Genomic DNA, 55030 nt, shown 5'->3' with positions numbered 1-55030 from the left:
ATGCCTCCGCTAATGATCATGGGCACCCCTTGCTCCGCCGCCAGACGGCAGGCAGCTTCGATGGTTGGCATGACGGCATTCCCCGCCAGAATCACCATATCCACGGACTGACCCGGTTGCAGGTCATCCTGCGCCAGCCACTGCCCAACCGTGTTTACGGCACTGAGCGTGCTGCCGGGCAAACAGGGAAAAAATGTCGGTATCATCGTCACCTCCTTACAGCATTTGGATTAGCGTACCGCACTTGTCGCGTCAAAACAGGCGTTGATTCCTAAAGTGCCAGAGATAAGGCCGCTCTTTTTCCTAAAACCTTTAGTTCAACATTTGATTAACATGCGTAAATCATATTCACTTGTATTATGTTTTACGGCAGACGTAGAATCGCCAGCCCGCTAATTATTTAATTTTTTCAAAGGTAAACGACGTTATGCGCCTGCCCGAACGCGATCCTTATGCTCCTCGCGAGTGGCAGCCACACGAGAAACCCGCCCTGCTGGGTTCACCCTCCACGCCGGAGCACAGCACGCCAAAGCGGATTGCCTATGGCGTTGTGGGTCTGCTGGTCTGCCTGACGGGCGCCCTGGGGAATGCGTTGGTCACCGCCAACCTGCAAAATTTGCAGGGCACCTTCGGCGCCTGGTCAACCGAGATCGCCTGGCTACCGGCGGTCTATGTGATGACCAATATCTCCATTAACCTGCTACTGGTGAAATTCCGCCAGCAGTATGGTCTGCGCGCCTTTACGGAAGGCTTTCTGGTGCTGTATGTGCTGGTCACCTTCTTCCACCTGTTCGTTAACGATCTCAGTTCGGCGCTGATGGTGCGCGCCGCGCACGGAATGGTGGCCGCCGCGCTCAGTTCGCTGGGCATTTATTATCAGATCCAGGCCTGGCCGGCGAAGCACCGTCTGAAGGCGCTGACCATTGGCATCACCGGCTCGTCACTGGCCATTCCGCTGGCGCGGCTCTTTTCAACCGAGCTGTTGCAGCTTGATGAGTGGCGCGGACTCTATTTCTTCGAGCTGGGGCTGGCCCTCATCTCGCTGGCGTGCGTGATTGCGCTGAAACTGCCGCCGGGCGATCGGCGTAAGGTCTTTGAGAAAAAAGACTTTATCACCTTCTTTTTACTGGCACCGGGGATGGCGCTGCTGTGCGCGGTGCTGTCGCTGGGCCGTCTGGACTGGTGGTTTGAAGCGCCGTGGATCGGCTGGTCGCTGGCGCTCTCGCTGGTGCTGATTGTTTCCGCCATCGTGTTTGAACATAACCGCAGTAACCCGCTGCTGAACACCCGCTGGCTGTCGAGCGGCAGTATTGTGCGCCTTGGGTTGATTATGCTGCTGATCCGCATCGTGCTGGCCGAGCAAAACACCGGCGTCATCGGCTGGCTGCAGTACGTGGGGTTACAGAACGAGCAGATGACGCACCTGGCGTGGTCCATATTTGCCGGGATCGTCTGCGGGATCGTCACCAGCTGTCTGACCATTAAGCCGACCAAACTGGCGTGGCCGATTATCACCTCCCTGGTGCTGATGATTGTCGCCTCGCTGCTGGACAGCCAGTCCAACAACCTGACGCGCCCGGATCAGTTGATGCTCAGCCAGTTCCTGCTGGGCTTTGGCAGTGCCTTCTTCCTCGCCCCCGCGATGCTGGCCGCCATTGGCGGCGTCATCGCCGACCCGCGTAATCTGGTGAGCTTCTCGGTAATGTTCGGCATGAGCCAGAACCTCGGCGGCCTGCTGGGCTCGGCTATTCTCGGTACCTTCCAGACCTGGCGCGAAAAGTATCACTCCAGCCTGCTGGCGGACCAGCTCACCACGCTCAATCCGCTGGTTAACGAGCGGATTCAGCTTTATACCCAGATGTACAAAAGCCTGATTGGCGACAGCGCCCTGCTGGGCACGCAGGCGATCACCCAGTTGCAGACGGTGACCGCGCTTGAGGCAAACATTCTGGCTTACAACGACACCTATTTACTGACCGCGAGTATTGCCGCGGCCACGCTGATCTGGATTTTATGGCGCTTGCTGCGCCTGCGCATCACTGCCCGTATGGCGCTTAAGAACGCCACCGGCAACAAATAATTGAAAATATTTCTGGAGAGTTTATGAGTCAGCAGGATGCCGCCAAAGAGCAGGCCAACACCCGCAAAAATGTGCGCATTGTTTCCGTTTTCACCGCCGCGGCAATCGGTATTGTCGGCGTGCTGGTGATCCTTTACGCGTGGCAGCTGCCGCCGTTCACCCGCCACGCGCAGTTTACCGATAACGCTTACGTGCGCGGCCAGACCACGTTCATCAGCCCGCAGGTGAATGGCTATATCACCGACGTGAAGGTGCAGGATTTTGTGCAGGTGAAAAAAGGCGACCTGCTGCTGCAGATTGATGACCGCATCTATCGCCAGCGCGTGCATCAGGCCGAGGCGCAGCTGGCGATGAAAATTGCCACCCTGAATAATAACCTGCAGCAGCGTAAAAGCGCGGAAGCGGTGATTGCCCGTAACGAGGCGGCCCTGAAAAACGCCCGCGCCCAAAGTCTGAAAACCCAGGCGGATTTAAAACGTGTAAAAGATCTGACGGCGGACGGATCGCTCTCCATCCGCGAACGCGACGCGGCGCTGGCCAGCGCGGCCCAGGGCAGCGCCGATATTGAGCAGGCCAAAGCGACGCTTGAGATGTCGCGCCAGGATCTGCATACGGTGATTGTGAACCGCGGAGCGCTGGAGGCGGATGTGGAAAACGCCAAAGCGGCGCTGGAGCTGGCACAAATCGACCTGCAAAACACCCGCATTGTGGCGCCGCGTGACGGCCAGCTGGGGCAGATCGCGGTGCGTCTGGGCGCGTACGTGACGGCCGGAACCCATCTCACCACCCTGGTACCGCCGCAGCACTGGGTGATCGCCAATATTAAAGAGACCCAGCTCGCGGAGCTGCGCGTGGGCCAGCCGGTGAAATTTACCGTCGATGCACTCAATAACAAAGCCTATCAGGGCCGCGTGGAGAGCATCTCCCCGGCGACCGGCGTCGAATTCAGCGCCATCACGCCGGATAACGCCACCGGGAACTTTGTCAAAATCGCCCAGCGTATTCCGGTGCGTATCGAAGTGCTGGGTAAACCGGAAGAGTCGGCACTGTTGCGTCCTGGCATGTCGGTACAGGTGACCATTGATACGCGGGAGGCGAAGCAATGACCCTTCGCCCGCTAGCCAGCCTGCTGGTTGCCGTTCTGCTTGCCGGATGCCAGTCGGTGGATGTAAAACCTGCCCAACCGTCACTGCACATTCCTGCCCAGTGGCGGGCGGCATCCGGCCCCGCCAGCGCGCCTGAACAGCTGTGGTGGCGAAATTTTCACGACAACAATCTCAACCGCTATGTGGATCAGGCGCTGAAAAATAACAGCGACGTGCTGATCGCCCGCGAACGGATCAATGAGTATCAGGCAAGAGTCTATACCGCTGACGGCAGCCTGTTTCCGTCGCTGGATGCGGGCGTAACCGGTACCCGCGCCCGGACGCAATCGGCCGCCACGGGGTTACCGGTATACAGTACGCTGTACAAAGGCAGCCTCACCGCCAGCTATGATGTGGATATCTGGGGCGTCAACCGCAGCACGGCCAATGCCGCGCAGGCCTCGCTGGAGGCGCAAAAAGCCGCCGCCGCTGCCGCAGATTTAACTGTCGCCTCGTCGGTGGCCTCCGGGTATGTCACCCTGCTCTCGCTTGACGAACAGCTTCGCGTCACCGAGTCCACGCTGAAATCACGCGAAGAGGCATTTAATCTTGCTAAACGGCAGTTTGAAACGGGCTACAGTTCGCGCCTGGAGCTGATGCAGTCTGACTCTGAGCTGCGGGCCACCCGGGCGCAGGTGCCGCTGCTGCAGCATCAGATCGCGCAGCAAGAGAATGCCCTGAGTCTGCTGCTGGGCAGTAACCCGGGCGAGGTGGCGCGCAGTGAAAGCTTCAGCATGCTTACCCCGCTCAGGCTGCCTTCACAGTTGCCGTCATCGTTGCTTAACCGACGACCTGACATCGTTCAGGCGGAGCGTCAGCTTATTGCGGCCGATGCCAGCCTTGCCGCCTCGCGCGCCAGCCTGTTGCCGTCGATCAACCTGACGGCGACCGGATCGATTCAGGATCGCACCCTTTCCGGACTGCTGGACAACCCTTTACAGCTCTGGAGCGCAGGCGGCAGTATTCTCGCCCCGCTGCTGAACCGCCAGGCATTGAATGCGCAGGTGGATATCTCCCAGTCGCAGCGTAATCAGGCGCTGTACGCCTATGAGAAAACCGTGCGCAACGCCTTTGCCGAAGTGAACAACAGCCTTGACGCCATTACGCGTTATCAGGAACAACTTAGCGAACTGCTGGCCCAACAGGAGGTGGCCCAGGAGACGCTGCGCATTGCGCAGAACCGCTATCGCAACGGTTATTCATCTTATCTGGATGTGCTCGACGCACAGCGAACCCTCTACTCGGTACAAACCAACGTGGTGCAGGTAAAAAATAACCTGCTGCTGGCGCAGATTGATTTGTATAAAGCGCTGGGCGGCGGTTGGGAGAGCGTGTGAACCCGGTTTGCACGCTGATGCCCTCACCCCGGCCCTCTCCCACAGGGAGAGGGAGTAAAACCCAAGGAGACAATCTATGCAACAACAGTGGTCTGCAGTTGATAATTTCATGATTTCGTCGCTTATTCCTGAAGATGACGTACTGAGCAGGGTACTGGAAAACAACCAGCGCGCCGGACTTCCCGAACACGATGTTGCGGCCAATCAGGGGCAGTTGCTGGCGCTGTTCGTGCGCATGACGCAGGCGCGGCGCGTTCTGGAGATCGGTACGCTGGGTGCTTACAGTTCAATCTGGATGGCGCGCGCCCTGCCGCCGGACGGAAAGCTGATTACGCTTGAGGCCGATTCCACGCATGCTCGCGTGGCGCGGCAGAATATTCAGCTTGCCGGTCTCAACCAACGCATTGAACTCATCGAAGGCCCGGCGCTGACTTCTCTGGAAAATTTTGGCGACGTTCCGCCGTTCGACCTGATCTTTATTGATGCTGATAAGCCAAACAATCCCGGCTACCTCGAATGGGCGCTGCACTACTCCCGCCCCGGCACGGTGATTATCGGCGATAACGTGGTGCGCGATGGCGAAGTGATTAACGGCCAAAGCGACGACTCGCGCGTGCAGGGTGTTCGCCGGTTTATCGAGATGATGGGGGACAATCCGCGCTTAACCACCACCGCGCTGCAAACGGTCGGGGTTAAGGGGTGGGATGGGTTTACGCTGGCGATGGTAAACGGCTGAGACCTGTATGGACTATCCATCAGGGTTGACAACAAAAAAGGGACGCCATGAGTCCCTTTTTTTATTGCGAATACCACTACAAAAAATTAAAGATATTTTAGCGTGATCGTAGCCTGACCATCGAGAGACGTATCATCGATAATACCCAAAGATGTCGTATCTTTAATCGCTAATGCTGTCACTAACGGGAATACCGCTGTGGTGAAGGCAACAGGTTCTAGCGTACCTGGATCCGCGACACTGACATTAGTGATCGTATCATTGCGGACGGCAGTTCCGTCATTAGCCCATGTAGAAGTATTCCAGCCTGTATTATGAATGATGACATCTTTCGATTCACCATCTACTGTAGCTTTAAAATCTTTGATAAATAAAGAGTAGTTACCGATGTTTACACCCGTGCCTGTTTTACCAACACCATATAGGAAATAACTTTCAGAAGCATCTGCACCGCCATATCGCCCATTTTTAACGGTAATATTTGCGCGAGAATCAGTACGATCGTCTGCTGCGCTCCAACTTACTTTTGTGGCCGCAGTGCAATTAATTGAAAAATTAATCTCCTTTTGCCCTAATTGGTTATTCGTGTCAGGAGACAATTCACCAAGATGAATAGTGCCATAATCAACAACTCCGCCGTTGCTCAATTCTGGCGTGCATGCGGAATTAGTGAGCGTGCCCGTTACCTTTAAAACAGCGGTTTCACCTGCATAAGCAGATGAGATACATAAAGATATAGCCGTAGCTAGAATAACTTTTTTGATCATTGACTCGTCCTTTTCGTCAATATGATAATTAAGCGCAAAACGCGTTCTCTGAGTATAATCCCCTCAATGAATGCAGATTATAATATCATACCCACAACAAGCATAATTAAATTTACTTAAACTAACTTGAAGTATAGTTCATATAGCACATCGCTTTCAGCATCTAAATTTATTACTGAAAGTTATATTCTGTGCAAAATCTTTTTTCAATGAATTATATATTAGCAATTGCCATTATTGTTCTTCACTTAAGTAGAAATAAAGTTGTTGTTGAAGTCCTTACATTGGAATCGCATGCATATATATATGAGTATTTTTTAATCTTCCCCTCCCCCACTCTGGGGAGAGAATCAGGGGGAGGGAAAACACTTTATCATTATGCTGAAATCTGCTCCATCGCCTGCAAAATACGTTTATCCGAAATCGGATACGGCGTACCGAGCTGCTGGGCAAAGAAGCTGACGCGTAACTCTTCGATCATCCAGCGGATCACCTGAACGTCTTCATCATCACGACGTGCCGGTGGCAGTTTGTTCAGCCACTGCTGCCACGCCTGCTGCACGTTTTCCACTTTCAGCATCTGGGCACGGTCACGATGCGGATCGATGGCCATTTTCTCCAGCCGTTTTTCAATCGCCTGCAGGTAACGCAGCGTGTCGCCGAGACGGTTGAAGCCATTGCCGGTGACAAAGCCTCGGTACACCAGGCCCGCCATCTGCGCTTTGACATCCGAAAGCCCCAGCGCCATGGTCATATCCACGCGCCCTTTCAGGCGTTTGTTGATATTGAACACGGTGGTGAGGATCTGCTCGACCTGTTTGGCAATATCGACCACGGTGTCGTTCAGCTCCGCGCGTACCTTTTCATGAAGCTGAGCAAAGCCCTCTTCTGACCAGACCGGACCGCCCGCCTCGTGGATCAGCTTGTCCACGCCGCAGGAGATGCAGTCGTCAATCAGATCCAGCACTTTGCCGTACGGGTTAAAGTACAGCCCCAGCTTGGCTTTGTTCGGCAGCTTCTCGTGCAGATACTTGATCGGCGACGGGATGTTGAGCAGCAACAGGCGGCGCAGCCCGCGCCACATCATCTGCTGCTGTTCCTGCGGGTTATCAAACAGCTTGATCGCCACGCTGTCGCGCTCATCCACCAGCGCAGGCCAGGCCTTCACTTTGTAGTTGCCGCGTTTTTGCTCGTAGCTTTCGGGGAGCTGACCAAAGCTCCAGATGTGCAGCCCGCTCTGCTCAATCCCATCATCCGCCACCGCGGACAAGGTCTCCTGCACTTTGCCTTTCAGCGCCTCTTTCAGCGCGGTGAGCGAACGGCCCTCCTGCAGCTTCTTGTTTTTATCGTCCACCACGCGGAAGGTGATTTTCAGGTGATCGGGCACCTGATCCCAGTTCCAGTCTTCGCGGTCAATGGTGGTACCGGTCATGCGGCGGAACTCACGCTCCAGCGCATCCAGCAGCGGCATCTCCAGCGGCGTGACGCGGCCTAAAAACGCTTCGGCGTAGTTAGGGGCCGGAACAAAGTTACGCCGCACCGGTTTCGGCAGCGATTTGATCAGCGCAATCACCAGTTCGCGGCGCAGGCCGGGAATTTGCCACTCAAATCCACTCTCATCCACCTGGTTTAGCAGTGGCAGCGGGATATGAACGGTGACTCCATCCGCGTCCGTTCCCGGCTCAAACTGATAGGTCAGCCGCAGCTTAAGGTTGCCCTGATGCCAGAAGTTCGGGTAGTCGAGCTTACTGACCGACTCCGCCCCTTCTTTAATCAGCATGCTCTTTTCAAAGTTGAGCAGGTCCGGCGTCTCTTTGCTGGCCTTCTTCCACCAGCTGTCAAAGTGACGGGCGGAAATGACATCGTGGCTGATGCGCTGGTCGTAAAATTCGAACAGCGTCTCGTCATCCACCAGAATGTCGCGACGACGGGATTTGTGCTCCAGCTCTTCCACTTCAGCACGCAGCTTGAGGTTTTCACGGAAGAAGGCGTGACGCGTCTGCCAGTCGCCCTCCACCAGCGCGTGGCGGATAAACAGCTCGCGGCACAGCGCCGGGTCAATCTGGCTGTAGTTGACCTTACGAGCGGCCACCACCGGCAGACCGTAGACGGTCACTTTTTCGGTTGCCATCACCGCCCCCTGCGCGCGCTCCCAGTGCGGTTCACTGTATGAGCGTTTCAGCAGGTGTTGCGCCACCGGCTCCACCCATTCCGGATCGATACGCGCGGCAATACGCCCCCACAGACGGCTGGTTTCCACCAGTTCAGCAACCATGGTCCACTTGGGTGGTTTCTTGAACAACCCGGAGCCGGGGAAGATGGAGAAACGGGCGTTGCGCGCGCCGGTATACTCCTGCTTTTCGGCGTCCTTCATGCCGATATGGGACAGCAGTCCGGTCAGCAATGCGATGTGAATCTCTCGGTACTCCGCCGGTTCACTGTTCACCGGAATACCGAGCTCTTTCACCACCTGGCGCAGTTGGGTGTAAATATCCTGCCACTCGCGCACGCGCAGGTAGTTGAGGAAATCCACGCGGCACTGACGGCGGAACTGGTTAGATGACAGCGCTTTCTGCTGCTCGCCGAGGTAGTTCCACAGGTTCACGAAGGCAAGGAAATCCGACTCTTTGTCGTGGAAGCGACGGTGTTTTTCATCCGACGCCTGCTGTTTGTCCATTGGGCGTTCACGCGGATCCTGAATGGAGAGCGCCGAGGTGATGATCATCGCCTCGCGCACACAGCCGTGTTTTTGCGCTTCCAGCACCATGCGCGCCAGACGCGGGTCCACCGGCAACTGGCTGAGCTGCCGTCCCAGCGGCGTCAGTTTATACGCGGTGGCCTGCTCGTCGGTGGTGATCGCCCCCAGCTCTTCCAGCAGGCGTACGCCGTCCTGAATATTGCGTTTGTCCGGCGCTTCGACAAACGGGAAAGCGGCGATATCGCCCAGCCCCAGCGCGGTCATCTGCAGGATGACGGAAGCCAGGTTGGTGCGCAGGATCTCCGGGTCGGTAAACTCCGGGCGGGAGAGGAAATCGTCTTCTGAATAGAGACGAATACAGATCCCCTCCGACACACGTCCACAGCGCCCTTTACGCTGGTTGGCCGACGCCTGTGAAACCGGCTCAATCGGCAGACGCTGTACCTTGGTGCGGTAGCTGTAGCGGCTGATACGCGCCGTACCCGGATCAATCACATACTTGATGCCCGGCACGGTCAGCGAGGTTTCCGCCACGTTGGTTGCCAGCACGATGCGGCGCCCGCTGTGTGGCTGGAACACGCGGTTCTGTTCACTGTTGGAGAGACGAGCGTAAAGCGGCAAAATTTCCGTGTGGCGCAGATCGCGCTTGCTGAGCGCGTCGGCGGTATCGCGGATCTCACGCTCGCCGCTCATAAAGATCAGAATGTCGCCCGCGCTCTCATTGCCCAGTTCGTCAACGGCGTCGAAAATTGCCTGCAACTGGTCGCGCTCGGTATCCTCCGCCTCCTCCACGATCGGGCGATAGCGCACTTCTACCGGATAGGTACGGCCGGAGACTTCAATAATCGGTGCGTTATTGAAATGTTTTGAGAAACGCTCCGGGTCGATGGTCGCGGAGGTGATGATAATTTTCAGATCCGGGCGACGCGGCAGTAGCTCTTTAAGGTAGCCGAGCAGGAAGTCGATGTTCAGACTGCGCTCGTGCGCCTCATCAATAATGATAGTGTCGTACTGCATCAGCAGACGATCCTGCTGAATTTCCGCCAGCAGGATACCGTCGGTCATCAGCTTGACCATGGTGTTATCGCTCACATGGTCGCTGAAACGCACCTTATAACCGATGCAGCCGCCCGGCTCCGTTTGCAGCTCCTCGGCAATACGGTTCGCCACGGTACGCGCCGCCAGACGACGCGGCTGGGTATGACCAATCAGGCCCTTCACCCCGCGGCCGAGCTCCATACAGATTTTCGGCAACTGTGTGGTTTTCCCCGAGCCGGTCTCCCCCGCCACGATCACCACCTGGTGGTCGCGCACGGCGTTGAGGATCTCCTGCTTCTTCTGACTGACGGGCAGATTTTCCGGATAGGTAATTGCCGGACGAGTCGCTTCGCGCAGCACAACTTTCCCTGCCGCCTGTTCAATCTCTTTCGCCATCTCCTGGAAAATGGCCTGTTGTGCATCAGGATTTTTAACCTTCTTCACCCCGTGCAAGCGGCGAGCAAAGCGCTGTTTATCGCGCAGCATCAGTGAATCAAGCTGTTGCAGGAGCATCGGGAAGGTCAGTTTTTGTTGTTCTGTCATAGCATTAACGGGCAGTGCACTGCCGGATAAAATCTCTTTGTAATGATTGCTATAGAGTACCACATCAGCGCTTTCCACGCCTTATTCAAAAAATTCGAACATAGGCTTCGATATATTGCGCTATCTCTGTGGCAGGATTGTGAATAAAGTGTCAACAAGCAACGGGGCAACCCCCTTCAATCAAATGCAAAACAGGAATCACCCATGAGCAAAGTATTAGTTTTGAAATCCAGTATTCTGGCAGGGTACTCTCAGTCTGGTCAGCTGTCTGATTACTTCGTTGAACAGTGGCGTGAACACCATTCCGCAGACCAAATCACCGTGCGTGACCTGGCTGCAAACCCAATTCCTGTGCTGGATGGCGAGCTGGTTGGCGCGCTGCGTCCAGGCGATGCACCGCTGAGCCCACGCCAGCAGGAAGCCCTGGCGCTCTCTGATGAGCTGATTGCTGAACTGCAGGCGCACGACGTTATCGTGATCAACGCCCCAATGTACAACTTCAACATCCCAACCCAGCTGAAGAACTACTTCGACCTGGTGGCTCGCGCTGGCGTTACCTTCCGTTACACCGAAAATGGCCCGGAAGGTCTGGTGAAAGGCAAGCGTGCCATCGTGCTGACCAGCCGTGGCGGTATTCATAAAGATACCCCAACCGACCTGGTTGCGCCGTACATGAGCCTGTTCCTGGGCTTCATCGGGATCACCGACGTGAACTTCGTGTTTGCAGAAGGTATCGCTTACGGTCCTGAAGTGGCGACCAAAGCACAGACCGACGCGAAAGCCGCGATCGACAGCCTGGTGGCTGCCTAAGATTTCCCCCTCTCACCGCCCGGTGAGAGGGTTTTTCTTTTCTCCCGCATTTCGTTATCATCCGCTCCCACTCTCCAGCCGGGCGGCCTGATGTCTGCGATTATTGATTCTTTTATTGCCCCACCGTGTCATGACGACATTGCGATCCTCTGGCAGGATGAACATCTGCTGCTGATCAATAAACCTTCCGGTCTGCTTAGCCTCTCGGGCAAGAATCCGCAAAATCTCGATTCGGTGCACTATCGTCTGGTTCAAAGCTTCCCTGGCTGCACGCTGGTGCATCGCCTGGATTTTGGCACGTCCGGCCTGATGGTGATTGCACGTAATAAGGCGATCAACGCCGCGCTGTGCCAGCAGTTTAGCCAGCGCAGCGTGGAAAAAGTCTACAGTGCCCTGCTTTGCGGCCACCTGGAAAACGATGAAGGGGTGATTGATGCGCCGATTGCCAAAGATCCGGCGCTGTTTCCGCTGATGTCGATCTGTGCCGTTAACGGCAAACCCGCCCGTTCCCGCTATCGGGTGGTGGAACGCCTGCATCAAAACGCGGCGATGCCGCTCACGCGGGTAGAACTGACGCCAGAAACCGGGCGAACCCACCAGTTGCGCATTCACTGTCAGCTGCTGGGCCACCCGATTTTAGGCTGCGATTTATATGGAGGACGGACGTGGCCTGGCAGCGGAACAACGCCGAGGCTGATGCTGCATGCCAGTCAGTTGAATTTTATTCATCCGGTGAGCGGCGAGCCGGTTAACGCCCGTCACGCCGCACCGTTCTGAGCCGTATTACCACATCAAATCGTCAGGGATTTTGAAATCGGCATACGGATCGTCTTCATCCTGCTCTTCCTGACTCAGGGCGCTGTTTAACACAATACTGTCGGCATCGCGCTGGGCAATTTTATCCGCCACCACCGCCGGGATAATGGCATATTCGCAGTCGCCGTTAGCGTTAATCACCAGACGTGCGATGGCCAGACGACCGTTAATCAACTGGGTCTGGGTTGCCTTATCCACCTCAATTTTTTTGATCAGATTGCCGTCGGTGAAGTTAAAGGTGATGTTGCCTTTTGCCACCGTGATGCGGTTCATCTCAATCAACTGCTTCACCTGCGCCTTAAACTCTTTGGCGAGCACGGCCTGTTTTTGCTGCTCGCTCAACTGTTTGTCACGCTCAAGCTGCGCTTTTTTGTTCTCTTCTACCGCCTCTCTGGCCTCACGCGCCTGCACGCGGGATTTCTTGGCCGTGCGCTGAACTTTGGCCATTTTCTTGCTGGAGACTAAGCCCGCTTTCAGCATCTGCTCTTGTAAGGTGAGTTTTGTCATGAGTGTGTTTAAACCGGTTGGAAATTTTGGGGATTATAGCGGGAATTGCGGAGCGTGTGTTAGAGAAGTAGGCATGGCGTTTAGTTGCCTGAGGCTGGTTCATTATTCATTCAGCATTTATTAACGTTGACGCCTAACGAGTGATTAAAAATTGTCAGGTCATTTTCTTAAAAAAAATGAGCAACTCATAAATATGATGTGAGTTCAGTATCTGTACCCTCTACAGGCGTAGGCTGCCTTTCTCTTATTATAAGGGTACGGAGAAAATATGGCCTTAAAAGGAACAATGCTGCTTAACGGTGCTGACTATGCGCCTTTTAACCTGCACGGTGTAGGCGTGTTTATGGCGCATTCCGGGCAGGGAATCTATCGAAACAATGGACTATGTGGCGCTGTTAAAGGCTCGGGACCTATTCCTCCGGGAAAATACTGGATAGTTGACAGAGGAACCGGAGGCTTCATATCAGGGTTAAAAGCTAAGTTGCAGGACCAGTGGAACAAAGTCCGATCCGGTGCAGAGTTTGGCCGTGATGAGTGGTTTGCTCTGTACAAGGATGACTGGGGTATCGACGATGGAACCTGGATTGATAACATATATCGTGGATTATTTCGTCTGCATCCGGGTACGCAATCAGAAGGATGTATCACGATTGCCCATAATTCTGATTACGCATTGATCCGTAACGCTCTGATGAGTACCGAACTTATTCAGGTTCCCTGTATGCGTTCACTTATGGCACGCGGCTGGGTTGAGGTGATTAATAGTGGCTATACCAACACCTGCCCGTAAATGGAGCATCAGGCTATTCAAAACGATCGGGTTTCTACTCATTAGCCTGATGGTAGGTCGCACGCTGGAGCCTGCTGAATTCTATCTTAATCATGACGTGGCTTCTTCCGTATGTGATTTTATTTATGGTGATGTTAATGCTGAAACACTATATGACACATATACGTATATCGATATTTTAACTGTATTTACCCTTACTACGGTTATTTACCGATTAACAATGCTGCTAATCAATAGAATAAGGAAATAAAGAATGCCAATTCCCCCCTATATGTGGCTAAAAGACGATGGCGGAGCACATATTAAAGGATCCGTAGACGTTCAGGACCGTGAAGGTAGCATTGAGATCATAGGGCTAAGTCATGGTCTAAATCTCCCGGTAGATAGTGCTAACGGTAAGATCACCGGCACGCGTCAACATTCATCCATGCGGATTGAAAAGGAAGTTGATAGCTCCACGCCCTATCTCTATAAAGCAGCTTCTACCGGGCAAGCGCTAAAAAGTGCTGAAATTAAGTTCTATCATATTAATGATGCTGGACAGGAGGTCTGTTATTACACCGTATTAATGGAGAAGGTAAAGGTCACCGGTGTTAACTGCAGCGTGCCGAACGTGAAAATCGCGGCCAACGATAAAATGAACCATGTTGAAAGCGTAAGCCTGCAGTATGAAAAAATTACCTGGCGTATCGTCGATGGGAACATCATGCACAGCGACGCCTGGAACGAACGCCCTTCAGCCTGACATCAAGGGGCGCATGCCCCTTGAGCCTTCATGAAGTTCGCTCATGTTGCTGTGAAATTAAGTCACTTCCCCTGCGCCACCGCGTCAGGCATAAATTATGCATTGATAACTTCCTGGCAACATGAACTTAGGATGCATAACCAAGATGAGTAAAGCTTTTACATTTACCCTTAAGCGCAGTTGCTTCGATGAAAATTATAACCCGTCAGAGAATACGCGTACGACCACCAACTTTGCCAACCTCGCCCGCGGGGAAAAGCGTCAGGAGAACCTGCGTAATACCCTGGTGATGATCAATAACCGCTTTAACGCCCTGGCGTGCTGGGATAACCCCAATGCCGATCGTTACGCGGTCGAGCTTGAGATTGTCTCTGTGGATCTGAATATTGGTGCGGAGAAAACCTTCCCGGCCATTGAAATATTGCAAACCACAATTGTCGATAAAAAAACCAACGAACGCATCGACGGTATTGTCGGCAATAACTTCTCCTCTTACGTACGCGATTACGATTTCAGCGTCCTGCTGCTGGAGCATAATAAAAACCAGCCCCATTTCACCATTCCGGAGAAGTTTGGTGTCTTGCACGGCAATATCTTCCGCCATTTTGTTAATTCGCCGGAATACCGTGAGAATTTCAAAAAAGCACCGGTGATTTGCCTGAGCGTGTCCAGCAAAGACACTTATCGTCGCACGGGTAACCAGCACCCGGTGCTGGGCATTGAGTACACGCCGGATGGCGAGTCATTGACGGAGCAGTACTTCGCGAAAATGGGCCTGAAGGTACGCTATTTCATGCCTGAAAACAGCGTGGCGCCGTTTGCCTTCTTCTTCACCGGCGATTTGCTCAGTGATTACACCAATCTTGAACTGATCGCCACCATCAGCACGATGGAGACGTTCCAGAAGATCTATCGCCCGGAAATTTATAACGCTAACTCGGCAGCAGGACACTGCTATCGCCCCGATCTGAATCAGCAGGATCACTCATTAACCAAAATTGTTTACGACCGTGTCGAACGCAGCCAGCTGGCCATTGAGCAGGGTAAATTCACGGAAGAACAATTTATCAAACCTTACAAACACGTACTCGAGCAGTGGTCTGATAACTACGCGCGTTAATTAATCGAATTTAAAAGGGTTATACATATGAAAACATTGCTCCCGACGTCAACCGCTGGCAGCCTGCCTAAGCCAACCTGGCTTGCACAACCTGAAACGCTGTGGTCACCGTGGAAATTACAGGATCAGGAGTTACTGGCGGGCAAACAGGATGCGCTGCGCTTATCGCTTGATGAGCAGATCCGTGCGGGGATTGATATCGTCAGCGATGGCGAACAGACGCGCCAGCACTTTGTGACCACCTTTATTGAACACCTCAGCGGCGTGGATTTTGAAAACCGTCAGACCGTGCGCATTCGTAACCGCTACGACGCGAGCGTGCCGACGGTGGTCAGCGCCGTGGCGCGTCAAAAACCGGTGTTCGTGGACGACGCAAAATACTTACGCCAGCTCACGGATAAGCCAATCAAGTGGGCCCTGCCGGGGCCGATGACCATGATCGACACTCTTTACGACGCGCACTATAAAAGCCGCGAAAAGCTGGCCTGGGAGTTCGCTAAAATCCTCAATCAGGAGGCAAGAGAGTTAGAGGCCGCAGGTGTCGATATCATTCAGTTTGATGAGCCGGCATTTAACGTCTTTTTTGATGAGGTCAACGACTGGGGGATTGCGGCGCTGGAGCGTGCCATTGAAGGGCTGAAATGCGAAACAGCGGTGCACATCTGCTACGGATACGGCATCAAGGCCAATACCGACTGGAAAAAGACCCTTGGCTCAGAATGGCGTCAGTATGAAGAGGCGTTTCCTAAGCTTCAGACATCGAATATCGACATCATCTCGCTGGAGTGTCACAACTCCCGCGTGCCGATGGATCTGCTGGAGCTGATCCGCGGCAAAAAAGTGATGGTAGGCGCCATCGACGTGGCAACCAACACCATTGAAACCGCGGAAGAAGTGGCTGACACCCTGCGTAAAGCGCTGCAGTTTGTCGATGCCGACAAGCTTTACCCGTCAACCAACTGCGGTATGGCGCCGCTTTCCCGTCAGGTTGCCAACGGTAAGCTGAAGGCGCTGAGCGCCGGAGCCGCGATCATCCGCAACGAACTTGGCGCGTAATCAGCTACCCTGCGTTTGCCAGTAGAGCGGCGTACCGAAACACCCGACGTAATGATCAATCACCGCCCTGACGTTAAGGGGCGGATGCCGCGCGTTCGGGTAGATCGCCGCAATATTCAGGGGCTCCGTATGAATGGCGCACTCCAGCCCTGGCAGGAGTGCGACCAGTTCGCCCTGCTGCACGCGGTCGCCAATCAGCCAGTCCGGAAACAGCACAATCCCCATCCCGCCCAGCGCGGCAGAAAGCAGCGATTCCGCATTATTTGACGTCATTAATGGCACCACCGGATAGTGCACCCACGCCTCCCCCGCACCGCGCAACAGCCAGCGGTTAGGACCCGACGAACCCCGGTAGACCAGGCATTGATGATGAGCCAGATCGTCCGGCCCTTGCGGTGCGCCGTGCTGTCGCAGATAGTCCGGCGAAGCGGCCAGATGGTAGCGCTGCTGACCAAATATACGCGCGTGAAAGGTGGAGTCCGTCAGCACGCCGATGCGAAAGATCACGTCGGCGGCATTCTTGTGCGGGTCGATAAAATCATCGGTCAGCGTCAGCTCGATATTCAGCCGCGGATAGCGCGCCGTCAGACCAGGCAGCCCTGGCGCAATGTGCCGCTGGCCGAAAAAGACCGGTGCATTAATGCGGATCGTGCCGGAAGGCTCCGTTGAACGTGCATCCAGCTCCCGACGAGCCTCCTCAAAACTCGTCATCATCTCCCTGGCATAGCGGATAAACAGATGACCACTTTCTGTGGGGATCACCGCCCGGGTATTGCGGTAAAAAAGCTGCTGGCCGAGTGCGTCCTCAAGCTGGTGGATAATGCGCGAAACCTGCGAGGCGGAAAGGCCCTCGCGGCGCGCGACCACGGAAAAATTTTCGGCTTCAAAAACCGCGATAAAAATCTTCAGCGAACGGAGGTTCATGCTCCCGGCGTCGTACATTCGTGCATATCCTGCAAAGGTGTTTCCTGCATTATGGCATTTTTCTCATGACCAGACCGACGTAATCTTCTCCGCCTGCAAACGGAGGAATAACAATGCAGCTTGTTTTGATTTTACTGGTGATTGCCGGGGGGATGGGGCTTTCCGTAGAGGCTGGCCTGCTGGGGCCGCTGGGTGGAAAAGTCGGTGATTTATGGGCCACGTTCAGCATTTTTGGCGTCGGCGCCGCGCTGACGTTTCTGCTGATGCTGTTCTTCAGCCCGCGCAACAGCCCGTCGTTTTTTGCCCAGCCTGGCTGGCAGTTGCTCGGCGGGGTACTTGGCCCGGTTTACGTGGTGATCCTGACCCTCGCCACCCCGGCCATCGGCATCGCCCTGACGATGATTGGCATTCTGGCGGGGCAGGTTTTTAAAAGCCTGCTGATCGACCATTACGGTCTGCTGGGCACACCGCACAGGAAGATCAACGCGAAACGGATCGTCGCGCTGGGTTTTATTATTGCGGCACTGATTCTTGTCGCACAGGGGTAACACGATGACATTGATGATGATTATTCTGGCCGTGTGCGGCGGCGCGACGCTAAGCGTTCAGGCGGCGATCAACGGGCAACTTGGCAGCCGCGTGGGCGTATTCAAAAGCGCGTTCCTGACGTTCTCCGTTGGCGCGCTGGTCACCGCCTTGCTGATTTTTTTCTTTGAACCAAAACAGACAGTCACCCTGCTGGACGTGCCGAAATGGCAGCTTCTCGGGGCGATGTTTGGCGTGCCGTACATTGTGATCATGGTCGTGGCGGTGCAGCGCATCGGCACCGCCGTCGCCACGGTCGCGGTGATTTTTGGTCAGCTCACCATGAGTATGCTGATTGATAACTTTGGCTGGCTGGGCAATGCGGCCATTCCGTTTTCGATGAGCCGACTGGCCGCTGTCCTCTGCCTGGGTATTGCGCTGTTTTTCATTTACTCAGGCAGTAAAAACGCCCCTCCCCACGAGTAACGTTACGCCTTGCGGGTAAAGAGCAGCGTCACCGTGGCGACGGTGACGCCAAATTTCTTCATCTCGGTTTTATTAAACAAGTGTGTACCATCCTGCAGGTACATCCAGTCGTCGAAGTGCAGCAGCCAGGTGCTGCCGTTGGCCTTCACGTTCATGCTGTACCGCCAGTTGAAGGCATTGCCCGCTGCCTGCCCCGTCGCCACGCCGTCAATATCGCCCGCCGTGCCCTCATAACGATCGGTCGCCACGCGGCGGATATGCCATACCCGCTGCTGTTTTTCACCATCGTCGTAGACAAAATGTTCATTCAGCGTCAGCGTGTCGCCAATCACGTCCCCGGCAATCTCCACGTGGAAGCGGCGGATCTGCTTCCCGCTGCGATCCTGCACCATCCCCCACGCTTCCGTTTTTCCCTGGAAATAGTGGAATATATCAAGCCGCGGCTGCTGCTGGCGGTACTCCGTCACGTCCGTGCTGCAGCCTGCCAGCAACATCGTCACACCCAGCGCCATGATCAAAAAACGTTTCATTGTTGTCCTCCGATTAACTGCTGACGCAGCTCAGGGTATTGCGTGCGGGGATCAAGCCAGATCCCCAGAAAACGGGTGCTGAACGCTTGCGACTGAGGCGGCCCCAGGGGTCTGAAAGTGCCCGATGCGGCAGGCGCGCGGTACCAGAACTGTCCCTGCTTATCGTTAAGCACGAACGCCAGCTGCGCTCCCGGCCCGACATCCGGCCACAGCGAGGCAAGCATCCGCAGCCAGGCTTCGCTCTGCGGTTCCTGCTGCAAAACCCCCTGTGCTCGCCACTGGTCGCGGGTTGCCTCGACCAGGTCTTCACTGTCGATGTCACGCGCGTAGGTGATAATGAGCGCCTGATCCTGCATCTTGCCGGTGTAGCGCCCTTCAGGGGTGCGCAACTGGGAGGTATAAACGGTGAAAGGCCCCCAGGTCAGCGTGGCATCCCCCACCTTACGCCAGCCAAGCCAGTCGGCTGCCTGGGCGAAAGGCGTCAGGGTGATGAGCCAGAGGAACAGGAGTGCGGCTCTCATTGTTGCCTCCCTGTCAGCAGGTGGTAAAACAGCATCAGCACCAGCCAGCCCGGCACCATCCAGCTGACGACAATAAAGGTTGGCTCCAGAAAGGCGATGGCACCGAGCCGCTCACCGATAAGATACGCCACCGGACCGCCCACGGAAGCCAGCAGCATCAGCATCCAGCCGGGTAACGTTGTGGTGCGGGTGAGCTGCGTCCAGACGGTGGCAAACATCAGCCACAGCGCCACCATCCACACGGGCATCAGCGATTCACCGGTGAAGGCGATCAGCCCCGTCAGCGCCCAGAGTGCATCCAGCAGAGTGCCCGCGAGTGCCAGCAGAATGGCATAAACGCGGTGTGCAGGCGGCAACATCAGGCAGGCGAAGATCGCCAGCGCACACCAGATAATCAGGCCACGCTCGCGAAACAGCACCACCAGCGTCCAGTAGAGATCGAACGCGATAGCCATGGCGAAAACCTGCACGTAACGTTTCATACGCGCTCGGCGGTCAGTTGCACCACGCTGATGGTGCGGGCGTTAAACCCGGCTTCGCAGTAGCCAAAGTAATAGAGCCACATCCTGCGAAACCGCTCATCAAATCCCAGTTTTTCAATCTCCTGCCAGGCATGGAGAAAACGCTGACGCCAGTGCGCCAGCGTGCACGCGTAGTCCGGCCCCATATCAAACAGGTTGCGCACCACAAAATCGGTGTGGCGCGTCATCAGCGCGTTCATCGCCGTTATGCTCGGCAAAAAGCCGCCGGGGAAGATATACCGCTGAATAAAATCCACGCTTTTGCTGTAATCGCGATACCGCTGATCCTGAATGGTGATGGCCTGAATCGCCATGCGCCCACCCGGACGCAGACGCGCCTGACAGGTGCGGAAGAACGTTGGCAGATAGCGTTGCCCGACGGCTTCAATCATCTCAATCGACACCAGCTTGTCGTACTCGCCGGTTAAATCGCGATAGTCGCAGAGCAACACCTCAACGCGGTCCTGCAGACCGGCCCGGGCAATCCGCTCTGTCGCCCAGCGATACTGCTCCTGCGACAGCGTGGTAGTGGTCACCCGGCAGCCGTAGTGACGGGCCGCGTATTCCGCCATCGCCCCCCAGCCGGTGCCAATCTCCAGCAGATGATCGCTGGGGTTCAGCGCCAGCTGTTCGCACAGACGCGCCATTTTCGCCCGCTGCGCGTCGCCAAGATCCTGCTCCTCCCCGCTAAACAGCGCGCTGGAATAGAGCAACTCCTTGTCCAGAAAATGGGCATAAAACGCGTTACCCAGATCGTAATGTGCCGCAATGTTTTCCCGCGCCTGCGCCCGGGAGTTGCGCCGCGTCCAGTGGCGAAGCCGCTCCAGCGGTCTGCCAAGCAGGCGGAACCCGTTTTCGAGCCGTCCCAGTACCTGGCTGTTTAGCGCAAGCAGTTGCAGAAGCGGCGTGAGCTGCGTGGTTTCCCATTCGCCGTCCATCCAGGCTTCCGCCGCAGCCAGGCTGCCCCCGGTCAGGACGCGCCAGTAGACGCCCGGGCTGAGGATCTGCACGTCGGCATGCAGCGCGGCAGACAGCTCACCGAAATGAAAGGTCTGCGCCCCTTCACGCAGCGTGAGCGAGCCGCCACGAAGGCCGCTCAGCACGCGAAAGAGCAGCCAGCGCGCGACGCGAACGTTGCGCGGGATATCGGGTTCAAGCGCAAAGACAGGATCGGTCATGAGCGTTCACTCCTGCTGACTGGATGGTTATACAGAGGCACGCGCTTAAGCCACAGCCGCAGCGCCTGCCAGTAAATCGCGAAAACGGTTTTGAGCGTCATCAGCGGAATACGCAGCAGCAGTCCACGCAGTGCCGGGCGGGTCAGCGGCGCGCGGCGAAGCGCCAGCGTGGCATCAAATACCTTTGACGCCTGATGATTTTCAATGTGCATATGCAGCGTGTTATCCGGGTTGTTGAAGCGCCAGTGGTAAATCATGTCCATGGGGTTAAACGGAGAAACGTGAAAGGCTTTCTCCGTGGGCTGGGCGTGCTGACCATTGACGGCGTAATAATGTCGTTCGTTCCAGGGCGTATTGCGCACTTCGGCCAGCACCCAGCGCAGCGTCTCTGCCGGGTCATAGCAGTAGTAAAAATTGACGGGATTAAAATGAAAGCCGAAGTAGCGCAGTTGCGTCAGGAGCATCACCCGCCCCTCAGGACGTTCGCCGGTCAGGCTTTCCAGCCGATTCAGCACGTTCTCTTTAAGCGGCGAACCCAGCGGATAATCCGCATCATGGAACGATGCGGCGGCAAACCGGTTGCGCCGCACGCCAACGGTGGGCAACTTCTCCAGCTCGTCGAGATCGAGCCAGGCCATGAAGACGCCATAGCTGAACTCATGCGTTTTCGGCTGGAGACGGCGGTGGCGTAATACGCCGTGATAGAGGCAACTGTTCATCGTTTTCCCTCCCCGGCTGTTATCGCATTGACGACGTCCAGCGCGCTGCGCACGCCATCTTCATGAAAGCCGTTGTACCAGTACGCGCCGCAGAACCAGCTCCGCTGGTGACCGTTGATTTCGCTGCGGCGCGCCTGTGCCTGCCAGCTTTGCGGGTTAAACAGTGGATGTTCATACACAAAGCGCCGCAGCACGAAGCGTTCGTCCACTGGCGTTTCCGGGTTTAAGGTGACGCAGAACAGCGGGCTACCGGCGGGCAGCCCCTGCAAGATATTCATGTTGTACGTTACGCAGGCGCTGGCCTGATCCTGGTCGCTCAGGCGGTAGTTCCAGCTGGCCCAGGCGCGCTGACGCACCGGCAGCCAGCGCGGATCGCTGTGCAGTACCACCTCATTACGCTGCCAGCCAATATCGCCCAGCACCTCCTGCTCAGCGGCGGAAGGTGCGTCGAGGATGGCCAGCGCCTGGGCTGAGTGACAGGCAAAAATCACCTGATCAAAACGGTGGCTCGATTCTTCAAGATGGAGGGTGCCCCCCTGTGCATCACGGCTTACCCGCTGCACCGGCGCGTTGAGGTGCAGCGTGAGCCGGTCACCCAGCTGTGCCAGAATAGCGCGGATATACTCCCGTGAGCCGCCGGGCACCACGTACCACTGCGGGCGCTGAGTGATATCCAGCAGACCGTGATTCTCAAAGAAGCGTAAAAAGAGCGGCAGCGGAAAACGTTTCATTTCCTGTAGCGACGACGACCAGATGGCCGCCCCCATCGGGAGAATATAATGACGCGCAAAGAACGGCGTAAAGCGATGCTGTTCCAGGAACGTTTGCAGCGTCGCGCCGGGCTCCACGTCCTCTTTCAGAGCCTGTTTCGCCAGGCGATTAAAACGGACAATCTCCCCAAGCAGACGCCAGAACGCCGGGTTCACCAGGTTACGACGTTGTGCAAAGAGCGTCGTCAGGGTGTGGCCGTTGTACTCCAGCCCACTTTGCGGATTGTGTACCGAGAAGCTCATCTGCGTTTTTTGCCCGCTGATGCCCAGCTCGCTAAGCAGCCCCATAAAGCGCGGATAGGTGCGGTCGTTGTAGACGATAAAACCGGTGTCGATGGCGTAGGTACCCTGTGGCGTCGGCACGTCAACCGTGGCGGTATGGCCGCCGGGGGTGGCACCGGCTTCAAACAGGGTGACCTCATGATGGCCGGCAAGGCGCCAGGCGCAGGTCAGCCCGGCGATGCCGCTGCCGATAATGGCGATCTTCATGAGCGCACCATCCTGCGCAGCAGTGCGCGCTGTAAGAACGCTGGCAGCCCGGAAAGCAGCCGCAGCGTCAGACCAAATCCCGCCGGAAACGCGATGTGGTTTTTCCCTTTTTCCAGGCCACGGCGAATGGCTTTTACCGCCTCTTCAACGCTCACCCTGCCCGGCATGGCGAAATCATTTTTGCGGGTCAACGGGGTGTCGACAAAACCGGGCGATACCACGGTGACCGCAATCCCTTTTGGCTCCCAGTCGAGACGCAGGCTCTGCGCAAACCAGGTGAGCGCGGCTTTGGATGCGCCGTACGCTTCAGCGCGTGGAAACGTCAGCCAGTGGGCCATAGAGCTCACCAGCACCACGCGGTTACCGGCCACAAGCTGTGGCTGCAGCGCGGCAAGGCAATTGACAGGCCCCTGAAAGTTAGTGGTCATCACCCGCTCTACCAGCGCGGCGTCCACCACGCCGTGTTCCAGATATTCGCAGGTTCCGGCACAGAGGATCGTCAGGTCGGCCGCGCAGCCCGTCAGCGCCTGGCGACAGGCGTCCCTGTCTGTCATATCGAACAGGCGTACCGTAATGTTTGAACTGTGCTGATGCAGGGCTTCCAGACGCGCCGGATCCCGCCCGCAGGCGATGACATGGTGACCGTCACGGGCAAAAGATTGCGCCAGCCCCGCCCCAATGCCTGAACTGGCGCCGGTGATCAGGACCGTCATCATGATTTTACCCTCCGCTTCACGCCGCGAACCGCCCAGCCAAGCAAAGGCAGATGTTCGTAGATCATCTCTCCGGCATCGTAGTAGTCCCGCTGGCGAATAATCCGATCCTTTTCCACGTCCACCACGGAGCAGCCAGGCAGTTCCAGAGGCTCGCCACCGGCAATGCGCGGGTGCGACCAGTGCATGACCCAGGTGACAACAAAGCGATGCTCGCCGATCAAAGGGGAATCAAGCGTGAAACGACAGTGTTCGACATTCGTCAGCAGATGGGTGAAATAGCGCTGCAGGGCGAACAGGCCGTTATGTTCACCAAACGGATCGATAAGCGTGGCATCGGGATGGTAAAGCCCCGCCAGCGCCGAGGGCGGCTGGGAATCCAGCGCGGTGTAGTAATCAACAAACCGACTGATGACGTCAGGCAAAAGGTTCATGGGTCACATCCTGGCGGTAAACAACGTAGCGTAAGCGCATAATTAAAACTTACACAATTCTAGTTATTTGTCCAAGTTTGTGCAGAAATATATTTTTATTATTTTAATTATCAGTTGGTTGGGTAAGTTACTTTCGTGCCGGAACTCGAGGCGCAATAAGGGCTGACCGCCATCGGGCTACTTTTTCAGGTTAACCCTAAGGTAAATTCCCCCGTTCTCTTCCAGGCTTATTCTTTTTATTCATAAGGATGACATGCCATGAGACGTTTCTTTCTCTCCCTTTTCTCCAGCCCGGAATCGTTACTTCAGGTGATGAGTCAGCAGGAAATCATTGAAGCCGTTGAGGATGGCGACCGGATTATCATCGACCAGGATGGTAATGCCTCGGTGAACTATAAAAGCAACGAGGTACGCCAGGATTTTCTGCGCCACGTCAATGCGTTAAAGAGGGCGTAATATGGGAACGGCGATATTTATGGTGCTGATGGTCTGCGGGTACTGGTACACCAGCCGCGACCTCTCTACCCGCTTCAAAATCAAGCGATCCTTCGGCTGGGATGTCTATTTTCTGGTTGCCCTTTACGGCTCGATCTTCGTTCTGCAAGGCGTGATCGCCACCGGGCTGCTCTGGCTGCTGCTGCTCGCCCTCTCCGCGGCTGACAACACCTTCCACTTTACGTCAGAGCGTTATGCCGACTGGCAGATGGACTTTATGAACTGGAGTTTCCTGGGCATCCAGGCACCCGTAGTGGTGATGCTGGCCTTCGCCATCCTGTTTTGTCTTTATCGCTCAAACTGGGCGGGCAGCGCCCGACTGGACGGTGAAGGCAGGAAAAAGCTCTATAAGCGCCTGGCGCAGGCGAGCGGGATTGAACAGCTGCTTTATCAGTGCATGGAGCAAGGCGAGCTGGCGCAGGTGACGCTACGGTCGGGGCGTATCTATGTCGGTATGATCCATACGGCGACGCTGGAATATGAGAAAACGGCCAATATCGTGCTTATTCCCATGCTGAGTGGCTATCGCGATCGCCAGACGATGAATTTTCGCATCGAAAATAACTACAGCAAATGGTATGACGGGCATGACATCACCCTCGACTCTGAGCCCAGAAGTGCGATGGATTTCAGAAAGGTGATTATGCTCAACCAGATTGAGAGCCTTGCGCTGTTCGACCCGGCAAGCGCCAGCGTGCTCGACATGGCTCAGCAGGAAAAAGCCGCGCAATGAGCTTCTCATCCATTCAGTAAGACGTGTAAACTACCTTTAGTAGTTAACTGATTTGAGGAAAAGATGGTTGTTAAGCGCTTAAGAAAAGAAGAACGCCGCGCACAGCTGCTGGAAGTCGCGCGCGGAATTGTGCGCCAGCAAGGCACTGAGGCCCTTACGCTGGGTTTCCTGGCCGAGCGCGCCAACGTCACCAAACCCATTCCTTACGATCATTTTGGCGATCGTGAAGGGCTGCTGATGGCACTCTACCAGGACTTCAGCGACAGGCAGCTCAAGAAATTTCGCGAGACGTTGAACAGAGACAATAAAACGCTGGCACAGACGATCCGTTTTTTCAGCGCCGCGTATATCGACTGCGCGATCTCTGCGGGCCCCGAAACGGGCCCCATTGCGGCGGCTCTGTCCGGCTCGCGGGCGCTGCAGATTTTCCGCGAGGCCTGCGTGGCCGACTGCGCAGACTGCCTGCGGATGGCGCTTTCCCCTTTTATTGTGCTGCAAGGGGTAACAGGTGAAGCGGCCCTGACGGCCATTATTGGGGCCGCGGATGCGCTCAGTACGGCTGCCGGAAATGGGATCCTCGCGCGTAACGTTGCTGAAGAGATGCTCAGCGGCGCGATGACCGGCGTCCTCAATACCTATCTGGACAGCACAAAATGAGTGCCCTGCCAGATTGACAGTTAAGTTACCAATAGTAATATAGAGGCATCTTCACTCACCCTGTTGAGGTCTCTATGTCTGCATCAAACGTCATCAATACTGCCCTGATCGTGACGGCTCACCCGGTCGAAAATTCGTTATCCCAATCCCTCGCGCAGCGAATTGCCGGGAAGTTACAGGAACAGGGTACGCAGGTTGAAATAGCCGATCTGCATGCCGAAGGTTTTTCCCCGACCATGATTCGACCCGACCTTGACCTCTACCACGGCGATGTCAGTGCGCTGCCGGACGAGGTGCTGCGCGAGCAGCAGCGTGTCGAGCGCGCGGATATGCTGGTATTTGTCTTCCCGATATACTGGTGGTCCGTTCCCGCCCTTCTGAAAGGCTGGTTTGATCGGGTGCTGACCGTGAACTGGGCCTATAAAGTGGCTGAAGATGGTCGCATCGTGGGTAATTTACGTGATGTGCCCGTGCGCCTGGTCGCAACGGCGGGCAGCGATCTGGCCGGGTTCGATAAGCACGGTTATTCCGGAGCTATTCAGACCCAGATTGTTGAAGGGGTGTTTGGCTTCTGTGGCCTTAAAAACGTGACGCTCGATATCCTCTATCAGGCCGATTCAGCCACTCCTCAGCAGGTGGACGAATTCCTGCAAAGCCTCACTAAGATCTGAATCGTACGGCGCAGCCATTCCCGAGGTTTGGCTGCGCACGCAAAGCCGTAATTAGCGCGGTATCAGCGCTTCAAGTCCCCTTCGCAACTGACTGACCACCTCTTTGGTATCCATACCCATTTGCGCATGTATGATGGCACCGTCTATCAGCATTAAAATCTGCGTGTTAATAGCCTCATCGGCAATACCGGTGAGGGAGGCAATTTTTTCCCGGGTTTCAGATTTATGGTTGCGGCAAATGGCTTTTATTTCACTTTCATTGTCTTCTGATTTTGCTTCTGCGCTGGCATTAATAAACGCACAGCCATGAAACAACGGGGAAATAAACCACCCGTTAAGCGTTGCAGCTAATGCGTCCGATGCAGCCCGCCCCTCTTCGAGATATTGTCGAAGCGTGGTTTCAAACCAGGTAATCCACAGCTCGTGCCGATATTGCAGATAGGCAAGAATAAGCAAACTCTTACTCGGGAAATGGCGATAAAACGTCACTTTAGTCACTTTTGCCTGTTTGATAAGCGTATCAACGCCCGTTGCTCTGAACCCGGTGGAATAAAAGAGTTCGTGCGCGGTGAGTAATATTTTATCTCTGACGCTGACTTTTTGATCGTTATTCGTAGTGAGAGTATTCACGCTTATCTGGCCTCAAACAGTGTGTTGACAGACGGTATTTACAGGCATAGATTAACGCAAGTAGACAGACCTGTCTACATACTATCAACCCGAGGTAGCCGAGATGAACACACGCCCCCCTTTACCGCCGTTTACCCGTGAAAGCGCCATTGAAAAAGTCAGGCTGGCAGAAGATGGCTGGAATAGCCGCGACCCGGCAAAAATCGCACTGGCCTATTCGCTGGACACGCAGTGGCGTAACCGTACGGAGTTCGCCACGAATCGCGCGGAGGCGCAGGCGTTCCTTGAGCGGAAATGGAAGAAAGAGCTGGATTATCGCCTGATAAAAGAGCTTTGGGCATTTACCGACAACCGCATCGCCGTGCGCTATGCCTATGAATGGCATGATGATTCAGGGAACTGGTTCCGCTCTTACGGCAATGAAAACTGGGAGTTCGAGCCGGACGGCCTCATGAAGCGGCGTTTTGCCTGTATCAACGATATGCCCATCAAGGAATCTGAACGGCTCTTTCACTGGCCGCTGGGCAGACGCCCGGACGATCACCCGTCACTGAGCGATCTGGGGTTATAGGATTTTTCATCTCTCCGGGCTTCTGTCGGTTACCCGGAGAGGTGAATTTATAACACCCCTAACTGTTTCATCAGCGTCAGGTTGTCTTCTAAATGCCAGTTGGCGACTATTTTTCCTTCACGGATTTGATAAATATCCGTGGCGATAAAATCTATTTTTTGCCCCTGTCCTTTCAGTTTGCCAAATGTGCCTGTGAAGCTTCCGCGAAAATGCAGATGCGAAACGACGCGGTCGCCGGTAATAATCATCTGCTCCACTTCACAGCGTAAATCCGGTACCGCCGTGCGAAACGCCATGAAGTGCTGGTGGAAGTGCAGATGCCTTATGGCATCTCAATTGAGCAGACCAGCGCCGCAACGGCGAAGATCGACGGGTTTACCCTGGTTGGCAGTGCGGGACAGCGGGTGCCGCTGTCGCAAATCGGTCAGATTGAGGTCAAAATGGAAGACCCGCTCCTGCGTCGTCGCGACCGCACGCCCACCATTACCGTGCGCGGAGATATCGCCGACAATCTTCAGCCACCGGATGTGTCGGTGGCGATCATGAAACAGCTAAAACCGATCATTGATACGCTCCCGCCCGGATACCGCATTGAGATGGCAGGCTCAATTGAGGAATCAGGTAAAGCCACACAGGCCATGGTGCCGTTGTTCCCGATAATGATTGCCCTGACGTTACTGATCATCATTGTGCAGGTGCGATCTCTCTCCGCGATGGTGATGGTCTTTCTGACTGCCCCGCTGGGTCTGGTCGGCGTGGTTCCCACGCTGCTGCTGTTCAATCAACCTTTTGGGATCAATGCGCTCGTCGGGTTGATTGCGCTTTCGGGCATTCTTATGCGAAATACATTGATCCTTATCGGGCAGATTACGCATAACCAGAAGGAAGGTCTCGCCCCGTTCGATGCGGTGGTCGAAGCAACCGTCCAGCGGGCACGGCCGGTGTTACTGACAGCCCTGGCCGCCGTGCTGGCATTCATACCGCTGACCCATTCCGTATTCTGGGGGACGCTGGGCGGAACGATCATCACCCTGGTGTTCCTGCCGGCGATGTATGCGATCTGGTTCAGGATCCGTCCTGCGAGGAGCGTTTCAAATTAACAGGGAGAATGCGTTAAGTTTATTACATCCGGGAGTGCATTTTTAATTACCGACAGCTATTTTGCACCGACTCAATGTTTATTCATCCCACCTTTCGCCGCCTCACTGAGGCGGCCCAAAGTTAAATATCGCTCCCTAGGTCAAATAATAAAAAAATACCAAAACTGGCAGTTGATTCTTATTTGTATGACTTTTAAGATTTGTCTGCAAGGCATTGATTAAATTTGATTTAGGGAAATTAAAATGACAAAAAATATTGTTGCGGGAATGATGATGGCCGCGTTTTCAGGGGCAGTATATGCAGGATCCGCACAAGCCATACCGGATTTTTCACCAGAAAGTTTATCGGTTTCAGCCTCTGCCGGGATGCTGAGCGGAAAATCCCATGAAATGGTGTACGACGAAGTCACTGGAAGAAAAATCAGCCAGCTCGACTGGAAAATCAAAAATGTTGCCATTCTGAAAGGTGATATTTCCTGGGATGCTTATTCATTTTTGACACTGAACGCCCGCGGCTGGACGTCTCTGGCATCAGGCTCGGGTCATATGGATGACTACGACTGGATGAATGCAAAACAATCCTCCTGGACAGACCATTCATCCCATCCTGCGACCAACGTCAATTACGCCAATGAATACGATCTCAACGTTAAAGGCTGGATCTTCCAGGGCGATAACTATAAAGCTGGCGTAACCGCAGGTTATCAGGAAACGCGCTTCAGCTGGACGGCGACCGGTGGCTCTTATAATTATGATAACGGCACCAATACGGGCAACTTCCCGGCAGGTGAACGCGGTATTGGCTATAGCCAGCGCTTCTCCATGCCGTACATTGGCCTGGCGGGTCAGTACCGTTTCAATGATTTTGAATTCAATGCCCTGTTTAAATTCAGTGACTGGGTACGCGCGCACGACAACGACGAGCACTATATGCGCGATCTGACCTTCCGTGAGAAGACCTCGGATTCCCGCTATTACGGTGCGTCAGTTGACGCAGGTTATTACGTCACGCCGAACGCCAAAGTGTTTGCTGAATTTACCTATAGCAGTTACGAAGAAGGTAAAGGCGGTACGCAGATTATTGATACCAATACTGGCGAATCGGGCTCTATTGGCGGAGACGCTGCCGGTATTTCAAACCGCAACTATACCATTACCGCGGGTCTGCAATACCGCTTCTGATCCTGTTGTGATTTATCAAGATCGGGCCCCTGACGGGGCCTTTTTGTGATGTTGAGTTAAACTCACATTGATTCTGACTATTTGTCGTTTTTCAAACGCGACGTCCCTGAAATATCATCCTTCAAAATTGATAAATGTTCAGGGAGCAAACATGACGCTTGACGTTATATTTCATTTAATGAAGCTGGTCTCACTAGATGAATATTCATCCGGCGCCAATTTATCGGCACTGCTGGAATCGCTGTCAGCAGAAAAAGAGAACGATGTGACCCTTGCGGCCTTTGTGCATCGCCTTCACATTCTGTGTGCCGCTCACAACGACCCCATGCAAGCTGAAGCGTTGCTCGCCGCTAATCTGCCAAAAGAAGGTGAGCCCCTTCCCGTACTGGATTTTTCAGGATGGCCGCTGGTGCGTTACGCCCTTTCAGGTGAATTACAAACACCCGAGTCCGAGGCGTACTTTCAGAACGTCACGTCGGCTGCCACTATATTGCGTGCAGCGATAGTAGATTCAGAGCGCGCAAACAATACGCCTGCGATCGCTATTCTCGATAAACTTCTCAACCTGAACGGTGCATTGCCGGAAAGGTATAAAAAAATGGCAAATATTCCATACGCCTGAAGTCTATAGAGCAGGATACGCCCGCGGCATATCCTGCTTTTGATAACTACAGCCGATGCTCGTCGTATTCCAGACAGATGATATCAAGAGAAGGAATGACCGGGGCATGCAGGTCAAGCCAGTCCAGCAGACATTCAATACTCTTTTTCCTGAGTGAATTTTTCGGCCAGACAATGTAATAACCGTCTCCGGTGGCGATGGCTTCTTTGAAAGGCAGCGCAAGCAGTCCGCTATTCAGCGCGTCAAGCGAAAGCAGCAGGTCGGCAATCGCGACGCCATGGCCGTTCATGGCGGCACTACTCCCCTGTTCAAGGGTGTCGAAAACCGCTCCGCGACTCATATCAAGCCCGGGGAATAACCCCGTCCTTCTCAGCCACCGCCGCCAGTCGCGTCTGTCCGGGGAAGGATGGATCAGATCGCACTGCGAAAGTTGCTCTCGGGCAGATTCCAGTAAAGCGGGGGTACAGACCGGAATAAGCCATTCACTGAAAAGCAATCGGCTCTCCGTTGACTCGCCAAAATGGCCGTTGCCCAGCAGGATCGCGCAATCATAGGGCTCTCGCGTGAAATCAACGGTATCGATGTCCATCCAGACGCTGGCTATTTCAACGTCGGGTTTTTCATGATGTTCACGAAACGATCGCAGGACGTTAAGCAACCATCTCATGGTGAGCGTACTCGGTGCCTTCAGCCGCAACAGGTGGTTTTCACTCCTGAAAGCCCGACAGGCCCACTCGATGCTCCTGAACCCTTCGTGAAGCTGCCCGGCCAGAACACGCCCCGCCTCACTGATCTCCACTCTCGGCCCCTGCCGTTTGAACAGCTCACAGTCGAACCACATTTCCAGGGTGCGGACATGTCTGCTGACCGCGCCCGGCGTAATATTGAGCACTTCAGCGGCTTTACTGAAGGAGTTTACTCGCGCAGCGACTTCAAAGGCGCGCAGGGCATAGAGTGGTGGTAAGGACATCGTTTCCCTTAACAAGGCGGCGGTTAAACCCGTAATACACCGGGCTTACGTTAAATGACGATCGGGTCGGTTAATTGACCCTTTCACTTTCTTCTATCCAGCGTATCAGCGCCGGAAGCTGCGTTTCTGAGAATACCGCGATCCCATGTTCAGCGAGTAATGCTGCCGCGACACCCATCCCCGTGTTTCGCACGCCGCTAAAAGAACCATCATAGATATGCTGGCTCCCGCAGGTTGGGCTGCCATCCGTGAGCAGCGCCGCGCGACAGCCATGCTCCTGTGCGGTACGTAGCGCAAGCCAGGCGGCAAGCTGATAGTGCTCGGTGACATCCTGGCCCGTATTCTCAATGATTCTGGCCTGCCCGCGCATGACATCCCGACCGTCGGCCGACAAAATCTCTGCTGGTGGTCGGGGCACCGGCAACCCGGCAGCCAGTTCAGGGCAGTGGATCACTAACCGCTGCTCCGCTTGCCAGCGGGAGAGTTGCGCCATCGCCTTCGCTTTTTCGCTGCCGTTGTAACGCACCCTGAACCCCATCAGGCACGCACTGACCAGAATTTTATTTATCATCGCTTCCCTGTCGTGTAGATGATGAAAGTGAGGAAGTGTAACACGCTGCGGGTACTGGCGTGGATGGTGAAGGTTGGCTGTGTGTGAGAAATATAGTTGAGGAAGATAAGCACCTGTTTAATCGTCTGGCTGTTCAGTATTATTATTCAGCATCGTAAATTGTCTGAATTCGATACGTTGATGAGGGATTAGGATGGAACAGAATTTCACACCTGAACAAATTGAAATGATAAACCGTGTTGTTTTTGCGCAAATCAACGTAATGAATGAGAAAATTGCTCAAATCATTGAAGATACAGAATCTACGGCACACCATCAATTGAAGGATAATGGCATCGACATGACAGATTTCTATCCCGCGAATAAGCATTTCCTGATGATGTCGCTTATACAACATCTGATAGATAAAGTGCACGGTGGCGATATGGCGCTGGCCCAAAAGATGCTGATTATGGAAGCTAAGAGGCTGAACATCAGCGTAAATGTTGAGGCGGATAAGTCGAGAGAGTGAGTCGCAGAAATGGCCGGGCATGGGTCATTCATAGCATTGTGATGACGTATGCTCAGTAAAACTGACACGAAAACGTCCAGAGTCCCTCCGGTGATTTGTGAAAATAGCCGATACCATTATCCGCCCACATCCAGTTGACCTTTTCCTCTGATCCCACCTGAAAGACAAAGTCTTCTATCCCCGCGCCATGTTGTATCTCCATCGGATATCCTCCGACCTTGGTTCCCCTGTAGCGTTTGAAATCATCATGGAAGCGGTCGCTTGCCTCCTGATCATCGTTTACGTCAGAAAGGTCAATAATATCCCAGGCATCCTCCCATCCCGGCGCATCATCATTGACGCCCAACCATCGAACCGGAAATGCGCGATAAGGCGTGTCTGTTGCAGGCAATAACTCAAGCCCTTCAAGGGTGGCATATTCGCGTATGAGCCAACCTTCACCATGAGGTTTATCAAATGGATGGCTTTCAATATTGTGAAAGAGCACCAGGAGTGCGACGTCCTTCAGTTGCTCAGGGATAACGGGAAGCTCATCTATACGAATCTGAAGAAGCGGAAACATCGGCTGCCCCTTCCAGAGTGGTAATCCTTCACCGGGAAGAGCGACACCGTTCAAAAACCAGGATGTAAGGGGGTCTGCCGGGGGACGAAAACCGCCCACTTGTGCCACCGATGCAGGACGTAATTTGGATCTGAGCTCGTCTAAAACTAACGCACTCCTGGATTTCATATGTGTCGCCTTACGTATGGAGAGACTCTATACAGTCTGAAATAAAGACATTTTTATTATATCGTAATCATTATTCATCAGACCTGCATATAAAAAGGGCTTGTCATGTTTGCGGTTGAGAAATTAAAAGTGAAGTACCCAGGCGCCGGTGCCTGGCAAATGGGCGACAGCCCGGAACTGGCCAGCGAGCTTGCAGACCTGATTAAAAAAGGGATCAAAACCGCTTCCTGCGGATCTTTTGCCTCTTATCAGCAGGAGGAGTCTGCCCCGCGGATCGGGAGCTATAACATTATTCTTGATGGCCAGAATGTTCCGGTCTGTGTCACCCGGCTGGTTTAAATGCGACTGGTGCGTTTTTGTGATGTGACCGAGGCGTTTGCCCGTAAAGAAGGTGAAGGCGATTTAAGCCTTGAATACTGGCAGAAAGAGCATCAACGATTTTTCACCCGAGAAGGTCATTTTTCTGAAGATATGGAGTTGATCGCAGAAGAATTTGAAGTGGTTGAGGTGCTGTGAAAGGAGAGAAAATTAATCGCCCGGGCCAGGACGTAGCAGTGAGGGTGTGAAAGGCGCCACCGGCGCCCTGGTGTAAGACGTATTGCAGTACCTCGACTGTTTTTCCACCGTAAATGTCCCTGTCAGGCAGCTTTCACGGCTCGGATTTTTTTACTGCCAGCCTCATCAGATTCTGTTTTGTCGGTTACAGCGTTGAGATCGGGCAGTTTGCTGGTACGCAGAATATGCTGCACGGCCTCTTTCTGCTCGGCGAGATACAGCCCCAGATCTTCAGCCTGCGTTTCGTCCATCTGCAGTCCGCTTTGCAGCAGCCAGTCGGTGAACGCGTCTGCCATGTCGAGCAGTTTGTCGTGCGCGTCAGCCTCTTTCTTACTGGCAAATGTCATTTTCTCTTCACCTTTTCTTACAACAACATATTTTGTTTCAACCGCCATGATGCGCCCCTTTCACTGTATTTATATACAGTATAGCCCTTCACGGTGTAGCTTGCAGCTAAAATTTATTTTCTGTCCGTCCCCCTTACCGCTGCCCCACTCTGCCCGCCAGTGGGTGAGCCTTAACCCAGACGGCCAGCGTATGAACTACACTTCTTAATTCGCGGCGGAGTCGGGCCGTATACCGCATTTCATTTCTGCCTTTCATGCAATCTGTCTATCTGAGTGGAGAATAATCATGGGTTATGTAACAACTCGCGATGGCGTCAATATCTACTACAAGGACTGGGGTCCAAAAGACGGGAAAGTGATCTTTTTCCATCACGGCTGGCCGCTAAGCAGTGATGACTGGGACGCCCAGATGCTGTTCTTCGTCAATAAAGGATTTCGCGTTGTGGCCCATGACCGTCGCGGTCATGGTCGTTCAGATCAGGTGTGGGACGGCCATGATATGGATCACTACGCTGACGATGTGGCCGCCGTTGTGGAACATCTTGGCGTACAGGGTGCGATGCATGTCGGGCATTCAACCGGCGGCGGTGAGGTGGTGCGTTATATCGCCCGGCACGGTGAAGACAAAGTTTCCAAAGCCGTACTGATCAGTGCTGTACCGCCCCTGATGGTGAAGACGGAGAGTAATCCTCAGGGTACGCCAAAGTCAGTGTTTGATGATTTTCAGGCCCAGCTGGCGGCGAATCGTCCTCAGTTTTATTATGACGTGCCCGCGGGACCGTTCTATGGATTTAATCGCCCGGGGGCGAAGCCTTCCGAAGCGGTCATCTATAACTGGTACCGTCAGGGGATGATGGGAAGCGCCAAGGCGCATTACGATGGGATTGTGGCCTTCTCGCAGACTGACTTCACGGAAGACCTTAAAGGGATATCCATCCCTGTTCTGGTCATTCATGGGGATGACGATCAGGTGGTGCCGTATGCAGATTCCGGCGCGATGTCAGTCAAGCTGGTCCAAAACGGAACCCTGCATACGTATAAAGGCGCGCCTCACGGTATCCCAACGACACATGCCGATCAGGTTAATGCCGATCTTCTCGCCTTTATAAACAGTTAACCCCGCGCCTTACCCCCTCAGGCGGGAGCAAAACGGTTCCCGCCCAGGCCAGGGTGATGTCTGGCATAAATGCCGCGTTTTGGGGCTTACAATGCTGCGACGCCATGCCCCCGGAGCCTGACCATACTGACGCTTAAAGCTGCGGTTGAAAGACTGCTGGGAGTCAAAACCCAACGCGATCGCCACGTTCAGGATCGGCTCATCGCTATGGGTTAACCGCTCCATCGATTTTTGAAGTTTCTGTGCACGGATATACTCGGCAATAGGATAACCCGTGTGTTCTTTGAAGATCCGCTGAAGATGCCATTTTGAATAGCCTGCACGCTTTGATACGGTCTCAATGTCCAGACGACTATCCAGGTTATTGTCGATCCAGTCGAGCAGATCGTGAATAAATGCGCCAGTGTCCATCTTCTCCCCCACACGCCACGTAGTAAAAAGCACCTTTGTTAGTTGCATTTAAAGATGGCCCGACTTGATGTTAAATGCAAGTTTTATTGTTGCATTTAAATCCCTGCCGAAAACGCGCCTTTTTCCCCGCCCTCAAATAGCACATAAAGTGCAACAATTATTCTTGCACTAAATTTAGCGCCTACCTACAATCGCCGCGATAGTGTATTCACAATTGTTACAGTTTTGTGGCGATGAACGACACAAATGGCCTTAAGCCAGCCCGGACAAAGGAAGTGGCGCGGCGTCCCCCGTTGCGTCTTGCCCGGCGGCTACAACTACCGGAATAAAAATAATGAGCCTGCAAAAAACCTGGGGTAATTTTCATCTGAACGCGTTGGGCGCGGTGTTACTCTCCGCCCTGCTCGTCGGGTGTGACGAGGGTGTCGCGCAAAATGCCGCGCCACAAGCGCCCACCGTCAGCGCCGCTGACGTGGTCGTCAAGTCCATTAGCCAGTGGGACAGCTTTAATGGCCGGATCGAAGCGGTGGAAAGCGTACAGCTCCGCCCTCGCGTCTCCGGCTACATTGATAAAGTGAATTACACCGACGGTCAGGAGGTCAAAAAAGGCCAGGTATTGTTCACGATCGATGACAGAACATATCGCGCCACGCTGGAACAGGCGCAGGCAGCGCTGGCAAGAGCCAAAACGCAGGCCAGCCTGGCGCAAAGCGAGGCAAACCGTACCGATAAACTGGTCAATACCCATCTGGTCTCACGTGAAGAGTGGGAGCAGCGCCGCGCTGCTGCCGTCCAGGCCCAGGCCGACATTCGCGCCGCACAGGCGGCGGTGGATGCCGCGCAGCTGAACCTGGATTTCACTAAAGTGACCGCCCCTATCGACGGGCGCGCCAGCCGCGCGTTGATCACCAGCGGGAACCTCGTTACCGCCGGTGACAGCGCCAGCGTGCTCACCACGCTGGTCTCGCAGAAGACGGTTTACGTCTACTTTGACGTGGATGAGTCAACTTACCTTCACTATCAAAAACTCGCCCTCAGCGGGCACGGTGCCGCCAGCACTCACCAGGCGCTACCGGTTGAGATTGGGCTGGTGGGCGAGGATGGCTATCCCCATCAGGGCAAAGTCGATTTTCTTGATAATCAGTTAACACCCAGTACCGGCACCATCCGCATGCGCGCGCTGCTGGATAACACACAGCGTCAGTTCACGCCGGGACTGTTTGCCCGCGTCCGCCTGCCGGGCAGCGCGGAGTTCCAGGCCACGCTAATTGACGACAAGGCAGTACTGACCGATCAGGATCGGAAGTATGTCTATGTCGTTGATAAAGAGAGTAAAGCGCAGCGTCGTGATATTACGCCAGGGCGTCTGGCCGACGGTTTACGTATCGTCCAGCAGGGGCTGAAGCCTGGCGATAAAGTCATCGTCGACGGTTTACAAAAAGTGTTTATGCCGGGCATGCCGGTAAACGCGAAAACCGTTGCCATGACCACCCGCGCCGCCCTTAACTGATCCCTTATCTGAGAATCCGACCCATGGACTTTTCCCGCTTTTTTATCGACAGGCCAATCTTTGCTGCGGTGCTGTCGATACTGATTTTTATCACAGGATTAATCGCCATCCCGCTGTTGCCGGTGAGCGAATACCCTGACGTTGTGCCGCCAAGCGTGCAGGTGCGCGCGGAGTATCCCGGCGCCAACCCGAAGGTGATTGCAGAGACCGTGGCGACGCCGCTGGAAGAAGCGATCAACGGCGTTGAAAACATGATGTACATGAAGTCCGTCGCCGGCTCCGACGGCGTACTGGTGACCACCGTCACGTTCCGCCCAGGAACCGACCCGGATCAGGCCCAGGTTCAGGTACAAAACCGCGTGTCACAGGCCGAAGCGCGCCTGCCGGAAGACGTTCGCCGTCTGGGTATCACCACCCAGAAGCAGTCGCCGACGCTGACGCTGGTGGTGCATCTGTTTTCGCCCGGCGGTAAGTACGATTCACTCTATATGCGTAACTACGCCACGCTGAAAGTGAAGGATGAACTGGCGCGTCTGCCCGGCGTTGGCCAAATCCAGATTTTTGGCTCGGGCGAATACGCGATGCGCGTCTGGCTGGATCCAAATAAGGTGGCAGCGCGCGGCCTGACCGCCTCGGACGTGGTGACGGCGATGCAGGAGCAAAACGTGCAGGTGTCAGCCGGACAGTTGGGCGCCGAGCCGCTGCCGAAAGAGAGCGATTTCCTGATCTCCATTAACGCGCAGGGTCGTCTGCATACCGAAGAAGAGTTTGGCAATATTATCCTGAAAACCGCGCAGGACGGCTCGCTGGTGCGCCTGCGCGATGTGGCGCGCATTGAAATGGGCTCCGGTAGCTATGCGCTGCGTTCCCAGCTCAACAATAAAGACGCGGTCGGGATTGGTATCTTCCAGTCGCCGGGAGCGAACGCTATCGATCTGTCTAACGCGGTGCGCGCTAAAATGGCAGAACTGTCTACCCGTTTCCCGGAAGACATGAAATGGGCGGCACCGTACGATCCGACGGTATTCGTGCGTGACTCCATTCGCGCGGTCGTGCAGACGCTGCTGGAAGCGGTGGTGCTGGTTGTACTGGTTGTCATTCTGTTCCTGCAAACCTGGCGTGCGTCGATCATTCCGCTGATCGCGGTGCCGGTCTCGGTGGTCGGCACGTTCAGCGTTCTTTATCTGCTGGGCTTTTCGCTTAACACCCTGAGTTTGTTCGGGCTGGTGCTGGCGATCGGTATCGTCGTGGACGATGCCATTGTGGTGGTGGAAAACGTCGAGCGAAACATCGAAGAGGGGCTTGCGCCGCTGGCGGCAGCGCATCAGGCGATGCGTGAAGTCTCCGGGCCGATTATCGCGATTGCGCTGGTGCTGTGCGCGGTGTTCGTGCCGATGGCGTTTCTTTCTGGGGTTACGGGTCAGTTCTACAAGCAGTTTGCGGTGACGATTGCGATATCAACGGTGATCTCCGCCATTAACTCGCTGACGCTTTCGCCTGCGCTGGCCGCCCTGCTCCTGAAGCCGCACGGCGCGCCGAAGGACCTCCCTACCCGGCTTATCGATCGCCTGTTCGGCTGGATTTTCCGTCCGTTTAACCGCTTCTTCCACCGTAGCTCGAACGGTTATCAGGGGCTGGTGAGCAAAACACTCGGACGACGCGGTGCGGTGTTTGTGGTCTATGTACTGCTGCTCTGTGCCGCAGGCGTGATGTTTAAAGCCGTACCCGGCGGGTTTATTCCCACTCAGGATAAGCTGTACCTGATTGGCGGCGTGAAAATGCCGGAAGGCTCATCGCTGGCACGTACCGATGCAGTGATCCGCAAAATGAGCGAAATCGGTATGAACACCGAGGGCGTGGATTATGCGGTCGCCTTCCCGGGGCTGAATGCGCTGCAGTTCACCAATACGCCGAATACCGGGACGGTCTTCTTTGGCCTGAAACCGTTTGACCAGCGTAAACACACGGCGGCGGAAATTAACGCCGAGATCAATGCCAAAATCGCGCAAATCCAGCAGGGCTTTGGCTTCTCCATTCTGCCGCCGCCTATTCTGGGGCTGGGTCAGGGGTCGGGTTACTCGCTGTACATCCAGGATCGGGCCGGTCTGGGCTACGGTGCGTTGCAAAATGCGGTGAACACCATGTCGGGCGCAATTATGCAGACGCCGGGAATGCACTTCCCTATCTCCACCTACCAGGCGAACGTTCCGCAGCTGGATGTGCAGGTCGACAGGGATAAGGCCAAAGCCCAGGGCGTGTCGCTGACCGATCTGTTCGGGACGCTGCAAACCTATCTGGGATCGTCTTATGTGAATGACTTTAACCAGTTCGGCCGCACCTGGCGCGTCATGGCGCAGGCCGACGGGCCGTACCGCGACAGCGTGGAAGATATTGCGAATCTGCGCACCCGTAATAACCAGGGTGAGATGGTGCCGATTGGCAGTATGGTCAATATCAGTACCACTTACGGGCCCGATCCGGTGATCCGCTACAACGGCTATCCGGCGGCGGACCTGATTGGCGATGCCGATCCGCGCGTCCTCTCCTCTACCCAGGCGATGACGCAACTGGAGGGGATGTCTAAGCAGATTCTGCCGAACGGGATGAATATCGAGTGGACGGATCTGAGCTTCCAGCAGGCCACTCAGGGGAACACGGCGTTAATCGTCTTCCCGGTCGCGGTTCTGCTGGCGTTCCTGGTCCTGGCGGCACTGTACGAAAGCTGGACGCTGCCGCTGGCGGTGATCCTTATCGTGCCGATGACGATGCTCTCTGCCCTGTTTGGCGTCTGGCTGACCGGCGGTGATAACAACGTGTTTGTGCAGGTGGGTCTGGTAGTATTGATGGGGCTGGCGTGTAAAAACGCGATTCTTATCGTGGAGTTCGCCCGCGAGCTGGAAATCCAGGGCAAAGGTATAATGGAAGCGGCGCTCGAAGCGTGCCGCCTGCGTTTACGTCCGATTGTGATGACCTCCATCGCCTTTATCGCCGGGACCATCCCGCTCATCCTCGGCCACGGTGCGGGTGCAGAAGTGCGCGGCGTCACCGGGATCACGGTATTCTCCGGTATGCTGGGCGTAACGCTGTTTGGTCTGTTCCTGACGCCGGTGTTTTACGTGACGCTGCGTAAATTTGTCACACGCGGCAAAGTGGAAAGAGAGGTCTTGCCCGCGTAATACGCTGCAGATAACAAAAAACCGCCTTCACGATGAAGGCGGTTTTTTTATGCAGCCATTAATGCGCTTTCTTGTACTGGGCAATCAGTTCGGGCACCGGATCGCACCCGCTGGTATCCGCTTTCTTGAGCTCTTCCAGCGCGCTTGCCACGGTATGACCGGCTAAGACCGCGAGTGACGCCTGCTCGGCCTCTTCAGCGATGGATTTAAAGTACCAGCACGTATTCGCGCTCACTACGCAGCGCGCCGGTACGTCGGGACGCGACGCCCACAGCTTTTTATCTTCTATGACAGAAAGGTAGATATCACGCAGGGTGATCTGTTCCGGCGGGCGGCCAAGATGAATTGAGCCGTTGCGACCAAGCGTTGAGACGATAATACCGTCACGCGTGAGGGGAACCATCAGTTTGCGGATGAAGCTCGGATTCGCTTCCAGGCCGTAAGCCAGAATCGCACTCGTCGAACGTTCACCCAATTGCTCCGCCATCGCTACGCTGAGAACCATCTGCAAAGCTGTCGGGAAGCGGTAATCTAACATTTACGTATCCTGGGTTGCGGTGAATCTTATTCTTTTTGGCACCGCAGAGGTGAATAATCAATAAGCAACAATATAACAAATACCGTAATTATTTTGAAGCTATCTACTTTGACCCGCCCCGTAAAAAAGAGTTTCCATCGCGCACGAAATGGGATCACCCTCCCGTTTTCTTCAGGCGAATGCCGGGTTGGGGAAATCCACCGTCACTCTGAGCCCACCGTCAGCAGAGGTACTCAGGCTCACGCTGCTGTTGTGCTGCTGCGCCACCGCTTTAACGATGGCCAGACCCAGCCCGCTCCCGTTCTGCACCTGATTAGGGTCGCGGAAAAACCGGTCAAACACCCGTTCCCTCAACGCCACCGGAATACCCGGCCCGGCATCGGAGACGCTGAATTGAGTGGACGTCTCCGCCGAAAAGAGATCGACCTCCACCCGCCCGCCTTGCGGGCTGTATTTGATGGCATTTTCAATCACGTTATCGATAAGCGACATCAGACGCTCCTTGACACCGCTCACCCAGCTTTCTTCCAGAGCGTAGAATTCAAGCTCAATATTGCGTTCCGCGGCGAGCGGTGCCAGCACCGCCATGCGCTCCTGGATGAGCGTCGTAAGCGGCACCGGCTCCATCGCCGTATCCACGCTTGCTTCGCTGTGCATCATCAGCAAAAGCTGATTAACCAGACGCGCTGCCCGGCTATTGCTGCGAATAATTCCCGCCAGCAGCGCCTGTTGATTATCACTGCTGACGTAGGCCTGCAACGCCTCCACATTGATTCGCATCGCAGCCAGCGGCGTGCGCAGTTCGTGAGCGGCATCGGCAATAAATACCCGCTCCCTTTCCGTGCTTTCTCGCACCCTGGCAAGGAACTGATTAATCGCATTCACCATCTGGCTAAGCTCCCGGTGCGTTGGAACCGCCTTTAACGGAGAGAGATCTTCTGGCGCGCGCGAGGCAATTTCATTCACGACGTTGTTCCAAGGGCGCATAGCGATGCGGATTGACAGCCATGCGGGAAACAGCAGAAAAGGAATACACACCAGCAGCGGCATGATGTAGTAGCCACGCGAGTTGAGGTAGATAAAGAAATTCCACCCCGCTGCAGGCGTCACCAGCGTCACCTCCACGTCGGAATTCGCGGATTTTAGCGTACGGCTGGTCCAGCTACGCCCGTCGCTGTGAATTCGCTCGATCTTCCCCAACCGGGTATTTTTCACGCCTATCGGTGCGCCAGCAGAGGCATACAGTATTGCGTTATGCTTGCGAATAATCATGGTGATGGAGAGTCCCGCATCGTCCCCGCCGCCGTAATCTTCCCGCAACGCCTGGCTGAATTGCTCCAGCACCTCGCTTCGTTCCTGCGTACGCCCTTCCATGTGTTCAACAAGAGTAAATATGGTTTTATATGTCTTATCGCCGGTCAGGATCGGGGGGCTACGCAAGTCATCCCACAGCATCCAGGTTAAAAAAAGACACCACAGCAGTGTCAGCAGAAGCATCTGAGCGACCATGATTCGCCGCACCAGCGTGGGCACCCGCAGGAAACGCCACAGGTTTCGCATCAATATGCTTCCTTCTGAATCGCAACGGTGTCAATGACATACCCGACGCCCCGTACCGTTCGTACATAGCCGTCGCCAATTTTTCGACGCAAGTTCCCCATATGCACATCAAGCGCATTACTCATGTTTTCTTTCGCACCAAAGATCCTCTCTTCCAGAAAACGGCGCGTAAGCACGCGGTCAGCACGCAACATCAGGGTTTCAAGCAGCGCGTATTCGCTGACCGTCAGCTCAATATGGCGGGAACTCACCGTGACGCGACGCGTCGGCACATGCAGGGATAATCCTCTGATTTCTACCGCCTCGTTTTGATAGCCATAACTGCGCCGCGCAAGCGCCCTCACCCGGGCCAGCAGCTCGGCGAGCACAAACGGTTTAACCAGATAGTCATCGGCACCGGCATCCAGCCCGCTCAGGCGATCCTGCAGCGTTCCTCGCGCCGTCAGGATAATAACGGGGATGCCTTTTAGCTGCTGACGCACGTACGCCATCAGGCTCATACCATCGCCATCCGGCAGCCCCAGGTCGAGCAGAATAAGTTCAGGCGCGCAGACAGCAAGTTGATGCAGCGCATCCTCTTTGCGGCGGACCCATATGACATCTAGCCCTTGATCTGCAAGGGCAATACGCACGCCATTGCCGAGATCAAGGTCGTCTTCAATAAGTAATATTTTCACAAGGGCAACTTTATCAACCGTGAATGAAGAACGTCTTAAGAAAGAGACGGTAACAGGTAATTTAACAGTTTTGCATCATCGGCATCTGCTTCAGTCTTTCTTCATTTTGAGCTCATAAGAACCTTAGGGTGGACATTCAAACTGGGCGCTCTGGCGATTAACACCGCTTGTAACGTAATCATTTGAATCCAAAAGGACTTCTTTAATGAGACATATCGAACTGCGTCACTCGTTCCCCCTTTCGCTCCCGGGGCTCAGTCTGAAGCAAATCGTGCCAGGCGCACTGCTGGCATTACTGGCCACCCCGGTACTGGCCGCAGAACAACAGGGCAACGTGCTGACCTTAGGCGGAGGCGTGGATGTTGCGCCCCGCTATTCGGGTTCGGATAAAAACCGCGCAACCACGGCGGTGGTGGTGGATTACGCGATGTATAACGGATTCTTCGTCAGCACCACGCGAGGGATCGGTTACGGCAACAACATCGGCAACCTGGATTACAACGCGGCGCTGAGCTATCGCGCGGGCCGTAAGGATCGGGACGTGGACAGCGATTCGATCAGCGGCGGCAGCGATTATTTGCGCGGTATGGGCGACATCAAAGGTTCGGCTCTGGTGGTGCCAGGGCTGGGGTACAAAGTGACCGACTGGCTAAATCTGCAATTACAGGCAGAGGTGCCGGTTTCGGAGCGAGACAACGGCGAAGCGCTGCATTTCGGCATTTCCAGCCCGCTCTTTACCTCACAGAACAACGCGGTGACACTGTCGCTGACCGGTAGCTGGGGCAGCAGCAAGTACATGCAGACTTACTACGGGGTGAATGCATCCCAGTCCACCGCATCCGGATTTGCCCGATATGACGCTGGCGCGGGAATTTATGCCTGGTCAACGAATCTCGACTGGACGCACAAGCTCACCCAACGCTGGAGCGTGGTTGCTGGCGCAGGCGTTACGCAGCTGATGGGGGATGCAGCCGACAGCCCGATTGTTCAGCGAAAAACCTCGCCGACAGGAAGTTTGAAGGTTACGTACAGTTTCTGATTTATTTGGATGGAACGCCAAAACCCGCCCCGTGTTAGATGACGGGGCGGCACTTGATAGGGATAAGGAACGTATCGCGTCAGGTTGACAGGTCATGATTGCAGGCTGGCATGTGTACCAATACGCCATTCTGTTCCTGCGTGAGCGTCGGTTTTGAGCGAAGAGCGAACGTTAGCAATTATTCTGCTAGCCTAATAGAGGGTTAGTAAAAAATGGGATTTCAGTTAGCATTGGATTCTCATTCTGCCAAACGAAACTGAGGATTTTAATATGGGGCCTTATCGCACTTATCTAATCACTGGTGCAACAAAAGGGATAGGAAGAGCACTCAGTGACAAATTATCAGAACAGGGTCACCAGGTTGTGGGTATTGCCCGTAATGTTGATGCCAGCTTTCCGGGGGTTTTATATACGGCTGACCTGAGTAGCGCTGATGAGACTAACTTAATTTTATTGAAAATAGTCGAAAATCACGAAATTCACGGCATTGTAAATAATGTGGGTGTAGCCTTACCTCAACAACTTGGAGGCATTAATATTCAAACGTTCCTGAAGGTCATGGATATAAACGTACGGGTGGCAGTTCAAATAACACAAGCACTCATCGGCAACATGAAGAGCAGAGGCTGGGGAAGAATAGTTAATGTATGTAGCCGTGCCATCTACGGTGCGATTGACCGAACAGCTTACTCAGCAGCAAAAAGTGCTCTGGTAGGTTGTACACGGACCTGGGCATTAGAGCTTGCTCAATTCGGGATCACCTCGAATGCGATTGCTCCTGGGCCAATAGAGACAGAGCTTTTTCATAAAACACGACCTGTTGGAAGTGAAGCAGAACAACGTATTTTATCGACAATCCCAATGGGCAGACTGGGTTCTCCTGCTGAAGTGGCTTCAGCAATAGCCTTTCTTTTATCACCAGAAGCGAGTTTTATTACTGGCGTAGTGCTGCCTGTTGATGGTGGAGGAAGCCTGGGAGGACGTTAGAAACGTTCAGAAACTCTGTGGAAATAGATAACGCCTATCCAGGGCAGAAATTTGATATTGTCGCAGTTAGTAAGATATTTTTAACCGGTCTAATCCAATAAATACACTGATGCATTGAAGCGAGATCTATGAGTTTAAAGCTGCGTAAAATCGTTTTAATTCCAGGGTTTATGCTGAATGAAATGCTTTGGCATGAATTTGAAACATACCTCCCGTCAAACTGTATTGTTCATCATGCAGCTGTAACTGAAGGACGAACCATTCATGATGTAGTGCAGCATTTGATTACTCTTCTGCCTGAGAAGTTTTCTTTGATAGGTTTTTCGATGGGAGGGTATATTGCCCGGCAACTGGCAGCAGAATTCCCTGAACGTGTAGAGTCCTTAGTGCTTATTGCCAGTTCCTTACGGGAAGATACGCCGTTAGAGGCTGAAGCAAAGCGGAAAAGCGTGCAGTCATTGTCCCCCACAACGTTTAAGGGGCTGAGCAGACATGCTATTGCCCGGTCACTCCACCCTCTAAACACATCAAATCAGGATATGATTTCAGCTATCCAGAAAATGGGATGCTCTCTGGGATTTGAAGCCTTCATCACGCAATCATCCTTGTCCAGGCAAGGTATACCTTCTGCAACGATACGTTGTCCAACACTGGTTATCGCCAGTGAAGATGATGCCATCCGTTCGATGAAGGAGGCAGAAGAATTGGTCGAAGCCATACCTTATGCGTCGTTAAGAATTATTCTGGATTGCGGCCATATGATTCCGCTCGAACAGCCCAGGGAGTTGGCAAGAACTATTGTTGAATGGATCCCGGCTACGTAAATTATTGGGGGGTTATCCGGCAAATATCCTGACTTACTTCATCAGGGTATGTAGCGCAACAGCCCATATTTCACTCCTCCCTCCAGGGAACAGGCTCACCAATAAAGGTGTGCGTACAGCATCGGCAAGTCACCTCTACATCCCTGGCACTAATCGATGGGTTAACCTGTTGTAAAACGCCATTCTCATCAACAAACAGGCCCGGATAAAAGCTGCTATCGCCAATACAGACTAAATCCCTTTGCTGATGCTCATGCATCGCGACTAACCAGAACACAGGCTCGGTAGTATCAAGACGTCCACAAACTTCACTGAAAACGTCATCCCACCGCTTGCCAATCTGTTTGAGCAAAAAGTAAAACAATGGCGTGTAGTCACGTCCTCGCTTTTGTCCACTGTGCATGGTTTCACGTGTTACCAGCAGCTCATCCCCGGATTTTTTACGATTACGTTCCCAGCGATACTCAGCGCCAGGGTTGTTAGAATAGTGTCGTGTCGTCGTGTTGACGCTACGATACAATTTACGTGACTTGTGCTGTTGATGAGCCCGCATAGCCAGATCTATCCCTCTTTCAGAACCAATAATCCCTGTCTGACGAAGACAAAAGCCCCCTATAAGCAAAGGAAAGCTATAACTCCATTCCCATGATCTTTAATACACTCCGCTGCGACGCTGTTTCGAAAACCGTATCCTTGATAAACCGCATCCCCTGCTTTTCATAAAATCGCCGGGCACGTTCATTCTGTTCAAGCACCTCGAGCCACAGAAATTTTTTGCCATGACTGCGGGTAAGTTCGATGACGCTGCTAAACATGCTCTGACCGTAGTGATTACTCGTCTTGGTCGGATCAAGATAGAGTTTGTTAAGAAGCACACCGCTGATGTCGGTATCAGGGATTGTGGCTTCCCATGTCAGTTTCATAAAGCCAATCGGTTGATCAAGGTCCGCCACATACCAGCTTGTTCCGCTGTCTCTCAGACTCTGTTCTATCGCTGCAACGGAATATTCGGATTCCAGAAAATCGTTTAGCTCTGATTCCGACTTCCACAGATGCTTAAAGTGCGCGGGATAGATGCAATAGCCCAGTTCACTGAGTAATACTGAATCTGCTGATGTTGCTTGTCGTAAAAGTAACGTCACAGGATGCTCCCTTGCCCGGTAATATACATTCCCCCCGCTCACACCGCCGATTTCGGCCGTAGATTTTCATCAAACGTCAGTCGTTTGCGTCCCGGCTCTTCTTCGCGCAGCGGCTCCACCTGATGCATCGTCAGCTTACAGCGCTCCACCAGCACCTGATACTCGCGCGTGCCCTGCTTCTTCCAGGCCAGTTCCTGTTCGCTCAGCTCACGAATCGCTTTCGCCGGACTGCCGATAATCAAATGGTTAGCGGGCATCTCGGCTTTCGCCTTCACAAACGCCGCCGCGCCGACGATGCTGTTCTCACCGATAATCGCGCCATCCATCACCACCGCGTTCATCCCTACCAGGGCGTTGCGGCGGATAATACAGCCGTGCAGAATGGCGCTGTGGCCGATATGGCCGTCCTCTTCCACCACCGTATCCTGCTCCGGGAAGCCGTGCATCACGCAGTTATCCTGAATGTTCGCGCCATCTTTCACCACGATACGGCCAAAGTCGCCGCGCAAGCTGGCATTGGGGCCGACATACACGCCTTTGCCCAGGATCACATCGCCAATGAGCACCGCTGTCGGGTGGACATAGCTCTCGTCTGGCACCACCGGCGTCAGACCGTCAATTTGATAAACAGGCATCCTCACTCCTTATGCGGTCGCAAGACCACCAAAGCGTTGATAATAAAGCGTGCCGGGCACGGGCAGTTCACCCACCGAGGTTTCGCCTTTCTCGCTGACAAACGCCAGCGCTCCCGGTGCCACACGCTGATAGATGTTGATGCAAAGCTGTCGTGCGCTTTGACCCGCCCAGTGCGCAGGCAGTAGCTCCTCTGGTAGCAGCGGGTCTTTCAGCACCACGCGACGATAAAAGTGGATCAGTAACAGCTGGATGTGGAAGCAACGCTCCGGCGTAAGCTCTTCCGGCGTTGCCTCTTTCAGCAGCGGCAGCAGCGGACGGAACGACTGAATAAACGTCTCGTACATCGCGTTCTGTTCGGTCAGCTGCCAGCACTCCTCAACGCGGGAACGCAGCGCCGCGCGGGAAAGTGCCAGCGGTGAATGGGCTTCGAAGAAGATGACATTTTCCGCCACGCCCGCGTCATGAAGCAGCGACTGCACATCCGCCAGATGCTGCGAGGGCGAAGCCATCAGGCTGGGCGCCAGCGTGCCAAACCCTTGCCAGATTAGCTGTTTTTTCACATCGGCAAGCGTGGTTTTATCGAGGCCTTCGGAGAGCAGCAGCAGCCATTTACCATCCCAGGCGGGCAACTCCGCGCGGTAGATCTTATTCTCCGCCCTGCGGGTTAAACGCAGCCCTTTGTCGCTCAGGCGGTAATAGCTGCGACGCCCGATGCGGGAGACATCCAGCCAGCCCTCTTTATTGAGGCGAAACAGCGCGGTTCGCACAAAGCGTTCGCCAAAGCCCATCCCTTCAAGCAACGCGGCCAGGCTGCCAAGCCAGATCTCGCCGCCGCGATGGGAAAGCGCGTCACCGTATAATGAAGAGATTAGCGACGTCCCGCTGATGGGAACCGAACTGACCGCATGCTGAATAAAGGCGTCGAGTTTCATGTGATTCATTCTGTTGGTGTTTTTGTCCTGGATGAATCATAGCATACGAATCCTGGATAGACCCTCACACTAACTCTCTCCCAAAGGGTTGAGGGATCCCCATAAAATAATGCCTGCACGGAGGACCCCCTCTCCCTTGAGGGAGAGGGCTGGGGTGAGGGGGAACATATGGCTGTAGAGGTAATTCCGTTCACTTTATGTTCCTTGCTACTCTGTAACGGCATGACTTGTGAACGTGCCAGGGCGGCTCAGTCGCCACCGCCCTGGCGACCCGGGCTCCCGGCGGTAAATCGCCGCTTCGCGGTGCCCTCGGCTTATTCCTTCCGGCTTATCGGGGACGGCCGGATGTAACGTCCCTGTAAAGCCGCCCTCTCGGCGCATCCCTGCGCCTCGCCCCGGCCTGCAGGAAACGCCTCAGCGATTTACAGCCGGACCAGGGCGTCGCTGTAAGTCATTCATTTTCCTGAAGCAACATCATCGCTTTCGGTAAAAAATTACTGGGGATCCCTCAGCCCAAAGGGAGAGGGAACGTAGAATGAGGATAATTCAACCGTTGGCCGCCACTTTACGCAGGTCAAACACCCGGCAGGCTTTCCCCTCCGAGCGCGGGATGCTGCCGCAGTTGACGATCATGACGTCCGTGGAAATCCCGACCATCGATTTAATGCGATGACGCAGCTGATGGCAGACCTGACAGCGCTGTTCGTGGGTCAGCGAAAGACTGCTCTCTTTCAGCTCCACTTTTACAGAAAGTGAATCAAGATGGCCCCGACGGTTCACCTCCAGCTGGTAATGCGGAGAGAGATGCTCAAATTTCACAATCTCCTCTTCCAGCTGCGACGGGAAGACGTTCACACCGCGGATAATGAGCATGTCATCGCTGCGACCGCTGATCCTGTCCATGCGGCGCATGGTGCGGGCGGTACCCGGCAGCAGACGGGTCAGGTCGCGGGTGCGATAGCGGATCACCGGCAGCGCCTCTTTGGTCAGCGTGGTGAACAGCAGTTCGCCCTGCTCGCCGTCATTAAGCGGGGTGCCGTCGTTCGGATTGACGATCTCCGGGTAGAAGTGATCTTCCCAGATGGTCGGGCCGTCGGCGGTTTCGAGACACTCCATCGCCACGCCCGGCCCCATCACTTCCGAAAGGCCGTAGATATCCAGCGCCGTAATGCCTAATCGTTTTTCGATCTCATGACGCATCGCCTGGGTCCACGGCTCGGCACCGAACACGCCCACGCGCAGGGAGCAGGCGCTGGCATCGCCGCCCATCTGGCGCTCCAGTTCTTCAATCAGGTTGAGGCAGTAGGAAGGCGTCACCATGATCATATCCGGCTTAAAATCGCGGATCAGCTGCGCCTGCTTCTCGGTCTGGCCGCCGGACATCGGGATCACCGTGGCCCCTAAACGCTCGGCACCGTAGTGAGCGCCCAGCCCGCCGGTAAACAGACCATAACCATAGGCCACATGGATTTTGTCCTTCGCGCTGCCCCCGGCGGCACGCAGGGAGCGGGCCACCAGATTGGCCCAGTTGTCAATGTCGCCCTGGGTATAGCCCACGACGGTCGGTTTCCCGGTTGTGCCGGAGGAGGCATGAATACGCACCACCTGCTCCATCGGTACGGCGAAGGTATCGAACGGATAGTTATCGCGCAGATCCTGCTTGGTGGTACACGGGAACTTGCGAATATCGGCCAGTTCGCGGAAATCGTCAGGGTGAACGCCCGCGGCATCAAACTTACGTTTGTACATCGGCACGTTGTTATAGGCGTGGTTCAGCGTCCATTTCAGACGTTGGGTCTGCAACGCCTGTAATTCGTCAATGGACGCGGTTTCGATCGGATCAAGCTTTGTTGTATTTATCATCGCAGGGTACTCACATTATTGTTCGCTCAAACACGCTCAAGGATCATGGCAATGCCCTGACCCACACCGATGCACATCGTACACAGCGCGTAGCGCCCGTGGCGTCGATGCAATTCATTGCTCGCGGCCAGCACCAGCCTGGCACCGCTCATTCCCAGCGGATGGCCTAACGCAATGGCCCCTCCGTTCGGATTGACGTGTGCGGCATCGTCCGGCAAACCCAGCTGACGCAGCACGCCCAGCGCCTGCGAGGCGAAGGCTTCGTTCAGCTCAATCACATCCATCTCGTTAATACTGAGCCCCGCTCGCTCCAGCACTTTACGGGTGGCGGGCACCGGCCCTAGCCCCATCAGACGTGGCTCCACGCCTGCGGTGGCCATGGCCACAATCCGCGTGCGCGGCACAAGCCCCTGTGCGAGCGCCATCTGCTCGCTGGCGATAATCAGTGCAGCGGCGCCATCGTTCACCCCAGAGGCGTTACCTGCGGTAACGACGCCATTTTTGCGAAACGGCGCTTTCAGGGCGGCAAGTTGCGCCAGCGTGGTGTCGGCGCGCGGGTGCTCATCAACAGAGACCTCCGTAACGGTCCCTTTTTTCCCCGGCACCAGCACCGGCACGATCTCCTGCGCCAGAATGCCGTTTTGCTGCGCCCGGGCGGTACGCTGCTGGCTGCGCAGCGCGAACGCATCCTGATCGGCACGGCTGATATTTAACAATTCAGCTACATTCTCTGCCGTTTCCGGCATGCTGTCAGTTCCGAACGTCTGATGCATGAGCGGATTCACAAATCGCCAGCCAAGGGTGGTATCGAAGATCTCCGCCTGGCGCTGAAACGCCGCAGTGGCTTTCGCCATCACAAACGGCGCGCGGGACATTGACTCCACGCCACCGGCAATCAGCAGATCGCCATCACCGGATTTTATGGCGCGTGCAGCAAAGCCAACCGCATCCAGCCCCGAGCCGCACAGGCGGTTGATCGTCGTGCCAGAGACGGTCTGCGGCAGCCCGGCCAGCAGCGACGCCATACGCGCCACGTTGCGGTTGTCTTCCCCCGCCTGGTTGGCGCAGCCGAAGATCACATCATCAATCCGCTCCGGGTCGAGCTGCGAATAGCGCTCCAGCAAGGCACGCAGCGGTATGGCGCCCAGATCGTCCGCGCGTACCGCGGATAACGCCCCGCCGTACCGCCCCACCGGGGTTCGCACCCCATCACAAATAAATGCGTCACGCATCAGGCTTCTCCTGTCACATTGCCGCCGATGCGGTGGGATTTTCCGCGAAAGAGAGCGACGGTTTTCTGTTGTTGGTTCTGAATTTCGATGTCATATACGCCGGTCAGTTTGCCCTGATGCTTAACCCGCGCGGTGGCGGTCAGCTTGTCTCCGACAAAGCCCGGTCGAAGGAAATCGATTGTGCAACCAGAGGCCACCGCCGCCAGCCCCTGGCTGTTGCAGGCGTAGGCAAACGCGGTGTCGGCCAGCGAGAAGAGCTGTCCGCCGTGGCAGGTTTTATGGCCGTTAAGCATCTGCGGGGTGATGGTCATGGTCACCACTGCGTAACCTTCGTCCATGTCGATAATGTCCATCCCCATTGCCTGCGCGCAGGCATCCTGTTCGTACATGGTGCGGGCGTTATGCCAGGCGTTATGACTCATAGCTACTCTCCAGAAGCGCACGCTGGCGCAGCAGTGAACAGGGGCGATAACGTTCTTCACCGTAATGACGCTGCAGGTTTTCCAGCAGCGTTAACAGACGTTGCCAGCCCAGCCGCTCGCCCCAGGCAATCGGCCCGGACGGGTAGTTCACGCCCAGACGCATGGCAGTATCGATATCTTTTTCGCTGGCGACCCCTTTTTGCAACGCATCCAGCGCTTCGTTGGCAATCATCGCCACCGTGCGCCAGACCAGCAGGCCAGGGTAATCGGCAATCTGCACCACCCGCTTTCCCTGCTGTTGCAGGTAGCGGATGACTTTTTGCGTCGCGGTATGCGGGTTGCTGGCCGCCGACGCAATCACCGCCACGTCGCGCTCAATGCGATCAACCACCACCACCGGGCAGTTGAGGCGCAGCGCCAGCGCCTGAGCGGTTTCGCCCTGCGTTTCAATCAGCAACACATCATCGATTTCCGTGACACCGTCACGTTTTCGTTCAACCCGCATTGGGCTAAAGCTGTCGTTGACCGCGTCGAGCCATGGCACCTGTGGCGATTCGCCTCGCCAGTCGTAAACGCCCTTCCCGCTTTTTTTGCCCAGTCGCCCCGCCAGCACCAGCTCCTGCTGCACCAGTGAAGGGAGAAAACGCCGCTCCTGCCAGAATGCGTTAAACACCGAACAGGTCACGGCGAAGTTAACGTCCTGCCCAATCAGATCGGTCAGTTCCAGCGGCCCCATCGGGAAACCGCCGCCTTCGCGCAGGGCAGCATCAATGACTTCAGGAGCTGCAACCTGTTCCTCCAGCGCGCGCCAGGCTTCGGAATAGAAGGGACGCGCCACGCGATTTACGATGAAGCCCGGCGTCGACTGGCAGCGCACCGGCTGTTTCCCCCAGTTCAGCGCCAGCTCGCACAGCGCGTCGGCCACTTCCGGCGAGGTCGCCAGCCCGCTAACCACCTCCACCAGCTTCATCACCGGTGCCGGGTTAAAGAAATGCAGGCCTGCCACTCGCTCTGGATGACGGATATCCGCCGCAATCGCCGTGATCGAGATAGAAGATGTGTTGCTGGTAAGCAGGGTCTGCGGCGGGCAGATCTCCGCCAGTTCGGCAAACAGCGCTTTTTTCACCTCAAGGCGCTCGGAGGCGGCTTCTATCACCAGGTCCGCCGCGGTTAGCGCACTGATATCCGTGACCGGAGTCAGCCGGGCGAGGATCTGCCCACAGGTCTCCTCAGTGAGTTTGCCCCGCGTCACCCGGGAGGCCAGGCGCTGGCGAATGCCGTCAATGGCGCGGGAAATGGCGTCTGAGGCAATGTCGTACATCATCACCTGATGCCCATGGCTTGCCGCGACTTCGGCTATTCCGGCGCCCATCGTGCCGCTTCCAATGACGGCGACAGTACGAATGTTCAGCATCTTACTTCCCCGTAAAATTCGGTGCGCGCTTCGCCAGAAAGGCGCTCACGCCTTCGCGGTAATCGTCGCTGCGTCCGGCCAGCCGTTGATAATCGCGCTCCAGGTCAAGCTGTGCGTCCAGGGTGTTGGTTTCCGCGGTGTTAATCGCCTGTTTGATCAGCCCCAGCCCAAAGGTGGGCTGCGAGGCAAAATGCAGCGCCAGCTGCTGCGCCGTGCTGGAGAGCTGGTCGTCATCCACCACCTGCCAGATCATTCCCCAGGCGTGCGCCTGTTCGGCACTCAGTTTGTCGCCAAGCAGCGCCAGCCCCATGGCGCGGGCACGTCCGGCCACGCGCGGCAGGAACCAGGTTCCGCCGCAGTCCGGGACTAACCCCAGCTTGCTGAAGGCCATCACAAAGGTGGCGGAGCGCGCGGCAATCACCATGTCGCACCCCAGCGCCAGCGTGGCCCCTGCTCCTGCCGCCACGCCGTTGACCGCGCAAATCACCGGTTTTGGCAGCGCAGCCAGACGACGCACCAGCGGGTTATAAAAGGTCTCGACGGACATCCCCAGATCCGGCGCAGGACCGTTCGGGTCGACGTTACGGTCGTTCAGATCCTGCCCGGCACAGAAGCCGCGCCCTGCACCGGTGATCAGCAGACAGCGGATCGTCTCATCGCGCTCGGCCTGCTTCAGGCATTCTGCAAGCTGCTGGTGCATCACATCGTTAAAGCTGTTCAGACGCTCCGGACAGTTCAGCGTCAGGGTCATTACGCCATGCTCTACATGACTGAGAATAAATTCCACAATTAGCGTCCTTTAAAGTCGGGAGTACGTTTCTGTAAGAAGGCGTCGATGCCTTCTCGCCTGTCTTCCGTGGCCGAGAGCAGCGTGAACAGTTGACGCTCCTGGGCCAGACCCGCCTGCAGTGGCACCTCCTGCGACTGGCGCAGCGCCTGTTTAGCCGCCTGTAGCGCCAGCGGCGAGTGGCGCGCCATCAGCGCTGCCTGTTTCAGGGCGTATTCCAGCGTCAGCGAGGCCGGGAAAACGTCGCTGACCAGACCGGCACGCTGGGCCTGCTGCGCCGTAATGCTTTCCCCGGTCAGTACCATTTTGCTGGCGAGCGATTTACCCACGCAGCGGATCAGGCGCTGCGTGCCGCCCGCACCGGGCATGATCCCAAGCGTAATTTCTGGCAGACCGAAGCGGGCGTTGTCACCGGCAATC

At 55.2% G+C, this 55030-nt stretch carries 60 protein-coding genes and 1 pseudogene (2 of these 61 cut by a window edge); 28 read left to right on the top strand and 33 right to left on the bottom strand.

The features are described from left to right. Nucleotides 1–206: the beginning of a YdcF family protein gene (locus AC2FAK_RS08895; protein ID WP_095454725.1), read on the bottom strand. The gene continues 589 nt to the left of window position 1, outside the view; 206 of the gene's 795 nt are visible here — the first part of the coding sequence; the start codon lies at nt 204–206; its stop codon lies off the left edge, out of view. A gap of 221 nt (nt 207–427) precedes the next feature. On the opposite strand from AC2FAK_RS08895, the gene AC2FAK_RS08890 reads away from it, so the two are divergent. From AC2FAK_RS08890 to AC2FAK_RS08875, 4 genes are all read left to right on the top strand, one after another. Next, the gene (locus AC2FAK_RS08890; protein ID WP_095454726.1) at nt 428–2080 is read left to right on the top strand and encodes an MFS transporter; all 1653 of its coding nucleotides are present in this window, start codon (nt 428–430) and stop codon (nt 2078–2080) included. A gap of 23 nt (nt 2081–2103) precedes the next feature. Further along, nucleotides 2104–3186, top strand: a complete 1083-nt coding sequence (locus tag AC2FAK_RS08885) for an HlyD family secretion protein (RefSeq protein WP_095454727.1) — start codon at nt 2104–2106, stop codon at nt 3184–3186. Beyond that, nucleotides 3183–4562 carry an efflux transporter outer membrane subunit gene (locus tag AC2FAK_RS08880; RefSeq protein WP_095454728.1) on the top strand — a complete coding sequence of 460 codons (1380 nt, stop codon included), beginning with the start codon at nt 3183–3185 and terminating at the stop codon, nt 4560–4562. Before AC2FAK_RS08885 ends, AC2FAK_RS08880 begins: the two co-directional genes overlap by 4 nt. A gap of 76 nt (nt 4563–4638) precedes the next feature. Beyond that, a complete protein-coding gene (locus AC2FAK_RS08875) occupies nt 4639–5298 on the top strand; it encodes an O-methyltransferase (protein WP_095454729.1) in 660 nt (219 codons plus the stop codon). A gap of 86 nt (nt 5299–5384) precedes the next feature. Here AC2FAK_RS08875 and AC2FAK_RS08870 read toward each other — a convergent pair whose 3' ends face one another. Both AC2FAK_RS08870 and hrpA read right to left on the bottom strand, forming a co-directional pair. Then, a complete protein-coding gene (locus AC2FAK_RS08870) occupies nt 5385–6065 on the bottom strand; it encodes a DUF1120 domain-containing protein (RefSeq protein ID WP_286087638.1) in 681 nt (226 codons plus the stop codon). Between the two features lie 376 nt (nt 6066–6441). After that, complete coding sequence (gene hrpA, locus AC2FAK_RS08865; RefSeq protein WP_095454851.1) at nt 6442–10344, bottom strand: ATP-dependent RNA helicase HrpA; 3903 nt, start codon at nt 10342–10344, stop codon at nt 6442–6444. A 204-nt stretch (nt 10345–10548) separates the two neighbouring features. On the opposite strand from hrpA, the gene azoR reads away from it, so the two are divergent. Further along, nucleotides 10549–11154 (top strand): FMN-dependent NADH-azoreductase, encoded by a 606-nt coding sequence (gene azoR / locus AC2FAK_RS08860; protein ID WP_020688121.1) that lies wholly within the window; start codon nt 10549–10551, stop codon nt 11152–11154. Nucleotides 11155–11244: 90 nt separating this feature from the next. After that, the gene (locus AC2FAK_RS08855; protein ID WP_095454730.1) at nt 11245–11931 is read left to right on the top strand and encodes an RluA family pseudouridine synthase; all 687 of its coding nucleotides are present in this window, start codon (nt 11245–11247) and stop codon (nt 11929–11931) included. Between the two features lie 6 nt (nt 11932–11937). Here AC2FAK_RS08855 and AC2FAK_RS08850 read toward each other — a convergent pair whose 3' ends face one another. Then, on the bottom strand, nt 11938–12477 hold the full coding sequence (locus tag AC2FAK_RS08850; RefSeq protein ID WP_013096708.1) for a DUF2058 domain-containing protein: 540 nt from the start codon (nt 12475–12477) through the stop codon (nt 11938–11940). Between the two features lie 268 nt (nt 12478–12745). Here AC2FAK_RS08850 and AC2FAK_RS08845 point away from each other — a divergent pair, with 268 nt between their 5' ends. The 4 genes from AC2FAK_RS08845 (at nt 12746) to AC2FAK_RS08830 (ending at nt 16188) form a co-directional block, all read left to right on the top strand. Next, complete coding sequence (locus tag AC2FAK_RS08845; protein ID WP_095454731.1) at nt 12746–13267, top strand: DUF2778 domain-containing protein; 522 nt, start codon at nt 12746–12748, stop codon at nt 13265–13267. A gap of 253 nt (nt 13268–13520) precedes the next feature. After that, complete coding sequence (locus AC2FAK_RS08840) at nt 13521–14012, top strand: Hcp family type VI secretion system effector (RefSeq protein WP_095454732.1); 492 nt, start codon at nt 13521–13523, stop codon at nt 14010–14012. Nucleotides 14013–14157: 145 nt separating this feature from the next. Beyond that, entirely contained in the window at nt 14158–15132 is a 975-nt protein-coding gene (locus tag AC2FAK_RS08835; RefSeq protein WP_095454733.1) for a DUF1852 domain-containing protein, read from the top strand. Between the two features lie 27 nt (nt 15133–15159). Then, nucleotides 15160–16188, top strand: a complete 1029-nt coding sequence (locus AC2FAK_RS08830) for a methionine synthase (RefSeq protein ID WP_045295212.1) — start codon at nt 15160–15162, stop codon at nt 16186–16188. On the opposite strand, the gene AC2FAK_RS08825 is transcribed toward AC2FAK_RS08830, so the two are convergent. Then, a complete protein-coding gene (locus AC2FAK_RS08825) occupies nt 16189–17130 on the bottom strand; it encodes a LysR family transcriptional regulator (protein ID WP_095454734.1) in 942 nt (313 codons plus the stop codon). A 95-nt stretch (nt 17131–17225) separates the two neighbouring features. Here AC2FAK_RS08825 and AC2FAK_RS08820 point away from each other — a divergent pair, with 95 nt between their 5' ends. Together AC2FAK_RS08820 and AC2FAK_RS08815 are read left to right on the top strand one after the other, a co-directional pair. After that, nucleotides 17226–17660, top strand: coding sequence for a DMT family transporter (locus AC2FAK_RS08820; protein ID WP_013096712.1), 435 nt, complete (start codon nt 17226–17228; stop codon nt 17658–17660). 4 nt (nt 17661–17664) lie between these two features. After that, the gene (locus AC2FAK_RS08815) at nt 17665–18123 is read left to right on the top strand and encodes a DMT family transporter (protein ID WP_062729568.1); all 459 of its coding nucleotides are present in this window, start codon (nt 17665–17667) and stop codon (nt 18121–18123) included. 2 nt (nt 18124–18125) lie between these two features. Here the strand turns inward: AC2FAK_RS08815 and AC2FAK_RS08810 are convergent, their stop codons facing one another. Genes AC2FAK_RS08810 through AC2FAK_RS08775 form a run of 8 tightly spaced genes read right to left on the bottom strand, consistent with a single transcriptional unit; the run spans nt 18126 to nt 23998 of the window. Beyond that, complete coding sequence (locus tag AC2FAK_RS08810; RefSeq protein ID WP_320736884.1) at nt 18126–18653, bottom strand: DUF3833 domain-containing protein; 528 nt, start codon at nt 18651–18653, stop codon at nt 18126–18128. Beyond that, entirely contained in the window at nt 18650–19174 is a 525-nt protein-coding gene (locus tag AC2FAK_RS08805; RefSeq protein WP_023621043.1) for a hypothetical protein, read from the bottom strand. The genes AC2FAK_RS08810 and AC2FAK_RS08805 overlap by 4 nt, the downstream gene beginning before the upstream one ends. Beyond that, nucleotides 19171–19656: a DUF2878 domain-containing protein gene (locus tag AC2FAK_RS08800; RefSeq protein ID WP_095454735.1), complete on the bottom strand. Its 486-nt coding sequence runs from the start codon at nt 19654–19656 to the stop codon at nt 19171–19173. Before AC2FAK_RS08800 ends, AC2FAK_RS08805 begins: the two co-directional genes overlap by 4 nt. Then, entirely contained in the window at nt 19653–20873 is a 1221-nt protein-coding gene (locus tag AC2FAK_RS08795) for an SAM-dependent methyltransferase (RefSeq protein ID WP_095454736.1), read from the bottom strand. Before AC2FAK_RS08795 ends, AC2FAK_RS08800 begins: the two co-directional genes overlap by 4 nt. Continuing rightward, nucleotides 20870–21592 carry a DUF1365 domain-containing protein gene (locus tag AC2FAK_RS08790; RefSeq protein WP_020688133.1) on the bottom strand — a complete coding sequence of 241 codons (723 nt, stop codon included), beginning with the start codon at nt 21590–21592 and terminating at the stop codon, nt 20870–20872. The genes AC2FAK_RS08795 and AC2FAK_RS08790 overlap by 4 nt, the downstream gene beginning before the upstream one ends. Then, entirely contained in the window at nt 21589–22851 is a 1263-nt protein-coding gene (locus tag AC2FAK_RS08785; RefSeq protein WP_095454737.1) for an NAD(P)/FAD-dependent oxidoreductase, read from the bottom strand. Before AC2FAK_RS08785 ends, AC2FAK_RS08790 begins: the two co-directional genes overlap by 4 nt. Then, entirely contained in the window at nt 22848–23567 is a 720-nt protein-coding gene (locus tag AC2FAK_RS08780) for an SDR family NAD(P)-dependent oxidoreductase (RefSeq protein ID WP_020688135.1), read from the bottom strand. The genes AC2FAK_RS08785 and AC2FAK_RS08780 overlap by 4 nt, the downstream gene beginning before the upstream one ends. Next, nucleotides 23564–23998 (bottom strand): nuclear transport factor 2 family protein, encoded by a 435-nt coding sequence (locus tag AC2FAK_RS08775; RefSeq protein WP_095454738.1) that lies wholly within the window; start codon nt 23996–23998, stop codon nt 23564–23566. The genes AC2FAK_RS08780 and AC2FAK_RS08775 overlap by 4 nt, the downstream gene beginning before the upstream one ends. A gap of 258 nt (nt 23999–24256) precedes the next feature. Here AC2FAK_RS08775 and AC2FAK_RS08770 point away from each other — a divergent pair, with 258 nt between their 5' ends. From AC2FAK_RS08770 to AC2FAK_RS08755, 4 genes are all read left to right on the top strand, one after another. Then, nucleotides 24257–24454 (top strand): hypothetical protein, encoded by a 198-nt coding sequence (locus tag AC2FAK_RS08770; RefSeq protein WP_013096722.1) that lies wholly within the window; start codon nt 24257–24259, stop codon nt 24452–24454. Between the two features lies 1 nt (nt 24455). Then, a complete protein-coding gene (locus tag AC2FAK_RS08765; protein WP_029883111.1) occupies nt 24456–25226 on the top strand; it encodes a hypothetical protein in 771 nt (256 codons plus the stop codon). A gap of 63 nt (nt 25227–25289) precedes the next feature. Next, entirely contained in the window at nt 25290–25883 is a 594-nt protein-coding gene (locus tag AC2FAK_RS08760; RefSeq protein WP_023620833.1) for a TetR/AcrR family transcriptional regulator, read from the top strand. Between the two features lie 74 nt (nt 25884–25957). Further along, nucleotides 25958–26554 (top strand): NAD(P)H-dependent oxidoreductase, encoded by a 597-nt coding sequence (locus AC2FAK_RS08755; RefSeq protein ID WP_094915781.1) that lies wholly within the window; start codon nt 25958–25960, stop codon nt 26552–26554. Between the two features lie 51 nt (nt 26555–26605). On the opposite strand, the gene AC2FAK_RS08750 is transcribed toward AC2FAK_RS08755, so the two are convergent. Continuing rightward, on the bottom strand, nt 26606–27184 hold the full coding sequence (locus AC2FAK_RS08750; protein WP_045901120.1) for a TetR/AcrR family transcriptional regulator: 579 nt from the start codon (nt 27182–27184) through the stop codon (nt 26606–26608). Nucleotides 27185–27287: 103 nt separating this feature from the next. On the opposite strand from AC2FAK_RS08750, the gene AC2FAK_RS08745 reads away from it, so the two are divergent. Then, the gene (locus tag AC2FAK_RS08745; protein ID WP_047351751.1) at nt 27288–27755 is read left to right on the top strand and encodes a nuclear transport factor 2 family protein; all 468 of its coding nucleotides are present in this window, start codon (nt 27288–27290) and stop codon (nt 27753–27755) included. A 47-nt stretch (nt 27756–27802) separates the two neighbouring features. On the opposite strand, the gene AC2FAK_RS08740 is transcribed toward AC2FAK_RS08745, so the two are convergent. Beyond that, nucleotides 27803–28081, bottom strand: a complete 279-nt coding sequence (locus tag AC2FAK_RS08740; RefSeq protein WP_276307906.1) for an ester cyclase — start codon at nt 28079–28081, stop codon at nt 27803–27805. Here AC2FAK_RS08740 and AC2FAK_RS08735 point away from each other — a divergent pair. From AC2FAK_RS08735 to AC2FAK_RS08725, 3 genes are all read left to right on the top strand, one after another. Beyond that, nucleotides 28055–28855, top strand: a complete 801-nt coding sequence (locus tag AC2FAK_RS08735) for an efflux RND transporter permease subunit (RefSeq protein ID WP_311379467.1) — start codon at nt 28055–28057, stop codon at nt 28853–28855. The genes AC2FAK_RS08740 and AC2FAK_RS08735 overlap by 27 nt on opposite strands. A gap of 243 nt (nt 28856–29098) precedes the next feature. After that, nucleotides 29099–30037, top strand: coding sequence for an omptin family outer membrane protease (locus tag AC2FAK_RS08730; protein WP_013096729.1), 939 nt, complete (start codon nt 29099–29101; stop codon nt 30035–30037). Nucleotides 30038–30188: 151 nt separating this feature from the next. Continuing rightward, on the top strand, nt 30189–30659 hold the full coding sequence (locus tag AC2FAK_RS08725) for a hypothetical protein (protein ID WP_013096730.1): 471 nt from the start codon (nt 30189–30191) through the stop codon (nt 30657–30659). 46 nt (nt 30660–30705) lie between these two features. Here AC2FAK_RS08725 and AC2FAK_RS08720 read toward each other — a convergent pair whose 3' ends face one another. Then, nucleotides 30706–31629 carry a LysR substrate-binding domain-containing protein gene (locus AC2FAK_RS08720; RefSeq protein WP_095454739.1) on the bottom strand — a complete coding sequence of 308 codons (924 nt, stop codon included), beginning with the start codon at nt 31627–31629 and terminating at the stop codon, nt 30706–30708. Nucleotides 31630–31699: 70 nt separating this feature from the next. Beyond that, nucleotides 31700–32200, bottom strand: coding sequence for a 2-thiouracil desulfurase family protein (locus AC2FAK_RS08715; protein WP_047023951.1), 501 nt, complete (start codon nt 32198–32200; stop codon nt 31700–31702). Between the two features lie 193 nt (nt 32201–32393). Here AC2FAK_RS08715 and AC2FAK_RS08710 point away from each other — a divergent pair, with 193 nt between their 5' ends. Further along, nucleotides 32394–32711: a nitroreductase gene (locus AC2FAK_RS08710; RefSeq protein WP_095454740.1), complete on the top strand. Its 318-nt coding sequence runs from the start codon at nt 32394–32396 to the stop codon at nt 32709–32711. 52 nt (nt 32712–32763) lie between these two features. Here AC2FAK_RS08710 and AC2FAK_RS08705 read toward each other — a convergent pair whose 3' ends face one another. After that, nucleotides 32764–33441: a DUF1963 domain-containing protein gene (locus tag AC2FAK_RS08705; protein ID WP_050859474.1), complete on the bottom strand. Its 678-nt coding sequence runs from the start codon at nt 33439–33441 to the stop codon at nt 32764–32766. A 159-nt stretch (nt 33442–33600) separates the two neighbouring features. Here AC2FAK_RS08705 and AC2FAK_RS08700 point away from each other — a divergent pair. After that, nucleotides 33601–33957: pseudogene (locus AC2FAK_RS08700) on the top strand (ASCH domain-containing protein). A gap of 122 nt (nt 33958–34079) precedes the next feature. Here AC2FAK_RS08700 and AC2FAK_RS08695 read toward each other — a convergent pair. After that, complete coding sequence (locus AC2FAK_RS08695) at nt 34080–34391, bottom strand: YebG family protein (RefSeq protein ID WP_038419338.1); 312 nt, start codon at nt 34389–34391, stop codon at nt 34080–34082. 238 nt (nt 34392–34629) lie between these two features. Between AC2FAK_RS08695 and AC2FAK_RS08690 the strand changes: the two genes are divergently transcribed. After that, on the top strand, nt 34630–35460 hold the full coding sequence (locus AC2FAK_RS08690) for an alpha/beta fold hydrolase (protein WP_020688164.1): 831 nt from the start codon (nt 34630–34632) through the stop codon (nt 35458–35460). A gap of 9 nt (nt 35461–35469) precedes the next feature. Here AC2FAK_RS08690 and AC2FAK_RS08685 read toward each other — a convergent pair whose 3' ends face one another. Then, on the bottom strand, nt 35470–35871 hold the full coding sequence (locus AC2FAK_RS08685) for a helix-turn-helix domain-containing protein (RefSeq protein WP_095454741.1): 402 nt from the start codon (nt 35869–35871) through the stop codon (nt 35470–35472). A 334-nt stretch (nt 35872–36205) separates the two neighbouring features. On the opposite strand from AC2FAK_RS08685, the gene oqxA reads away from it, so the two are divergent. Then, nucleotides 36206–37381 (top strand): multidrug efflux RND transporter periplasmic adaptor subunit OqxA, encoded by a 1176-nt coding sequence (oqxA, locus tag AC2FAK_RS08680; protein WP_061771643.1) that lies wholly within the window; start codon nt 36206–36208, stop codon nt 37379–37381. Nucleotides 37382–37404: 23 nt separating this feature from the next. Next, on the top strand, nt 37405–40557 hold the full coding sequence (gene oqxB / locus AC2FAK_RS08675; protein ID WP_095454742.1) for a multidrug efflux RND transporter permease subunit OqxB: 3153 nt from the start codon (nt 37405–37407) through the stop codon (nt 40555–40557). 58 nt (nt 40558–40615) lie between these two features. Here oqxB and oqxR read toward each other — a convergent pair whose 3' ends face one another. The 3 genes from oqxR to AC2FAK_RS08660 form a co-directional block, all read right to left on the bottom strand. Next, nucleotides 40616–41095: an efflux pump transcriptional repressor OqxR gene (gene oqxR, locus AC2FAK_RS08670; protein WP_013096741.1), complete on the bottom strand. Its 480-nt coding sequence runs from the start codon at nt 41093–41095 to the stop codon at nt 40616–40618. A gap of 171 nt (nt 41096–41266) precedes the next feature. Next, nucleotides 41267–42655, bottom strand: a complete 1389-nt coding sequence (locus AC2FAK_RS08665) for a sensor histidine kinase (RefSeq protein WP_095454743.1) — start codon at nt 42653–42655, stop codon at nt 41267–41269. Next, nucleotides 42655–43332, bottom strand: coding sequence for a response regulator (locus AC2FAK_RS08660; RefSeq protein WP_095454744.1), 678 nt, complete (start codon nt 43330–43332; stop codon nt 42655–42657). The genes AC2FAK_RS08665 and AC2FAK_RS08660 overlap by 1 nt, the downstream gene beginning before the upstream one ends. A gap of 205 nt (nt 43333–43537) precedes the next feature. On the opposite strand from AC2FAK_RS08660, the gene AC2FAK_RS08655 reads away from it, so the two are divergent. From AC2FAK_RS08655 to AC2FAK_RS08645, 3 genes are all read left to right on the top strand, one after another. Beyond that, nucleotides 43538–44371 carry a MipA/OmpV family protein gene (locus tag AC2FAK_RS08655; protein WP_095454745.1) on the top strand — a complete coding sequence of 278 codons (834 nt, stop codon included), beginning with the start codon at nt 43538–43540 and terminating at the stop codon, nt 44369–44371. 270 nt (nt 44372–44641) lie between these two features. After that, complete coding sequence (locus tag AC2FAK_RS08650) at nt 44642–45358, top strand: SDR family oxidoreductase (RefSeq protein WP_095454746.1); 717 nt, start codon at nt 44642–44644, stop codon at nt 45356–45358. A gap of 128 nt (nt 45359–45486) precedes the next feature. Beyond that, nucleotides 45487–46182: an alpha/beta fold hydrolase gene (locus AC2FAK_RS08645; RefSeq protein WP_095454747.1), complete on the top strand. Its 696-nt coding sequence runs from the start codon at nt 45487–45489 to the stop codon at nt 46180–46182. Between the two features lie 70 nt (nt 46183–46252). On the opposite strand, the gene AC2FAK_RS08640 is transcribed toward AC2FAK_RS08645, so the two are convergent. From AC2FAK_RS08640 to paaF, 10 genes are all read right to left on the bottom strand, one after another. Beyond that, nucleotides 46253–46735 carry a hypothetical protein gene (locus tag AC2FAK_RS08640; RefSeq protein WP_062934394.1) on the bottom strand — a complete coding sequence of 161 codons (483 nt, stop codon included), beginning with the start codon at nt 46733–46735 and terminating at the stop codon, nt 46253–46255. Nucleotides 46736–46811: 76 nt separating this feature from the next. Next, nucleotides 46812–47324, bottom strand: coding sequence for a GNAT family N-acetyltransferase (locus AC2FAK_RS08635; protein WP_047351739.1), 513 nt, complete (start codon nt 47322–47324; stop codon nt 46812–46814). Nucleotides 47325–47362: 38 nt separating this feature from the next. Further along, on the bottom strand, nt 47363–47959 hold the full coding sequence (paaY, locus tag AC2FAK_RS08630) for a phenylacetic acid degradation protein PaaY (protein ID WP_047351738.1): 597 nt from the start codon (nt 47957–47959) through the stop codon (nt 47363–47365). Between the two features lie 9 nt (nt 47960–47968). Further along, nucleotides 47969–48901 carry a phenylacetic acid degradation operon negative regulatory protein PaaX gene (paaX, locus tag AC2FAK_RS08625; protein WP_029883661.1) on the bottom strand — a complete coding sequence of 311 codons (933 nt, stop codon included), beginning with the start codon at nt 48899–48901 and terminating at the stop codon, nt 47969–47971. Nucleotides 48902–49438: 537 nt separating this feature from the next. Then, nucleotides 49439–50755 (bottom strand): phenylacetate--CoA ligase PaaK, encoded by a 1317-nt coding sequence (paaK, locus tag AC2FAK_RS08620; protein WP_023621640.1) that lies wholly within the window; start codon nt 50753–50755, stop codon nt 49439–49441. Between the two features lie 26 nt (nt 50756–50781). Continuing rightward, nucleotides 50782–51987, bottom strand: a complete 1206-nt coding sequence (gene pcaF, locus AC2FAK_RS08615; protein ID WP_095454748.1) for a 3-oxoadipyl-CoA thiolase — start codon at nt 51985–51987, stop codon at nt 50782–50784. After that, entirely contained in the window at nt 51987–52409 is a 423-nt protein-coding gene (paaI, locus tag AC2FAK_RS08610) for a hydroxyphenylacetyl-CoA thioesterase PaaI (RefSeq protein WP_013096754.1), read from the bottom strand. The genes pcaF and paaI overlap by 1 nt, the downstream gene beginning before the upstream one ends. Further along, nucleotides 52399–53823 (bottom strand): 3-hydroxyacyl-CoA dehydrogenase PaaH, encoded by a 1425-nt coding sequence (paaH, locus tag AC2FAK_RS08605; protein WP_095454749.1) that lies wholly within the window; start codon nt 53821–53823, stop codon nt 52399–52401. Before paaH ends, paaI begins: the two co-directional genes overlap by 11 nt. A 1-nt stretch (nt 53824) precedes the next feature. Next, a complete protein-coding gene (paaG, locus tag AC2FAK_RS08600) occupies nt 53825–54613 on the bottom strand; it encodes a 2-(1,2-epoxy-1,2-dihydrophenyl)acetyl-CoA isomerase PaaG (RefSeq protein ID WP_095454750.1) in 789 nt (262 codons plus the stop codon). Further along, on the bottom strand, nt 54613–55030 hold the 3' portion of the coding sequence (gene paaF, locus AC2FAK_RS08595; RefSeq protein ID WP_013096757.1) for a 2,3-dehydroadipyl-CoA hydratase PaaF. It continues 350 nt past the right edge of the window; the window shows 418 of its 768 coding nt (coding positions 351–768); its start codon lies off the right edge, out of view — the gene reads right to left on this strand; its stop codon occupies nt 54613–54615. Before paaF ends, paaG begins: the two co-directional genes overlap by 1 nt.

The organism is Enterobacter cloacae complex sp. 394F7 (assembly GCF_057320385.1).
This window is presented reverse-complemented; position numbering and strand designations above follow the sequence as displayed.

Bases quoted from the DNA above. Each gene is read 5' to 3' on its own strand.
- AC2FAK_RS08890 (WP_095454726.1), top strand. From the start codon at position 428: ATGCGCCTGCCCGAACGCGATCCTTATGCTCCTCGCGAGTGGCAGCCA.
- AC2FAK_RS08885 (WP_095454727.1), top strand. From the start codon at position 2,104: ATGAGTCAGCAGGATGCCGCCAAAGAGCAGGCCAACACCCGCAAAAAT.
- AC2FAK_RS08880 (WP_095454728.1), top strand. From the start codon at position 3,183: ATGACCCTTCGCCCGCTAGCCAGCCTGCTGGTTGCCGTTCTGCTTGCC.
- AC2FAK_RS08875 (WP_095454729.1), top strand. From the start codon at position 4,639: ATGCAACAACAGTGGTCTGCAGTTGATAATTTCATGATTTCGTCGCTT.
- AC2FAK_RS08870 (WP_286087638.1), bottom strand. From the start codon at position 6,065: ATGATCAAAAAAGTTATTCTAGCTACGGCTATATCTTTATGTATCTCA.
- hrpA (WP_095454851.1), bottom strand. From the start codon at position 10,344: ATGACAGAACAACAAAAACTGACCTTCCCGATGCTCCTGCAACAGCTT.
- azoR (WP_020688121.1), top strand. From the start codon at position 10,549: ATGAGCAAAGTATTAGTTTTGAAATCCAGTATTCTGGCAGGGTACTCT.
- AC2FAK_RS08855 (WP_095454730.1), top strand. From the start codon at position 11,245: ATGTCTGCGATTATTGATTCTTTTATTGCCCCACCGTGTCATGACGAC.
- AC2FAK_RS08850 (WP_013096708.1), bottom strand. From the start codon at position 12,477: ATGACAAAACTCACCTTACAAGAGCAGATGCTGAAAGCGGGCTTAGTC.
- AC2FAK_RS08845 (WP_095454731.1), top strand. From the start codon at position 12,746: ATGGCCTTAAAAGGAACAATGCTGCTTAACGGTGCTGACTATGCGCCT.
- AC2FAK_RS08840 (WP_095454732.1), top strand. From the start codon at position 13,521: ATGCCAATTCCCCCCTATATGTGGCTAAAAGACGATGGCGGAGCACAT.
- AC2FAK_RS08835 (WP_095454733.1), top strand. From the start codon at position 14,158: ATGAGTAAAGCTTTTACATTTACCCTTAAGCGCAGTTGCTTCGATGAA.
- AC2FAK_RS08830 (WP_045295212.1), top strand. From the start codon at position 15,160: ATGAAAACATTGCTCCCGACGTCAACCGCTGGCAGCCTGCCTAAGCCA.
- AC2FAK_RS08825 (WP_095454734.1), bottom strand. From the start codon at position 17,130: ATGTACGACGCCGGGAGCATGAACCTCCGTTCGCTGAAGATTTTTATC.
- AC2FAK_RS08820 (WP_013096712.1), top strand. From the start codon at position 17,226: ATGCAGCTTGTTTTGATTTTACTGGTGATTGCCGGGGGGATGGGGCTT.
- AC2FAK_RS08815 (WP_062729568.1), top strand. From the start codon at position 17,665: ATGACATTGATGATGATTATTCTGGCCGTGTGCGGCGGCGCGACGCTA.
- AC2FAK_RS08810 (WP_320736884.1), bottom strand. From the start codon at position 18,653: ATGAAACGTTTTTTGATCATGGCGCTGGGTGTGACGATGTTGCTGGCA.
- AC2FAK_RS08805 (WP_023621043.1), bottom strand. From the start codon at position 19,174: ATGAGAGCCGCACTCCTGTTCCTCTGGCTCATCACCCTGACGCCTTTC.
- AC2FAK_RS08800 (WP_095454735.1), bottom strand. From the start codon at position 19,656: ATGAAACGTTACGTGCAGGTTTTCGCCATGGCTATCGCGTTCGATCTC.
- AC2FAK_RS08795 (WP_095454736.1), bottom strand. From the start codon at position 20,873: ATGACCGATCCTGTCTTTGCGCTTGAACCCGATATCCCGCGCAACGTT.
- AC2FAK_RS08790 (WP_020688133.1), bottom strand. From the start codon at position 21,592: ATGAACAGTTGCCTCTATCACGGCGTATTACGCCACCGCCGTCTCCAG.
- AC2FAK_RS08785 (WP_095454737.1), bottom strand. From the start codon at position 22,851: ATGAAGATCGCCATTATCGGCAGCGGCATCGCCGGGCTGACCTGCGCC.
- AC2FAK_RS08780 (WP_020688135.1), bottom strand. From the start codon at position 23,567: ATGATGACGGTCCTGATCACCGGCGCCAGTTCAGGCATTGGGGCGGGG.
- AC2FAK_RS08775 (WP_095454738.1), bottom strand. From the start codon at position 23,998: ATGAACCTTTTGCCTGACGTCATCAGTCGGTTTGTTGATTACTACACC.
- AC2FAK_RS08770 (WP_013096722.1), top strand. From the start codon at position 24,257: ATGAGACGTTTCTTTCTCTCCCTTTTCTCCAGCCCGGAATCGTTACTT.
- AC2FAK_RS08765 (WP_029883111.1), top strand. From the start codon at position 24,456: ATGGGAACGGCGATATTTATGGTGCTGATGGTCTGCGGGTACTGGTAC.
- AC2FAK_RS08760 (WP_023620833.1), top strand. From the start codon at position 25,290: ATGGTTGTTAAGCGCTTAAGAAAAGAAGAACGCCGCGCACAGCTGCTG.
- AC2FAK_RS08755 (WP_094915781.1), top strand. From the start codon at position 25,958: ATGTCTGCATCAAACGTCATCAATACTGCCCTGATCGTGACGGCTCAC.
- AC2FAK_RS08745 (WP_047351751.1), top strand. From the start codon at position 27,288: ATGAACACACGCCCCCCTTTACCGCCGTTTACCCGTGAAAGCGCCATT.
- AC2FAK_RS08730 (WP_013096729.1), top strand. From the start codon at position 29,099: ATGACAAAAAATATTGTTGCGGGAATGATGATGGCCGCGTTTTCAGGG.
- AC2FAK_RS08725 (WP_013096730.1), top strand. From the start codon at position 30,189: ATGACGCTTGACGTTATATTTCATTTAATGAAGCTGGTCTCACTAGAT.
- AC2FAK_RS08720 (WP_095454739.1), bottom strand. From the start codon at position 31,629: ATGTCCTTACCACCACTCTATGCCCTGCGCGCCTTTGAAGTCGCTGCG.
- AC2FAK_RS08715 (WP_047023951.1), bottom strand. From the start codon at position 32,200: ATGATAAATAAAATTCTGGTCAGTGCGTGCCTGATGGGGTTCAGGGTG.
- AC2FAK_RS08710 (WP_095454740.1), top strand. From the start codon at position 32,394: ATGGAACAGAATTTCACACCTGAACAAATTGAAATGATAAACCGTGTT.
- AC2FAK_RS08705 (WP_050859474.1), bottom strand. From the start codon at position 33,441: ATGAAATCCAGGAGTGCGTTAGTTTTAGACGAGCTCAGATCCAAATTA.
- AC2FAK_RS08695 (WP_038419338.1), bottom strand. From the start codon at position 34,391: ATGGCGGTTGAAACAAAATATGTTGTTGTAAGAAAAGGTGAAGAGAAA.
- AC2FAK_RS08690 (WP_020688164.1), top strand. From the start codon at position 34,630: ATGGGTTATGTAACAACTCGCGATGGCGTCAATATCTACTACAAGGAC.
- AC2FAK_RS08685 (WP_095454741.1), bottom strand. From the start codon at position 35,871: ATGGACACTGGCGCATTTATTCACGATCTGCTCGACTGGATCGACAAT.
- oqxA (WP_061771643.1), top strand. From the start codon at position 36,206: ATGAGCCTGCAAAAAACCTGGGGTAATTTTCATCTGAACGCGTTGGGC.
- oqxB (WP_095454742.1), top strand. From the start codon at position 37,405: ATGGACTTTTCCCGCTTTTTTATCGACAGGCCAATCTTTGCTGCGGTG.
- oqxR (WP_013096741.1), bottom strand. From the start codon at position 41,095: ATGTTAGATTACCGCTTCCCGACAGCTTTGCAGATGGTTCTCAGCGTA.
- AC2FAK_RS08665 (WP_095454743.1), bottom strand. From the start codon at position 42,655: ATGCGAAACCTGTGGCGTTTCCTGCGGGTGCCCACGCTGGTGCGGCGA.
- AC2FAK_RS08655 (WP_095454745.1), top strand. From the start codon at position 43,538: ATGAGACATATCGAACTGCGTCACTCGTTCCCCCTTTCGCTCCCGGGG.
- AC2FAK_RS08650 (WP_095454746.1), top strand. From the start codon at position 44,642: ATGGGGCCTTATCGCACTTATCTAATCACTGGTGCAACAAAAGGGATA.
- AC2FAK_RS08645 (WP_095454747.1), top strand. From the start codon at position 45,487: ATGAGTTTAAAGCTGCGTAAAATCGTTTTAATTCCAGGGTTTATGCTG.
- AC2FAK_RS08640 (WP_062934394.1), bottom strand. From the start codon at position 46,735: ATGCGGGCTCATCAACAGCACAAGTCACGTAAATTGTATCGTAGCGTC.
- paaY (WP_047351738.1), bottom strand. From the start codon at position 47,959: ATGCCTGTTTATCAAATTGACGGTCTGACGCCGGTGGTGCCAGACGAG.
- paaX (WP_029883661.1), bottom strand. From the start codon at position 48,901: ATGAATCACATGAAACTCGACGCCTTTATTCAGCATGCGGTCAGTTCG.
- paaK (WP_023621640.1), bottom strand. From the start codon at position 50,755: ATGATAAATACAACAAAGCTTGATCCGATCGAAACCGCGTCCATTGAC.
- pcaF (WP_095454748.1), bottom strand. From the start codon at position 51,987: ATGCGTGACGCATTTATTTGTGATGGGGTGCGAACCCCGGTGGGGCGG.
- paaI (WP_013096754.1), bottom strand. From the start codon at position 52,409: ATGAGTCATAACGCCTGGCATAACGCCCGCACCATGTACGAACAGGAT.
- paaH (WP_095454749.1), bottom strand. From the start codon at position 53,823: ATGCTGAACATTCGTACTGTCGCCGTCATTGGAAGCGGCACGATGGGC.